This is a genomic window from Tabrizicola oligotrophica (genome assembly GCF_011008935.1).
Lineage (GTDB): Bacteria > Pseudomonadota > Alphaproteobacteria > Rhodobacterales > Rhodobacteraceae > Tabrizicola_A > Tabrizicola_A oligotrophica.
The window spans coordinates 166,286-221,716 of the sequence record NZ_JAAIVJ010000003.1; the positions used below are offsets into that span (position 1 = coordinate 166,286).

Genomic DNA, 55,431 nt, shown 5'->3' on the forward strand with positions numbered 1-55,431 from the left:
GTTGCACCGGCCAGTCGCCTTCGGGCAGGGCGCGCAACTCGCCGCTGTCGATCAGCGCGCGCGTCAGGCCGTTGTCGGCGAGCAGCGCCGCTACACGGTCGGCGATGTAGCCCTGGGCAATCCCGTTCAGCGTCAGCGCCATGCCGGGGCGCAGTGCGATGGCGTCTGACGAAAGGCCGACGCCCTGCCAGCCGATCAGGGCACGGGCTGCAGAACGCTGCGCATCCGAAAGGCGCTGACCTGCCCCCCGCGCCCCGGCCTCGGCCTGCCACAGCGGCTGGATGGTCGGGTCGAACCGCCCGCCACTGGCCGCATGGACCCGCCCGGCAAGGGCCAGGCATTCCAGAAGCTCGAACGGGGGGGCAAGAAGCTGCCCGTTGCGGTTCAGGCGCAACAGCGCTGAGTCCGGCAGGTAGATCGAGAAGACGCCTTCCAGCCGCCGAATTTCGGCCATGGCCATTCGGGCAAGCCGCGGGGCCTCGGGGTGCTGCAACCGCAGAGTCACCCGCGCGCCCAACGCCAGTCCGGTTTCGACATGCAGATCGGGCGCGCGTGCCAACGCGTGCGACGGCATCAATGCGGCGGAAATCGCGATGAAGCGGCGGCGGGTCAGCATGGTCAACCTCCCGTCGCGCCGGACAAGGATTTCAGGCGGCGCGCATAATCCGCATCGCCCTCGGCCTCGGGCGACTCGGCGGCAAGGAGGGTGGCGTCGGCGATGGCCTCCAGCCCGACGACGCTGCCGCCATGCTGCGCTGCAAAGGCCGCGGCGGCGGCCGGATCGGCGAAGGGCACCACTTCGGGCGCGCCCATGCCGCCCTCGGCATCCGACTGGACGACGAAATGCGCCGTAGTGGCGTCGATCCAGTTGTCCGCCCCCGGCTCTGCCCAGCTGGCCCCCGCCGCCCCCATGTCGCTGACATAGATCGCCAGGACCCGGTGGCTTTGTTCCGGCAGGCGCAGATAGGCGACTGTATCGCTGGCCTGGCTGAAGAACAGCGGTGCCCCCGGCAGGCCTTCCAGGTGGATCTGGCCTTTCGGGCCTTCATGCTCCAGCAGGTTCATCTGGCAGAAATATCCCAGCGTCTCCGGCTTCAGCGGCAGGGGGGCGGTGTTCTGCGCGACCTCTTCCTGACAGGCGGCGAGAGCGAGGACGAACAGCAAGGCGCGTTTCATGGCGTGACCTTTCGGAAGGCGGCGGCGGCAAGGGCCAGAGCGGCCAGCGGCCAGAGAAGGACCGAGGCAAGGGATTGCCACAGCGGGATGGTGTCGGCAGCGCCGCCGACGCCGGCCGCGGCGGCGGTGGCGCCCGAGGCGGTCAGGTTGAACAGCCGGAAAGCATCGGCCGGATTGACCAGAAGCGCGACCGGGAAGGCCTCGGTGGTGAACCAGCCGCCGTTGTCGGCGACGATGGCGGACAGCAGGCCAAGATCATAGAGCACGACCAGCCCAAGCCAAAGCCCGATGGCCAGCCCGGCCGCCCCCGAAGGGCGACGGGACAAGGCGGAAAGCGCATAGCCGGCACCCAGGAACGTCGCGCCCAGAAGCACCGAGGACCACGAAAGCCGCCAGAGGGCAGGCAGGCCGGTCAGCGCCTCGGGGTCGTTCCAGATCGCAACACCCGCGGCAAGCCCGTGGCCCAGCAGCAGCGCCAGCGCCAGAATTGCCAGATGCGCCGCCAGCTTGCCGATCAGCACCGCCTCGCGCGCGATGGGATAGGCCAGCAACAGCGGCAGCGTGCCGCGCTCGGCCTCGCCGGCGATGGCGTCAAAGCTCATCAGCAGCGCCAGAAGCGGGATCAGATAGACCGACAGCGAGGTCAGCGAGGCCACGGTGACAGACAACCGGTCCACCCCCAACCCTCCCGTCGGGGCAGAACCGGCCAGCGCCAGCACGAGCGAGAACACCGCCATCACCGCAAGCGCGATGGAGACCCAGCGGTTGCGCAGGGCGATGCGAAACTCGGTTCGGGCGGTCGAGAGGATGCGCTTCATTGGACGGTCCCCCGGCTGAAATGGCTGTAAAGGTCTTCAAGACTTGGCGGCAGCACGTCCAGATCGGCCACCTTGTCACCCAGCCCGGCAATGCGGCCAAGCTGGGCAAGCTTTTCGGACTGCGTGCAGGTCAGGTGCAAGGCCCCGTCCACAAGGATCGCCCCCGGCAGGCTGCGGGCAATCTCGGGCGCGGAACCGTTCCTTGCCGTCACATGCAGCGTGACCGGCAGGTCGGCGCGGCGTCTCAACTCGGCCAAGCTGCCCTCGGCCACCATCCGGCCCTTGGACAGGATCACGATCCGGTCGGTCCGCGCCTCGACCTCGGTCAGCGCATGCGAGGAGAGCAGGATCGAGGCCCCCTGCTTTGCAAGGTCGTCCAGGAGTGCATAGAACTCGCGCCGCGACACCGGGTCCAGACCCGAGGTCGGCTCGTCCAGCACCAGAAGCCGGGGTTGGCCGATCAGCGCCTGCGCCAGACCGACACGCTGACGCATACCCTTGGAATAGGTGCCGATCCGCCGGCGGGCGGCCTGCGCCAGCCCCACCTTTTCCAGCAACCCCATCGCCTGCGACGGGCTTTCGCCACGCAGCACGAGGTAATGGCGCAGCTGTTCCTCGCCGGTCAGGGCGGGGTGAAAGGCCACATTCTCGGGCAGATAGGCCACCGAACGCCGGGCAGCGATAGAGCCCGGAGCCGCGTCGCAGACGCTGATCTGCCCGCTGGTCGCCGGGATCAGGCCAAGGATGATCTTCATCATCGTCGACTTGCCCGCGCCGTTGTGGCCCAGAAGCGCGACCCGTTCACCGGGCGCGACCGACAGGCTGACCCCGGTCAGGGCCGCCACCTCGCCGAACCGTTTAGTGAGTTGCGAGATCGTCAGGGTCGAGGTCATCATATGTGCCTTTGCTCCATCTTCCGGCGACGTCGGTCTCAAGGGCGGCGATGTCGTCGGGGACGGGAATGGTGATGGGCTGCATCAGCGGGTGGCTGTCCGTAACCCCGCCCGGCAGGATCGCCGGGAACGAGGCTTGCGACCAGCGCACCAGTTGCACCGCAGGCGAGCCGGTCAGAAGCTGCGCCGCAGGTTGCGACCACAGGATATGGTCCATCAGATCGTTCGGACGGAAGACCCCATCCGCGATGCCATCGCCGTTCAGGTCGAAGGCGGGATGGTCGGACCAGAAGTTGCCGCGGCCCTCGAAGCTCCACTCCATGAACCGGGTGCCGACATATTTCACCTGCTCCTGATTTCCAAGAAAGGCGTTGTCGGTCAGCATGTTGCGCTCTGACCCGGCGGTAAAGTGGATGCCGATGCCGCAGCCTTCGAAACGGTTGCCGAACAAGAGATTCTTGTGGGCGTTGTAGATGAACAGGCATTTCTTCGTGCCGCCACGCACCAGATTGCCGGCCACGTCGGCGCCGTTGGCGAAGTTCAGCATGAGGCCATGTTCGCGGTCACCAAGCGACAGGTTGTCCTTCACCACCACCCGGTCGGAAAACATCACCGCAAAGCCAAGGTGATTGCCGATCGAGATATTGCCGGTGATCTCGCTGTCGTGGGTGTACATGTAATGGACCGCAAAGCGCAGGTCGCGGAACAGGTTGTTGCGGTAGGTGCCTTTCTTCGAGGCGTTGGAGAAGATGCCGTCGCGGCCCCAGCGCACGGAATTGCCCTCGATCACGGTGCCGGGGCTGTTCCAGACATAAAAGCCGTTGCCGCGTTCGTTCATCCGCTGGTTCTGGCGGCCTTCGATGGTATTGCCGCGGACCAGCGTGTCCAGCCCGCCGTGAACGTCGATGCCGTGCATGTTGTCGGTCAGGCGGTTGCCCTCGATCCGCGCCCGATCGGCACCCTTCACGATCTTGATCCCGGCGTCGAGCGTCTGGTTGACCTTGCCCGAGCCGGTGATGTGCAACCCGGTCAGCACTACGTCATCGGCCGTTATGGTGACGACGCTGCCCTGACCCTGGCCGTCGAGGGTGGCCGTGCCGTCACCCTGCAGCGTCAGCGTCCGGTCGATGGTGACGGGGCCCGCATAGGCCCCGCCAGAGAGGATCAGCACATCGCCGGGGGCAGCCCCGGCGATGGCGGCGGCCAGCGTGCCTTCGCCCGGCGCGACATGCAGCTCCGCCGCCGCAAGCGGCGCGGACAGCAAGGTCAGCAGGGCGACAAGGCAGCGGCGCATCGGTCAGGCCCCAGCGGGTTCGACGAACATCCGGCCGCGCATCTCCATGTGGAGCGCATGGCAGAACCACTGGCAGTAATACCAGTAAACCCCGGCATTGGCTGCCGTGAAGGTGATGGAACTGGTCGCCTGCGGGCCGATTTCCATGGCGACGCCATGGTTGCCCATGGTGAAACCGTGGGTCAGGTCGTCGATGTCATCGAGGTTGGTGACGATCACGGTGACTTCGTCGCCTTCCTTGACCGTGAAGCTTTCCAGCGCAAAGTTCGGCGCCTGGCTGGACATGTAGACCCGCACCTTCTTCGGATCGTCCTTGTCGCGGATCACCATGTCCTGCCATTCGTCGAGGTTCACCCCGTCCGCCTCGGCCTGCGCCCGGGTTTCGGCCCACATCGGATCTTGCCGGTTCCAGGCCGACAGCGGGTTCACCTTGCTCGCGGCCACCGCAATGGCGTCATGCGGCTCGGCGAAGTTCGGGCCGTCGTGGACCACGACCATCTTGTCGCCCGAAATGTCGATCAGCTGATCGTTTTCCGGCTTCAGCGGGCCGACGTTCAGGAAGCGGTCTTTCGAGAACTTGCACAGGCAGACCAGCCAGTTGTTCTCGGCGTCCAGCGTCTCGCCCATCACGGTTTTCAGGTGGCCGGGCTGATACTGCACGTCAACCTTGTCCTTGATCGGGTCGATCTTCTCGCCGGCATAGGCCTTGATCGCATCCTCGATGTTCCACTTCACCACCTGGCTGTCGAGGAACAGCGAGGTATAGGCATTGCCGCGCCCGTCAAAGGCGGTGTGCAGCGGGCCAAGGCCCAGCTCCGGCTCGGCCACCACCACGCTGCGCGGATCGGCATCGCCTTCGAACAGCGTGTCGAACTTGGTCACGTCCAGCACGGTGACGGTGGGCGACAGCTTGCCGCCGATGCACAGGTGCTTCTTGTCCGGCGCCATGTTGCAGCCGTGCGGGTTGTTGGCGATCGGCACATAGCGGGTGAACTGGCTCTTGGCGTCCTTGCGGCCATCCAGAACGCGGACGCCGTTCAGCTCCTGCCCTTCGCCCGCCGCGATGGCGGCTTCGATGGCAGCGATGTTGAAGATGACGACATGGTCCATCTCGGAGGCGGTCATGTCGGCCAGCGTCATGCCCATTTCCGAGTTGTACGAGGTCGAGAAGGCCCATTTACCCTCATAGTCGGCATCGCAGTTGTCGAGGTTGCCCGACACCATCACCTGCCAGGCCGGGGTCCAGCTTGCGCTGTCGACGGCGGTGAAGATGTTCACATAGGTCGAAACGTCCTGCATCGTGGTGCCGTCGTTGACCAGCGGCGCCTCGTCCTCGCCGTTGCAGAACACATAGGTCGATTTCGGGAACTTCTGCGGCCGCATCCCGTGAATCGCCTTGGCGTTCGGGATTTCAAGAATGGCGTCGCATTTCATAACGTCGGCGCGAACCCGGGCGACGCGGGTGTTCGCCTTGTCGTTCATGAACAGGTATTGCCCGTCATACTTGCCGTCGGTGAAGGACATGTGGACGTGGTGAAGATCGCCGTTGTCATGGATCTTCTTGCCATTGGCGGCGAGGTGCTTCTTCGTCTTCTCGCTCATGGTGCGCTGGTGGATGCGGAGCGATTCATTGGTCTGGCCCCAGCCGGTGGCCGAGCAGCGGTTGAACACCGGTACGCGCATCAGCTCGCGCATCGAAGGGATGCCGAGGATGCGCATCTCGCCGGTCTGACCCGAGGACCAGAAGCCGTAATGGGTATCAAGCTGGCCGGGCGCGACGTTGAAGCCATCACCTGCGGCAAGCGCCGCGCCGGCGGTGGCCAGCGTGCCAAGGCCCGCCGCGCCGCCGGTCAGCGCCAGTCGGCCGCCAAGCGTGCCGGCAAGGGCCGCGCCGCCCGCGGTCGCGCCCAGAAGCGCGCGGCGGGAAAGCCCTGTCTTGTGTTCCTGTGTCATGATCGGAACTCCTTTTCAGTTGGTTGTCTGGGATTCGGGTGAGATTCGGGGTTTGGAGACGTTCGGGTGGTTGCGCAGGTCGCGCGCCGGGCTGGCGGCGACAGCATCGCGCCGCTTCAGCGTCTTGATGACGACCGGGCAGAGCGTTTTCGACTGGTAGAGCACCTGACAATGCAGGCAGTTCAGGCACTCGTTCGGGTTGATCTCGCCGGTCGGGTGGATGGCCTGCACCATGCATTGGTTGGCGCAGGTCTGGCACGGGCTGCCGCACTCCTTGTAGCGTTTCAGCCAGTCGAACATCCGGATGCGGGCCGGAATCGCCAGCGCCGCGCCCAAGGGGCAGAGATAGCGGCAATAGAAGCGCTCGACGAAGAGCCCGGCGATCAACAGCGCGGCGGCATAGGCCACGAAGGGCCAGGCGCGGACGAATTTCAGCACGATGGCGGTCTTGAACGGCTCTACCTCGGCCAGGTGTTCGGCCTGCTCGATGCTCATCAGCGAAACGCCGAACAGCCCGAGGAAGATCATGTACTTGATCGGCCAGAGCCGCTCGTGCAGGCCCCAGGGCAGCGTCCATTGCGGGATGTGCAGCGCCTTGGCGAGGCGGTTGGTCAGCTCCTGCAGCGCACCGAAGGGGCAGAGCCAGCCGCAATAGGCCCCGCGGCCCCAGAACAAAAGCGCCGCCGCGATCGAGAACCACAGGATGAAGGTCAGCGGATCAAGCAGGAAGGCCTGCCAGCTGAACCCTTCCACCAGCGCGCCGAACAGCGCCATCAGGTTTACCACCGAAAGCTGCGCATTGGCATACCAGCCGAGAAAGACCAGCGTGACACTGAGAAACCCGATGCGAAACCAGAAGAAGGCCCTGGCATTGCGCGTCGCCAGACTCTGGAAGAAGAACACCGCCGTCAGCACCAGAAGCAGGACGCTGAGACCGGCGATCTGGGGCTTCTTGTCCTGCCAGATCTTCTTCCACAGCGCCTGCTGCGCCGCCATCTCGTCCTGACCGGCCACCGCGTCGACCGCCTCCGGCTCTGCCGCGGGGGCCGGGGCCAGCGGGCGCAGATAGCTGGCAGGCAACTGGTAGCCGAGATCGAAGGTGGTGAAGAGCTTTTCGATCGGCCCCACCTCGCGCTGCACCAGAAGCTGCAGGCGGAAGGGTTTGGTCGGATCAAAGCCCACGTCGGCAGGGATCTTGAACAGATCGGCCTCGGTGAACTCGGGTGCGCCCGTCGCCTGCACCGCAACCAGCCGCTTGTGCATCTTGTCGCGGAAGCGGACCGACACATCGTCCTGAATCAGCACGATCCGGTCAAAGATGCCGCCGCGCACATAGCCCGAGCCCTTGAAGCTATAAAGACCGCGACCGACGACGACGATGGCATGCTCGCCCGGTTGCAGCCAACCCGTCAGGTTCGCGGCTTCACCTTCGCCGAGGATCGCCTTTGCGACCGCGGGATGCGAGACCAGCGCGGCTTGCATCTCGATGAAGGTGGTCTCGGGCGCTTCGGTCATGGCGCGGGCCGTGGCGCGGTCGTCACCCAGCGCGGCAAAGGCTGCGTTGACCTGCCCGACATCCAGCGACAGCCGGCGCAGCGTGCCGTCACCTTCCAGCGCCATCCAGTCCGGCGCCGCGGTGGCCTCGGGGTTCAGCTCGAACGCCGGGCCTGCTGTGGCCGCATCCGGCGCCAGCCCGCCAAGTCCCAGCCGCCGCGCAACCTTCAACCCGGCGCGCACGATGGAATCGTCGATCACCATCACCGTCACCGTCGCGCCCGAGATGATTTCCAGATCATGCGACGTGCCGCCGGATTTGGCCTCGGCCACCAGATCAAGCCCGACGTAGCTTTGCGCCAGCGCGGTGATCTTGGCCTCCGGAATGCCGATCAGCACGATGGGCTCGGAATGCTTGACCAGCTTGACCCCGGTGATCCGCGCGTCGGCGTCCACGGCTACCATCGTGTGGATCGGCTTGCCGGAATAGCCGGTGGTCGAGACAAAATCGCTGGTGATGAACGCCCAGCCCACGGTCTCGCCGCCTTTCAGCACCGGGGCGACGGCCGCATCGTCACGAATCGGCCCGAAGCTCTCGGCCCCGGCGACCAGATCGGCCGCGGCGACCTTGGGCAGAAGGTCGGCAAGCACCGGCTCGGCCGCCAGCGGATAAGGCGCGAGCGACAGAAGTGCGAGAAAGAGGAGGGCAAGGAATCTCATCAGCGGTCCTTCGTGGCAGGCCTCCTGTTGCCACAGCCGGGTTGACCGGGCCTTGACCTAACTCAAGCGCGGGGAAAGTTCGGCCGGGTTCGATGGCCAGGGCCTGCCAATGGCGCCGTGACGCTCCGCCCGGAAAATTGCCGGCGCGGGCCATTCGCGGTTGACACGACGCGCGCCTGGCCAGATTGTGCGCCTACGTCAGGGGAGTCCCGCCAAGGGGACTGAGAGGCTGACAGGGGGAAACCCCGGTGAAGCGACCCTTTGAACCTGACCCAGTTGACACTGGCGTAGGAAGACCGAAGGGCATTTCCGCATTCCTCGCGACCAGAGGGCGGTCCTTTCGGGCCGCATGGCCCTTTTGCCGGGGCCTTGGGGCCGCTTTCTGCCAAAAGTTTCACTTGGGTCTCATCGCAAGAGGAGACCGAAATGAAAGACATCCTGCCGACCATCACCACCGGGCCGCTGCCCGCTTCGCGCAAGATCCACCTGCCGGGGGAAATCCATGACCTCAGCGTGCCGATGCGCGAGATCGCCATTTCCGGCGAGACGCCGCTGGTCGTCTATGACAGCTCGGGGCCCTATACCTGCTCCAACGCTCCGATCGACATTGCGACGGGGCTGGGCGACGTGCGGGGCGGCTGGCTTCAGGCCCGCGGCGAGATCGAGGCCTACGACGGGCGTCCGGTCGCGGCGGCGGACAACGGCTTTGCCTCCGGCGCGCATCTGACCCCCGCCTTTCCGCAACGCCGCCGCCCGCTGCGCGCCGTGGGCGACCGGGCGGTGACGCAACTGGCCTATGCCCGCGCCGGCATCATCACGCCGGAAATGGAATTCGTCGCCATCCGGGAAAATGAAGCCCGCCGCGCGGCCCCGCCCCGGGATGGCGAGGCCTTCGGCGCAGAGCTGCCCGATCTTGTCACCCCTGAATTCGTGCGCGCCGAAATTGCCGCCGGACGGGCGATCATTCCCGCCAACATCAATCACCGCGAGCTGGAGCCGATGATCATCGGGCGGAACTTCAAGGTGAAGATCAACGCCAACATCGGCAATTCCGCCGTGACCTCCAGCATGGAGGAAGAGGTGGAAAAGATGGTCTGGGCGATCCGCTGGGGCGCCGACACGGTGATGGACCTGTCCACCGGGCGCAACATCCACAACATCCGCGACTGGATCATCCGCAATGCCCCGGTGCCGATCGGCACGGTGCCGCTCTATCAGGCCTTGGAAAAGGTCGGCGGCGTGGCCGAGGATCTGACCTGGGAGATCTTCCGCGACACGCTGATCGAGCAGGCGGAACAGGGGGTCGACTATTTCACCATCCACGCCGGGGTGCGGCTGCACATGATCCCGATGACCGCAAAGCGTGTCACCGGTATCGTATCGCGCGGCGGGTCGATCATGGCGAAATGGTGCCTGCACCACCACCGCGAGAGCTTCCTCTATGAGCATTTCGAGGAAATCTGCGAGATCTGCCGCCGCTATGACGTGTCGTTCAGCCTTGGCGACGGGCTGCGACCGGGTTCGATTGCCGACGCCAACGATGAGGCGCAATTCGCCGAGCTGCGCACCTTGGGCGAATTGACCAGGATTGCCTGGGCCAGGGATTGTCAGGTGATGATCGAAGGGCCGGGCCATGTGCCGCTGCACAAGATCAAGGCCAACATGGACGAACAGCTGAAGCACTGTCACGAGGCGCCGTTCTATACGCTCGGGCCGCTGACCACCGACATCGCGCCGGGCTATGACCATATCACCAGCGCCATCGGGGCCGCGATGATCGGTTGGTTTGGCACCGCCATGCTGTGCTATGTCACGCCCAAGGAGCACCTTGGCCTGCCCGACCGCGACGATGTGAAAACCGGGGTGATTACCTACAAACTGGCCGCCCATGCCGCCGATCTGGCCAAGGGCCATCCGGGGGCGCAGCGCCGCGACGATGCGCTGTCGCGCGCGCGGTTCGACTTCCGCTGGGAGGACCAGTTCAATCTGGGTCTCGACCCGGATACCGCCCGTGCGATGCATGACGAAACCATGCCGAAAGAGGCGCACAAGCTGGCGCATTTCTGTTCGATGTGCGGGCCGAAGTTCTGCTCGATGCGGATATCCCACGACATCCGCGCCGAGGCGGAAAAGCAGCAGGGCATGGAGACCATGGCCGCGAAATTCCGTGAGGGCGGGGCGCTTTATGTTCCGGCCGAGGGGGCAGGGCAATGATTTCGGTTCTGGGCTGCGGCGTGGCGGGGCTTTGCGCCGCCACCGCCCTATCCGAAGCTGGCCATATGGTCGAGGTGATCGACCCGCAAGGGCCGCCGCCGCCCGCCTCGCACCTGGCCGGGGGAATGCTCGCGCCGTTCTGCGAAGGCGAAAGCGCCGATGCGCGGGTCGTCGTGCAGGGGCAGATGGCGGTGGGCTGGTGGGACGCGCATGTGCCGGAGGTTGCCCGCAGGGGCACGCTGGTACTGGCGCCCCCCCGCGATGCAGTCGAGCTGGAGCGTTTTGCCCGCGCCACCCAAGGCCACCGATGGGTGGCGCCCGACGATCTGGAACCCGACCTTGCGCAGCGCTTTGGTCGCGGGTTGTTCTTTGCCGCCGAGGCACATCTTGACCCGGAGGCGGCCCTTGCCGCCCTGCGCGCAGCGCTCTTGTCGCGAGGGGTTGTGTTCCGTGACGGGGGGCCGCGCGGGCGCATCGTGGATTGCCGGGGGCTTGGCGCCGCTCAGGCGCTGCCTGACCTGCGCGCCGTGCGGGGCGAGATGCTCTTGCTTGACGCGCCCGACGTAACCCTTTCGCGCCCTGTCCGCCTGCTTCATCCACGGTTTCCCTGCTATGTCGTGCCGCGCGGGCAGGGGCGCTACATGGTCGGGGCGACAATGGTGGAATGCAACCGTGCCGGCCCCGTGACCGCGCGCGCGGCCATGGAACTGCTTTCGGCGGCCTATGCGCTGCACCCCGCCTTTGCAGAAGCCGCAGTGATCGGCACTGGCGCTGGCCTGCGCCCGGCATTTCCCGACAACATGCCCGCGCTGCGCCGGGTCGGCGATACGGTGCATCTGAACGGGCTTTATCGCCACGGGTTCCTGATGGCGCCGGTACTGGCGCTGCATCTGGTGCAGATGCTGGCAGAGGAGCTTGCCCATGCGCATTGACCTGAATGGCGTGCCGCTTGACACCGCCGCCGAAACACTCGCCGGCCTGATCGCCGACCGGGGCCTTGATGGCGCTTCGGTGGCGACGGCGCTTGACGGGCAATTCGTTGCCAGACAGGCGCGGGAAACCGCCGTGCTTCGCCCCGGCGCCAGAGTCGAGATCCTGTCGCCGATGCAGGGGGGATGAACGATGTTCTACGGTCTGGATCTGCAAAACCGGCTGATGCTCGGCACGGCGCAATATCCCTCGCCGCAGGTGCTGCGCGCCGCGATTGCCGCCTCTGGCGCCGAGGTGATCACCGTCTCGCTCCGGCGCGAGGGCAGCGGTGGCGCGGGCTTTCATGACATCCTGCGGGACTGCGGCTGTCTCATCCTGCCCAACACGGCGGGCTGCCATACTGTGCGCGAAGCGGTGACCACGGCGCAGATGGCCCGCGACCTTTTCGGCACGAACTGGATCAAGCTTGAGGTGATCGGCCACGCCGACACGCTGCAACCCGATCCCTTCGCCCTTGTCGAGGCCGCCCGCATTCTTTGCGCCGACGGGTTCAAGGTCTTCCCCTACACGACCGAGGATCTGATCGTCGGCGAAAGGTTGCTCGCGGCCGGCTGCAAGGTGCTGATGCCATGGGGGGCGCCCATCGGTTCCGGTCAGGGGTTGCGCAATCTTGACGGGCTGCGCAGCATGCGGGCGCATTTCCCTGGTGTGCCGCTGGTGATTGACGCCGGCATCGGCACGCCCTCGCAGGCGATGCAGGCGATGGAACTGGGTTTCGACGCTGTGCTGCTGAATACTGCAGTGGCCAAGGCGCTGGATCCGGTCGCGATGGCGCGGGCCTTTGGTCAGGCGGTGGCGGCCGGCAGGCTTGCCCATGCCGCAGGGCTGATGCCTCGGCGCGACATGGCACAGCCGTCAACTCCGATCTTCGGCATGGCGGAACTGGCATGACACAGCTTGATCCCTTTTACCTGATCGTCGGGGATGTCGCGCAACTGGAACGGCTGGTGCCGCTTGGCGTCCGGCTGGTGCAGTTGCGGATCAAATCCCTGCCCGAGGCGGATGTCCGTCGGCAAATCGCCCGGGCCCGCGACATCTGCACCGCGCATCGTGCCCGGCTGGTCGTGAATGACTATTGGGAAATCGCGCTCGATCTGCACTGCGACTTCGTCCATCTTGGACAAGAGGATATGGACAGTGCCGATCTTGCCGCGCTTCGGCGCGCGGGGGTCCGCTACGGTCTGTCGACGCATGACGAGGCGGAACTGGAGCGGGCATTGGCGCTGGGGCCGGCCTATGTCGCGCTCGGCCCGGTTTACCCGACGCGGCTGAAGCAGATGAAATGGGCCGCGCAGGGGCTGGACCGGGTACGCGACTGGAAGGCGCGGGCCGGCGCGACGCCACTTGTCGGAATCGGCGGCCTGACGCCCGAGCGGTTGCCCAGCCTGTTTGCCGCCGGGGCCGCAAGCGCGGCGGTCGTGACCGACATCCAGCAGGCCCCTGATCCCGAGGCGCGCTGCCGCGAATGGCTTGCCGCAACGCGGGAGTATCTGCGATGACCCGCTACGACCGGCAAACCCGCCTGCCCGGCTTTGATGCGGCCGGCCAGGCGAAACTGGCCGCCGCCCGGGTGTTGGTGGTCGGAGCCGGCGGGCTGGGCGCGACCGTCTTGCCCGCCCTTGTCGGCGCCGGGATCGGTCATCTGCGGCTTGCCGATCCTGATGTGGTGGAAGAAAGCAACCTGCACCGCCAGACCCTGTTCCGCATGGCGGATATCGGCCGCCCCAAGGCAGAGGCGGCCGCCATGGCGCTGGCCGGCCTGAACCCCGATTGCAAGATCTCGGCCCTCGTCGCCCGCGTCGATCCGGTTGTGGCGCAGGCGGAACTCTCAGGGATCAATCTGGTGATAGATGCCGCCGACAGTTTTGCCACGACCTACGCGCTGTCGGATGCCTGCCACGCAAGGCGGCTGCCACTGGTCAGCGCCTCGGTGCTGGGCCGGCAAGGCTATGTCGGCGGCTTCTGTGGCGGGGCGCCCAGCCTGCGGGCCGTGTTTCCCGATCTGCCCGACCGGATGGGCAGTTGCGCAAGCGATGGCGTGATGGCGCCCGTGGTCGCGGCACTGGGCGCCTTGCAGGCCCAGATGGCGCTTGCGGTTCTACTGGAACAGGCGCCGTCGCCGCTGGGGCAGATGCTCTCGCTGGATCTTGCAAGCTGGCGGCTTGGCGGCTTTCGCTTCGACGGGGCGGAAGAGCCGGAAACCGCCAGTCCCGAAATCCTTGCGCCGGCGCAGATCACCCGCGACGATCTGGTGATCGACCTTCGCGCGGCGGCATTGCCCGAACCCCAAGTGCGGGCGGGTCAGCGGATCGTCTTCGTCTGCACGACGGGTCTGCGGGCCTGGCGCGCGGCGAAAGCCGCCATCGCATCCGGGCACAGGTCGGTCGCCATTATCGGAGACGGGGCATGACGGCGCCCGTCCTTTTCATCGGCGGCATGGATTCAAGCGGCGGGGCCGGACTTCTGCGCGACTGCGCCACGGCGGCGGAGTTTGGCGTCTTGGCCCGCGTCGCCGTCACCGCAATCACGGCCCAGACTGACCGGGCGGTAACCGCGGTTCAGCCAGTCGCGCCGGGAGTGGTCTCGGCACAGATTCTGGCGGCAGGACAGATTGCGGCGGTCAAGATCGGGATGCTTTGTACCGCCCCGGTGGTGCAGGCGGTCGCGGCCTGTCTGCCGAACGCGCCTTGCATCCTCGATCCGGTCCTGCGGTCCAGTTCGGGTCACGACCTGATCGACGCGGCGGGCGCCGATGCGCTGTTGCACCAGCTTTTGCCGAATGTCGACCTGCTGACCCCGAACCTGCCGGAACTTGCGTTGTTGGCGCGTCTGTCCGGCTGTGCCGCGCGCCACGAGGCGGCCCGTGTCGAGGGGCTTTTCCGCCTTGGTTGCCGCGCGGTGCTCGTCAAGGGTGGCCATGCCGCCTTTGGCAAGGTCTGCGAGGACAGGCTATACCTGCCCGGCGCCCCTCCCACGCCGTTTCGCGCGCCCCGGCTCAAGGCCGCCTTGCGCGGCACCGGCTGCCAGCTGGCCAGCGCCATAGCGGCGCAGATTGCCTTGGGCCGGTCGCTTGAAGCGGCGATCGGCGGGGCAAAACAGGCGGTTCAGCGCCGCTTCCGCGCCGCCGTCGATCAGGAGAGCCTTCCGTCGATCTAGCTATTTGATCCCATGGTTTGATGGTGCGATCCTTTCGAGCGATTGGAAGCAAGCAACATGGGACAAGTTCGTCATAGGAGCAGCAGGGCGCATGGGCGCAACGGTTTCGGGTGCGCCGCAAGCTGTTTTCCAGCCATTCACGGTTCTGCGCCAGCGCCAGAAGCCGAGTGCAGGGGGTCAGACGCGGGCGGCGGCCTTGCCCGCCCAGGCCCCCGTGGCCCAGCAGGCGGTTAGGAGATAGCCGCCGGTCGGGGCCTCCCAGTCCAGCATCTCGCCGGCGACAAAGACGCCGGGCAGGGCGCGCAGTTCCAGCCTCTCGGTGACGGCGTCCCACGCCACCCCCCCGGCCACCGAAATCGCCTCGTCCAGCGGGCGCGGGCCGGTCAGGCGGGCCGGAAGCGCCTTGACCGCCGCCGCCAGATCCATCCCCCGGCCCCATTCCTGCACCAGCGCCACGGCGGGCGGGGCTAGGCCCAGCTTGCGCAGCCGGTTGGCGGCAGTTTCGCCGGGCCGCATACGGGCAAGGCGGGCGGTGATTTCGGCGGCGGGGACATCCGGCATCAGGTCGATCACCAGCCCGGCTCCGGCGCGCAGGGCGCGGCTGACGGCATAGATCCCGCCGCCCTCCAGCCCGCGGGCAGAGATCACGAACTCACCCCGCTCGCGGCTCTCCCCCACGATCAGCGCCGCGCCCTTTACCGCCTGCCCGAACTGCCGCGCCATATGCGCCGACCAGTCCACGGCAAAACCCATGTTGGCGGGCTGCCACGGGGTGATCTGCACGCCCTTTTCTGCCAGCCACGGCACCCATGCCGCATCCGACCCCAGCCGCGCCCAGCTGGCCCCGCCCAGCGCCAACACCGTCACGCGCGGATGCAGGACCCGCGGCCCTTCGGGCGTATCAAAGGCGAAACCGTCGCCCTCAAACCCCACCCAACGCCAGCGGCTGTGCAATTCCACGCCCTGCCCCGCCAGCCGGGCCAGCCAGGCCCGCAGCAGCGGTGAGCCTTTCATCGCCACCGGAAACACCCGGCCGGACGAGCCGGTGAACACCTCTTGGCCCAGCCCCCGGCAGAAGTCCTGCACCTGCTCGGGGCCAAAGGCCTGCAGAATGGGCCGCAGACGATCCGGGCAGTCATAGGCTGCCAGAAAGGTCTCGAACGGCTGGTCCTTGGTGACATTCAGCCCCGACTTGCCCGCCATCAGGAACTTGCGCGCCGGCGAGGGCTTGGCCTCGACCACCAGCACCCGCCGCCCCGCGCGGGCCAGCTCCTCGGCGGCCATCAGCCCGGCCGGGCCGGCCCCGATGACCAGCGCGTCGGGGGCCGCGTCAGGCAACCGCGCCACCCTTCAGCTCGACCACCCGGTGCGGATAGGGCATCTCGATCCCCGCCGCCTTCAGCGCGTTCCAGATCGCGAAATTCACCTGGCTGGCGTATTTGTTCTTGCCGTCGTCAATTCCGGAAACCCAGTATTCCACCGCAAAATCGACGCTCGACTCGCCAAACCCCCGCAACTCGCAATCCGGCCCGTCGGGCTGTTTCAGCACGAAGGGCAAGGCGGCAACGGCCGTCTCGATGATCTCGGGCACGCGGTTGATGTCGGTGTCGTAGCTCACCGAAAACGGCACGTCATAACGGTTGGCGCTGCCCTGATCGGAATAGTTCACCACCCGCGTGGTGATGAAATGATCGTTCGGCACCACGATCCACTTGCCGTCGAAGGTTTCCAGCACGCAGGCCCGCGCGGTCATCTTGACGATGGTGCCCTTCTCGCCCCCGTCAAGCTCGACATAGTCGCCCACCGTGGTCTGGCCCTCGACCAGCAGGATGATCCCCGAGACGAAATTCGCCGCGATCTGTTGCAGGCCAAGGCCGATCCCGACGCCCAGCGCACCGCCCAGGACGGCGACCGCGGTCAGGTCGATCCCCATGATGGAGAGCAAGAGCAGGAAGGCGGCGCCGAAGATCATCACCTCCACTGCCTTGACCGCCAGCTCGCGCGTGGCCGGGCGCAGTTCTTCCTGCGCCTTGATGTAGCTGGCGCTTTGCCGGTTCGACCACGACCCCAGCCAGAACAGCACCGATCCCGCGATCACACCGCGGATCAGCGCCAGAACCGAAAAGCGGATATTGCCCAGCGCGATGATGGTTTCTTCCAGCCGCAGCGTGATGTCGTCCAGCAGCCCCAGCACATAGAGCCCGGCCACTGGCAGCAGCACATATCTGCCAAGCGGTCGCAGGAAACTGTCGGTCAGCACCTCGCGCACGAACGCCCGGGCGGCAAGGAAGATGAACACCCGCTTGCCAAAGGCAATGACGTCACCCGAACCGAAGGCGGCGCGGGTCACTTCCTCGCCCACCGCCGTCAGCCCATAGGCGAACAGCGGCAACAGAAGGGGCAGCAGGCGCAGGGCAAAGCGGCGGAGGCTGGCGATATGGCCGATCTTGCTGGCGGGATCGAGAAAGCGCGTGGCGGCAGGCAGCAGGCGCGCCGTCGCCAGCCGCGCCACGATCACCGCGACCGCCAGCAGCCCGAACTGCGACCAGGCGGCGGGCGACAGCAGCCAGCCCATCGCAATCTCGCCTGCCTGCTCGATCCAGCCCGTCACCTTGGCGGCAAAATCGCCCGTCCCACTCATTCGTTAATCCCTTGCCAAACACGGCTGTCAGCCCATCCTGTGACATTCCACAAGGCTCAAGGCAAGATGACCGACCCCGTTTGCCCCCTCTGCCTGCGCCCGATCCCGCCGGATGCGCCGCAAAGCCTGCACCATCTGGTGCCAAGGTTGAAAGGCGGCAAGGGCGGCGAGACGGTGCTGTTGCACCACATCTGCCACAAGGAAGTTCACGCCCGGTTTTCCGAGGCCGACCTCGCCCGGCAGTTTTCCACGATCGAGGCCCTGCGCGGATCGGATCGGCTTCGGTCCTTTCTGGACTGGGTGGCCAAGCGCCCGCCGGGCTTTCAAAGCCGCGTGCCGGGCGGGCGGCGCTAGAAGCTCAGGGACGCGGCGCCGGTCTTGAACTTCTCGTGGATCACGCTCGCGCCCGCGATCTTCACGCCGTCAAGGAGATCTTCCTGCGTGTATCCGCGGGTCTTTACGCATGGCGGACAGGCAACCACCTCACCACCGCGGCGCATGAAGTCTTCGATCAGCGCCTTCAAGGGATCAAGCGGCGGAACATGCGTGAGCTCCACGGCCCGCTTTCGCACCAGATCCACCGACGCGCTCGTCAGAAATACACAGACCTTCAGCCCCGAGGTGATGCCCCCGTTGGCAATGGTGAAACCGACCGAGGACAATTCGTGATCGACACCCTTCGTCATGAGCACCACGAGTTCTCTTTGCGAATCCGACATAGCCTTCTCCACGTTTGTGAGCCCCGGAAGGCGCGAACGCCGCCCTACTATCCACAGCTTGGCTGAAAACCTTGTCCGGCGCACCAAAAAACTATGCCCCGCCTCCGGCGATCGAGGAAAGGACAGCCTAACGAAACACCGTCAGCACCTGATCGCGCGGCTTCTTGCGTTTGGCGACTTCCGGCACGGTCGCATCTTCCGCCGGCCAACCCACGGGCAGGATCATCATCGGCTTTTCCTGTTCGGGCCTGCCGCACATTTCGCCAAGGAACTTCATCGGGTTGGGCGTGTGTTCCAGACAGCAAAGGCCGGCGTGATGCAGGGCGGTAATCAGCATGCCGGTGGCGATGCCCACGCTTTCCGGGACATAGTAGTTCTTGTAGCGCGTGCCGTCCTCGGTCAGGCCGAAGCGTTGGGCAAAGACCACGATCAGCCAGGGCGCATCGGTCAGATGCGGCTTGTCCACCCCGGTTCCGATCGGTTCCAGCGCCGCCAGCCATTCATCGCCGGCCCCCCCGGCATAGAAGGCGCGTTCTTCCTCTTCCGCCGCCTCGCGGATGCGTGCCTTCATGGCCGGATCGGCGATGGCGACGAAATGCCAAGGCTGGTGATTGGCCCCGGACGGCGCAGTGCAGGCGGCCTCGATACAGGCAGTGATGATCTCTTCGGGCACCTGTCGCGGCGCGTATTGCCGCACCGAATGGCGCTTCTTCATGTAGTCGCGAAAGGCCAGCGCATCGGCCAGCGCCTGATCGTCGGGCTTTTGCACCCGGTCGGGCAAGGCCAATGCCTGATAGTGAACCTCGCCCTTGCGATACATCAGCCGCCCCCGATCAAAGCCCCCGCCGCAAAGACCAAAGCACCGCCCAGAACCACTTGCAAGGCGGCCCGCAGGAAGGGTGTTTCCATGTATCTGTTCTGAATCCACGCAATTGCCCACAGCTCGACGAACACGACGATCATGGCAATCGTGGTAGCGGTCCAGAATTCGGGGATCAGATAAGGCAGCGCGTGACCAAGACCGCCCAGCGTGGTCATCAGGCCACTGGCGAGGCCGCGTTTCCAGGGAGAGCCGCGACCGGACAGCACGCCATCGTCATGCGCAGCCTCGGTGAAGCCCATCGAAATCCCCGCCCCGACCGAGGCCGCCGCGCCGACAAGGAAGGTCGTCCAGGTGTTCTGCGTGGCAAAGGCGGTGGCAAAGATCGGCGCGAGGGTGGAAACCGAACCGTCCATCAGCCCTGCCAGCCCCGGCTGCACCCAGGTCAGGACGAACTGCCGCCGCGCGCCGGCATCCTCGGAAGCCTTTTCGCCTGCGGTCAGATGGGTCGCCGTCAGCTCACCCGCATGTTCCGCATGACCAGATTCTGCGGCCGCCAGATCGCCCAGAAGCTTGCGCGTCGCCGCGTCAGAGGTCCGTCCCGCCGCCCGGGTGTAAAACGCGGCGGCCTGCGTCTCCATCGCGCGCGCTTCGGCACGCATGGCGTCAAGGCCCAGCGTTTCGTTCAGCCAGACCGGCTTGCGGGCATAGAACCCGGCCACATGTTCGCGCCGGATCAGGGGGATCACCTGCCCGAACCGCGCCTGATGCAGGTCGATCAGCCGGCGGCGGTGATCGTCCTCCTCCTCTGCCATGCCGTCAAAGATTGCCGCCGAGGCCGGATATTCGGCGCGCAGGCGTTCGGCGTAGATGCGGTAGATGCGGGCATCATCCTCTTCGGACGAAATCGCCAGCGCCAGCACCTCTTGCTCCGACAGATCGGCAAAACGGCGGCGCGAGGAAATGGCGGACAGCATGGGGAAAACTCCGAAACGACTTTGCCCCAGTAAAGGCCCGCCGCCCCGGAATGAAAAGACCCCGACCGCCGCGCCGCGTAAGCCAACGCTTGAATATCAGGATTCAGCCCGCGCCACGCAGATACTCCGCAAGAACATGCGCCGTGCCATCGCGCCAGAGCCGGGTCAGCGCCGCGTCAAAGGCCGCGACAAAGCGCGGGTCATCGGCCACCTCGCCATAGATCGTGCGCTGCGACAGCCAGACTTTCGGGTCAGCCTTCGCCGCCAGCGCCAGCCCTTGCAGCGCGTCCCAGTTCGGATCGTTCGGCGGGATATGCGTGCCGCTGTCGGTCTCGCCATAGCAATAGCGGCACCACAGCGCCGAGACCAAAGCCAGCCCCTTTACCGACCCTCCCGCCGCCAGCGCATCCCGGATCGATGGCACGATAAACTTCGGCTGCCGGTTGGAGCCGTCAAGGCAAAGCCGGCGCTCCGTATCGGCCACTTCGGGGTTGGAAAACCGTTCGACGATCAGATCGAAATAGGCGTCGATATTGGTGTCAGGTACCGGCGGGACATAGGGAATGATCTCCTCGCGCTCGACCTTTTCCAGAAAGCCCTTGATCAGCGGATGCGCCATCGCCTCGTGGACATATTCGATGTCCATCAATCCGCCGGGATAGGCGATGGTGGCATGGCCGCCGTTCAGGATGCGGATCTTCATCATCTCGAAGGCATGGACATGGGCAGTGAAGGTCACGCCCACCTTTTCCAAGGCCGGGCGGCCGGCGGGGAAGTTGTCCTCCAGCACCCATTGCCGGAAGGGTTCGCAGGTAACCGGCACCGGATCGTCGCCAAGACCGAAGCTGGCCGCCATGGCGCGCTCCCGCGGGCCGGTGGCGGGGGTGATCCGGTCCACCATGCCGTTCGGAAAGGCGACATTGGCGGCGATCCAGCCGGCCAGGTCAGGGTCCGACAGCCGGGCCAGACCGACGACGGCGGCCTTGGTCACATGGCCATTGCCCGGAAGGTTGTCGCAGGACATCACGGTGAAGGGTTGCATCCCCGCCGCCCGCCGCGCCCTCAGCGCCGCGACGATGGCGCCAAAGGCGGTAGCGGGGCGGCCAGGGTTCGCGCCATCGGCGACGATCTCTGGCAAGCTCGGGTCGAACTGCCCGGTCGAGGCATTGATGAAATAGCCGCCCTCGGTCACGGTCAGCGACACGATGCGGATTTCCGGCCGGGTCATGGCCGAAATCAGGCTCTGATTGCCCGCCTCGACTGGCAGGAAGTCGATCATCGCGCCGACACGGCGGGCGGTCTGGCCCTTCGGGTCCAGTTCGATCACGGTCGAAAGGCAGTCCTGCGCCTTCAGCGCATCGCGCATCGCCGCGTCCGGAGCACGCACCCCGGCTCCGATGATCGCCCAGTCATGGCTTTCGCCCAAGGCGAACAGGTCGTCGAGATAGACCGCCATATGCGCCCGGTGAAAGTTACCAAGCCCGATATGCACGATGCCGGGGGTCAGACGCTTGCGGTCATAAGAGGGGGTTGCATAGGTCATGTCAGGCCATCCAGTTGCCGCCGTCCACGCCAAAGCACTGGGCGACGATGTATTTCGCTTCCGGTGTGGCAAGGAAGATCGCCATCCCGGTCAGGTCCGCGGCGGTGCCCATGCGGCCAAAGGGCACGGCGGCACCGACCTCGCGCTTCTTCTGGCCCGGCGCCTTGCCCTCATACTTGGCAAAGAAGGCATCGACGCCGTCCCAATGCTCGCCATCCACCACGCCGGGCGCGATGGCGTTCACGTTGATGCCGTGCCGGATCAGATTCAGGCCGGCGGATTGGGTCAGGGAAATGACCGCCGCCTTGGTGGCGCAATAGACCGCGACAAGGCCTTCGCCGCGCCGCCCGGCCTGCGAGGCCATGTTGATGACAGTGCCCTCGCCGCGCGGAATCATATGGCGCGCGGCGGCTTGCAGGCAGAACAGGGTGCCCGCGACGTTCACCGCGAACAGCTTGTCATAATCGGCGCGGGTGATCTCGGCGATGGGCGCGGCAGAGAACAGCGCGGCGTTGTTGACAAGGATGTCGAGCTGCCCCATCTCGGCCACGGCGCGATCAAAGCCTGCGTCGATGCTGTCCTGCCGGGTCACGTCCATCTGCACCGCAATCGCCTGCGGACCAAGCGCAGCAGCAGCGCTGGCAACTGCCTCGGCATTGATATCGGCCAAAGCCACCTGCGCGCCCTCGGCGATATAGGCGCGGGCGAATTCCAGCCCGATCCCCCGCGCAGCCCCGGTGACAAGGGCGGTTTTGCCGGAAAGTCTCATTTCAGCGCCAGTCCTTCCGCATCAAAGCGGTGCAGCTTGTCCATGTCCGGTGCCAGCCTGATCCGGTCGCCGTGACGCACGTCGATCTCGCCCCCGGCCCGTACGTTGATGGTGCCGATGCCGTCGACCTCGACCTTGATGAAGCTGTCGGAACCCAGATGTTCCGAGAGGCCGACAACCCCTTGCCAGGGGCCATCGCCGACCCGGATATGCTCGGGCCGCACGCCCAGCGTGGTGCAGGTGTGCCTGGCCGCCTCGGGCCCGGTGATGAGGTTCATTTTCGGGCTGCCGATGAAGCCGGCCACGAACAGGTTGCGGGGGGAATGATACAGATCCAGCGGGCTGCCGACCTGTTCGACCCGCCCTGCATTCAGCACGACGATCTTGTCGGCCATGGTCATGGCCTCCACCTGATCGTGCGTCACATAGATCATCGTGGTCTTCAGGCTTTGGTGCAGCTCGGAGATTTCCTGCCGCATCGTCACCCGCAGGGCTGCATCAAGGTTCGACAGCGGCTCGTCGAACAGGAAGGCCGCCGGTTCGCGCACAATCGCACGGCCAATGGCGACGCGCTGGCGCTGGCCGCCGGACAATTGCCCCGGACGGCGGTCAAGATAGTTGGTCAGGTTCAGGATCTTCGCGGCATGCTGGACTTTCGCCTCTTGTTCTGCCGCACTCATCCCCGCCATCTTCAGCGGAAAGGCGATGTTTTTCCGCACCGTCATATGCGGATAAAGCGCATAGGACTGGAACACCATTGCCAGCCCGCGCTGCGCCGGAGGCAGCAGCGTGGCGTCGCGCCCGTCGATGTCGATCTTGCCCGACGTGGTATCTTCCAGCCCCGCGATCAGCCGCAGGAGCGTGGACTTGCCGCACCCGGACGGCCCGACAAAGACAACGAATTCCCCGTCCTCGATCGACAGGTCGATGCCCGGAATGACGTCCACTTCCCCAAAGGACTTGCGGACCTGGCTGAGTGTGATCTTACCCATGTTCCCTCACTTCACCGCGCCAAAGGTCAGGCCGCGGACGAGTTGCTTTTGGCTGAACCAGCCCATGATCAGGATCGGCGCGATGGCCATGGTCGAGGCCGCCGAGAGTTTGGCGTAGAAAAGACCCTGCGGCGACGAGAAGCCCGAGATGAACTTGGTCAGGGGCGCGGCATCGGTGACGGTCAGGTTGATCGTCCAGAACGCCTCGTTCCATGCAAGGATGATGTTCAACAGCACCGTCGAAGCGATGCCCGGCACGGCCATCGGCGTCAGCACATGCAGGATCTCGGCCTTCAGGCTTGCCCCGTCCATCCGCGCGGCTTCCAGAATCTCGCCGGGGATTTCCTTGAAATAGGTATAGAGCATCCAGACGATGATCGGCAGGTTCATCAGCGTCAGCACGATGACCAGACCAATGCGGGTGTCGAGAAGTCCAAGCGTCTTGAACAGAAGATAGATCGGCACCAGCACGCCCACGGCGGGCATCATCTTGGTCGACAGCATCCACATCAAGAGGTCCTTGGTCTTGCGACCGGGCACGAAGGCCATGGACCAGGCCGCGGGAACCGCCAAGGCCAAACCCAGCGCGGTAGACCCAAGCGCGATGATGATCGAGTTGACGAAGTAGCGGAAATATTCGCGCTGTTCGTTCACATCGACATAGTTCTGCAAGGTCCAGTCAAAGCCAAGAAAGATGGGCGGCGAGGCGACGGCCTGCGCTTCGGGTTTGAAACTGGTCAGCACGGTCCACAGGATCGGGAAGAACAGGATCAGCGCGACGGTCCAGGCGGCAGCCGTATTGATCGCGCGGCGTTGGGTGGTGACGTGACGGGCCATGATTATTCCTCACGCATCAAGGTTCTTGCCGATGGCGCGCATCAGGAAGAAGGCAACGATATTGGCAAGGATCACCGCGACGACCCCACCGGCGGCTGCAGTGCCGACGTCGAAATCGAGAAGTGCTTCCTTGTAGATCAGATAGGGCAAGGTGGTGGACGAGGTGCCGGGGCCGCCATTGGTCGTGACGAGGATCTCGCCGAAGATGCCCAGCAGGAAGATGGTCTGGATCAACACGACCACAGTGATCGCGCGCGCCAGATGCGGCAGCATGATGTACCAGAACCGCTTCAGCGCGTTGGCACCGTCCATTTCGGCCGCCTCCAGTTCTTCCGACGACAGCGACTGCAGCGCGGTCAACAGGATCAGCGTGGCGAAGGGCAGCCATTGCCAGGCGACGATCAGGATGATCGAGGTCAGCGGCGCCTGCCCGAGGAAATCATAGGGCGAGAGGCCGATGACCTTTGCTGCCTCGGCAAACAGGCCATTGGTCGGGTTCATGAACATGTTCTTCCAGATCAGCGCCGCCACGGGCGGCATGATGAAGAAGGGCGAAATCACCAGAATGCGGACGATGCCCTGCCCCCAGATCGGCTGGTCGATCAGCAGCGCGATCAGGATGCCCAGAACTACGGTGATAACCAGAACGCCGATCACAAGAATCAGGGTGTTGACCACCGCACCGCCGAACGCCGGTGACAGCACGAAGCGCGTGTAGTTGCCGAAATCGTTGAAGCCGGTCCGGTCGGGATACAGCAGGTTGTAGCGTTGCAGCGAAAACCAGATCGTCATTGCCAGAGGCACGATCATCCAGATCAGCAAGAGGATGACGGTCGGCGACAACATGGCGCGGGCGGCAGAGCGCGAGGATTGCGTGGCCATGGAAAACTCCGCTTGGGAACGGGCCGCAATGGCCCTGAAAGACCAGTTTGGCAGGAGGCGGCTTGTCGGAAAAGAACGGGCGACCGCGGTGGCTTGCCGTGGCGCGGTCGCCGTCAGGTGGGCCCCACCCCGAAGGGAGGGACCGTCATCCTTGGGAGGATTACTGGATGTAGCCCGCAGCGGTCATCTCGTCGGTGACAAGCGCCTGAGCCGCAGCCAGAGCCTCATCCACCGACTTCTGGCCCGCCAGCGCCGCCGAGAATTCCTGACCGACACTGGTGCCAAGGCCCTGGAATTCCGGGATGGCGACGAACTGCACGCCGACATAGGGCACCGGCTTCACGGTCGGGGCATTCGGGTCAGCCGCGTTGATCGAGTCGATCGTCATCTTGGCGAACGGGATGGCCGCATATTCCGGGTTGGAATACAGCGAGGTCCGGGTGCCCGGAGGCACGTTGGCCCAGCCTTCCTTGGAGGCGACAAGCGCCAGATAGTCCTTGTTGGTCGCCCAGTTGATGAAGGTCTTGGCGGCGTCCTGCTTCTGGCTGGAGGCCGGGATCGCCAGCGACCAGGCCCAGAGCCAGTTGCCGCGCTTGCCCAGACCGTTGTCGGGGGCCAGAGCGAAGCCGACCTTGTCGGCCACGGTGGAATCCTTGCCGGTCACGAACGAAGCCGCAACCGTGGCGTCGATCCACATGCCGCACTTGCCCTGCTGGAACAGCGTCAGGTTTTCGTTGAAGCCGTTGTTCGACGCGCCGGGCGGGCCGTATTCGGTCATCACCCGCAGGTAGGTGTCCAGCGTCGCCTTCCACTCGGGCTGGTCGAACTGCGGCTTCCAGGACTCGTCAAACCAGCGCGCGCCGAACGAGTTCGACATCGCGGTCAGGAAGGCCATGTTCTCGCCCCAGCCTGCTTTGCCGCGCAGGCAGATGCCATACTGTTCCTTCGACTTGTCGGTCATCGCCTTGGCGGCGGCTTCTATATCAGCCCAGGTCGGCGCGTCGGCCATGGTCAGGCCAGCGGCTTCCATCAGGTCCTTGCGATACATCACCATCGAGCTTTCGCCGTAGAAGGGCGAGGCCATCAGGTTGCCGTCCACCGTCAGACCGCCGCGGATCGCGGGCAGCAGATCGTCGACATCATAGTCGGCAGGCAGGTCGTTCAGGCTGGCAAGCCAGCCCTGCTTGCCCCAGATCGGAACCTCATAGGTGCCGATGGTCAGAACGTCATACTGCCCGCCATTGGTGGCGATGTCGGTGGTCACGTTCTGGCGCAGCACATTCTCTTCCAGCGTGACCCACTCGACCTTGATGTCGGGGTTCTTGGCATAGAAGTCGTCCATCAGACCCTGCATGCGGATCATGTCGCCGTTGTTCACGGTGGCGACGGTGATGGTGGTTTCGGCCAGGGCCGCGCCGGTCAGCGCAACGAAAGCCGTCGCGCCCAGAAGCGCGCGAAGCGTAACAGTCATGGTGTCCTCCCTCGGAAGCGATGTGAGCAAATGATCGCTATATGAGAAAATGCCCATTACACAAGCAAATCGTCAAGCTTATTCTTCAGGCAGAATGAGAAATTCGTTGCCGCACCGCGGCATTGCGCAATGAAGCCATTGATACTGCTATTAGATTTAAACAGGCCGGATCAGGCCAGCAGCGCCCGCGCCGTCGGTTCGTCCGTCACCAGACCGTTGACGATTCGCGCCAGAAGCGCACCGCGAATGGCGGAAACCTTGGTTTCCCCGGCTGCAATGCCGATCGAAGGGCGGTCCAGGCCCGGTTCCACCCGTACCCCGCCAGTGCGGCGGTTGGTGCCAAGATCCAGATACTGGCCCTGCGCATCGAACACCCAGCCGGCCACCTCGCCCACCGCGCCCGCCGCCTGCATCTCATCAAGCTCCGCCCGGCTGACGAATCCGTCTTTCAACAAGGGCGCGTCATTCGACATTTGCCCGACGCCGACGAAAACCACGTCCGCCTTGCGCGCCAGATCCACCACCTTGCGCACTGGCGGCAGGGCGTGGAACGCCGCGTTTTCCTCGGGCGTAGGCGAGATCACCGGCACCGGCATCGGGTAATGCGGCGCATGCACCTTGTCGGCAAGCCGCATGACGACATCGAAGAACGAAGCCGATCCATCTGGCGCGATGTTGCCGATCAGCGAAACCAGCCGGTGCTGGCCCGCCTCGATCCCGTCCTCCATCGCGTCCACCATGCCGCGCAGCGCCCGGCCCGTGCCAACCGCCACGACCGAAGGTTCCTCCATCCGCAGGAACCGCTCCAACTCGCCTGCGGCGGCCGAGGCAATCGCCCGCACCGCGTCGCCCCCGGCCCCAAGCCCCGGCGCCACCCGGCAGCGCGTCAGGCCGAAGCGGTCGGTCAGGGCCTGTTCAAGGTCGAGGCAGACGCCAATCCGATGGTTCAGCCGGACATGGATCAACCCTTCGGCCACCGCCCGGCTGACCAGCCGCTGCGCCCTTTGTCGGCTGACGCCCAGCTCGCGCGCGATCTGGTCCTGCGTCAGCCCGCCGACGTAATAGAGCCAGCCCGCCCGGGCGGCCTCATCATGCAAGGAAGGTTCTGGATCGATGCGCGGGGTCATGGGTGGCCTGTGGTTGCCGGATCAATCTGGAAGAAATGCGCGAAAGAATCAAATTCCCGCTGCGGCCGGGCATCGTCGGGTGCCTCCATGGCCATTCCTTTCAGATGGCTGCCGCCGGTAAAACGCCAGACCTCCATCCCCGCCGCCAACCCGGCCCGGACACCGGTCAGGCTGTCCTCGATCACCAGACAGCGGGCCGGATCAGCCCCCATCCGCGCCGCCGCATGCAGGAACAGATCCGGCGCCGGCTTGCCCCGCACCACTTCCGAAGCGGTGAACAGCCGGTCGCCCACCAACCCGGCCAGCCCTACCAGCCTGAGCGATATCGCCGCGCGCCGCGGGCTGGAGGAGGTGGCCACGCAGAACGGCAAGGCAAGCCGCTCCAACACCTCGGCCACATGCGGCATCACCCGCAACTCGCGCTCGAACGCCGCCAGCAGCCGAGTGCGATAGGCCTCCTCGAAGCTTGGCGGCAGGTCCAGTCCGAAATCCTTGCGGATCGTCGCCATCACGGTGGGATAGCTGCGCCCCAGAAAATGCCGCGCGACATAGGCCATGTCGACACTCACGCCCAACCCGGCCAATTCGGCGATCAGCATCCGGGCCGAGATGACCTCGCTGTCAATCAGCACCCCGTCGCAATCGAAGATCACCAGATCAACCATCATCTCCCTCCAGCCGCCGCCGATAGTCGCTGGCCGACATTCCCATACCCCGCCGAAACGCCCGCGCGAAATAGGCCGGGTCATCGAAACCCAACGCAAAGCCCACCTCCTGCGCCCGCATGCGGGTGTAGGCGAGCAGGCGACAGGCCTCGCGCAGCCGCGTCGCCTCCAGAAAGCCATGCGCCGAAAGGCCAGTACCGGCAAGGCACAGACGGCGCAGGTGGCGTTCGGACACGGCCAGCGCCCCGGCATAGTCGGCAAGCTGCCAGCCATCCGCCAGATGGGCGCGGATCAGTTCCTCAAACCGGGCAATCCGCGCATCGCCCTCCGACCTGTCCGGCCGCTCCCCCCCCGCCTCGGCCACCGCACAACACAGGGCCAGCGCCGCCGCCCTCAGCTTCAGCCGCCGCAGCGGGTCGGGCGCGGCATGCAGGCGCGCGATATCCTGAAACAGCGGTTCCATGCCCCCTGCCGCCGCCACAAAGGGCCGTTCCAGCGCGGCGCGGGTTTCCGCCTCCGGCCGGAAAAGCTCCGGGAAATCGGCGGCGGGCAAGGTCAGCACATAGCCCTGCGTGCCGGCGGCAAAGCCAAAGCCATGCACATGTCCGCGCGGCATGTTCATCAGCAGCGGCGGTACGCCGCGTTGTGCCCTGCCATCAATCGTAAGCCGCACCTCGCCCGACAGCACGAGAAACACCTGATGCAGATGCACATGCCGATGCGGCGCAATCTGCCAGTCCAACCCCGCCGCCCGGTCGGTGATGGTTTCGATATGGATCAGGTCCGGAAACGGGCTTTGCTCGCCGTAAAGCTGCCAAGAGGGAATTTTTGCCGTGACCATGGCCGAAAAATACCAGTTATTTGACACATCGTCCATTCGGCTTTTCGCGGCAATCCGTCACTGTCAGTGAAAAGGGAGAGCACCATGCGCACACAGGTTGCCATCATCGGCGGCGGCCCCTCCGGGCTGCTGCTGTCGCAGCTGCTGAACAAGGCGGGCATTGCGACCGTGGTGCTGGAGCGCAAGAGCCGCGACTATGTGCTGTCACGCATCCGGGCCGGTGTGCTGGAAACCGGGGCGGCCGATCTGATCCGCGCCGCCGGGGCGGGCACGCGGATGGACCGCGAGGGGCATCTGCATGACGGCTGCTATCTGGCCTCGAATGGCCGGATGTTCCATGTCGATTTCAAGGGCAGTTGCGGCAAGCAGGTGATGGTCTATGGCCAGACCGAGGTGACGAAAGACCTTTACGACGCACAGGACGCCATAGGCGCGACGGTGATCCATGGGGCCGAGGAGGTCGCGCTGCACGATCTGACCAGCGATGCGCCTTACGTCAGCTATACCGTGAACGGCGCTGCGCATCGGCTGGGCTGCGACTTTGTCGCCGGCTGCGACGGGTTCCACGGCGTCAGCCGTCCGTCGATGCCGGCCGAGGTCCGGCGCGAATACGAAAAGGTTTATCCCTTTGGTTGGCTTGGGATCTTGTCGCGCACTCCACCGGTCGAACATGAGCTGATCTATGCCGCCCATGATCGGGGCTTTGCCCTTGCCTCGATGCGCCACGCCATGCTGTCGCGCTATTACATCCAGGTGCCGCTGACCGATACGGTCGAGGATTGGTCTGACGAGGCCTTCTGGGCCGAGTTCCGGCGGCGGATGCCCGAAGCCGTCGCCGCCCGGCTTGTCACCGGGCCGTCGATCGAGAAATCCATCGCGCCCCTGCGGTCCTTCGTGACCGAGCCGATGCGCTGGGGTCGGCTGTTCCTGTGCGGCGACGCCGCCCATATTGTGCCGCCGACCGGCGCCAAGGGGTTGAACCTTGCCGCCTCCGACGTGCATTACCTGTATGAAGGGCTGGTGCAGCACTACCGGCAGAACCAGAGCGCCGGGATCGACGCCTATTCCCAGCGCGCCCTTGCCCGGATCTGGCAGGCGATGCGGTTCTCCTGGTCGCTGACCACCATGATGCACCGCTTTCCGGGGGCTTCCGACTATGACCGCCGGATGCAGGACAGCGAGCTTGCGCAGCTTGAGACCAATCCCGTCGCGCGTCGGTTGATGGCCGAAAATTACACGGGACTGCCCTACTGAGCGCCCAGAATCCGCATCGCGTTGTCCTTCAGGATCAGCGGCCGCACCTCGTCCTTGAACGGGGCCTTCGCGAAAGCGTCCAGCCATTTTTCCGGCGCGATCATCGGCCAGTCGCTGCCGAACAGCATCTTGTGCTTCAAAAGGCTGTTGGCATAGCGGATCAGCGTCTCGGGGAAATACTTCGGCGACCAGCCCGACAGGTCGATGAAGACATTCGGCTTGTGCTGGGCCACCGCCAGCGCCTCGTCCTGCCAGGGAAAGGACGGATGCGCCAGAATGATCGTCATGTCGGGGAAGTCCACCGCCACATCATCGAGATACATCGGGTTCGAGTATTTCAGCCGCATGCCATTGCCGCCGCGCATCCCCGAGCCCACCCCGGTCTGCCCGGTGTGGAAGAGCGCGATGCCGCCCTCGTCGGCAATCGCCTCGTAAAGCCCATAGGCCGAACGGTCGTTCGGATAGAACCCCATCTGCGTCGGATGGAACTTGAAGCCCCGGACGCCGAAGTCGCGCATCAGCCGCCGCGCCTCGCGGGCGCCAAGCTTGCCCTTGGCCGGGTCGATGCTGGCAAAGGGGATCAGCACATCGGCATTCTCGGCGGCGATCCGCGCCACCTCCTCATTGGCATAACGCCGGTAGCCGGTCTCGCGCTCGGCATCGACGGGGAAGATCACCGCGGCGATGTTCTGGCTGCGGTAATGCGCGGCGGTCTCGGCCATGGTCGGCGGATGGGTCCAGGGCGCGCCGAAATAGGTCGCCATCGCCGCCTGCAGATCGTCATAGCCGTCATCGGCATGGCAGCCGCAGGGCTCTTCGGCATGGGTGTGAAAGTCGATGGCGCGGACCGCGGCGAAATCCACCATCTCAGGCCCCCCGCAGCGCGGCAGGATCATCCTGCACCGGCGCATAGCTGGCGGTGGTTTCGGATTTCTCCGGCAGGTCGGTATGCACGAAGGGCGCAGCCGAGCGGGTGAAGATCTCGCGGCTGATCGGGAACCAGAAGCTGGGCGGGTCGAAACTGCCTGCCGCGATGCCGATCAGCTCGGGCGACAGGCCAAGGCGCCACAGCACGTTGGAACCGCAATTCGGGCAGAACTGCGTGGTGAAGGGGCGACCGCTTTCGGTGGTAAAGGAGTAATCCTTCACCGGGCCGGACACCGTCACCTTGTCCTGCGGGAAATAGGCCGAAACACCAAAGGCCGAGCCGGTGCGCGTCTGGCAATAGCGGCAGTGGCAGACCGCCGCCTTGACCGGGGCGCCTTCGACCCGATAGCGCAACTGCCCGCACTGGCAGCCGCCTTCGTGAATGTTGTCCATGAGCCCCTCCCGCTTGCCCCGACGGGGCCCCTTGTCTTGTCAGTCTGGGCTTCGGGGGCTTGCCTTGCCAAGGCCGATCCTGCACCGTTTCACCAAGTGAAACCGGAGCCGGCGATGCAGGTGAAATCCATCAATGCCCTGGCGCGGGGGCTGGAGGTCTTGCAGATCCTGCAATCCTCGGGCGCGCTGACACTGGCCGATCTGCACCGGCTGACCGGCATCCCCAAGGCCTCGCTGCTTCGGATTCTGAAAACCCTGATGGAGCGCGGGTTCATCTGGCAGCGCATGGTCGATGACGCCTGGGCACCGTCGTTTTCGCTGGCCGAACTGGCCGGCCGGATGGACCGCGAAAGCCAGCTTGTCGAGGTCGCCTCGCCGGTGCTGGCGGCGCTGACGGCCGAGATCGAATGGCCCAGCGTGCTGGCCGTGCCGCGCCTGACCCATATGGAGGTGCTGGAGACCAACGCCGCCCGCGCCTATTTCGACCAGATTGCGCTCGGTCCGCTGGGGTTTCAGGTCAACATGCTGCGCTCGGCCTCGGGGCGGGCCTTCATCGCCACCTGCGAAGCGCCGCTGCGCGAGGCGATTCTGGAAACCCTGCGCAGGTCGGACCGGCCCGGCAACCGCATGGCGCGCAGCGCGGATTATGTGGCGCAGGTGCTGGCCGAAACCCGCGCGCAGGGCTTTGGCCTGCGCGATCCGGATTTCGGCGGCGATTTCGACAGGGGCCGGGCCGAGGCGGATGACGGCCGCGAGTCGCTGGGCGTCGCGATCCGCCTCGGCCACCATGTGCCCGGCACGCTGAACATCACCTGGACGCGGCGGGTGCTGAGCCGGGGCCGCGCCATCGAGCTTCTGGTCCCGCCCGCCCGGCGCGCCGCCGAGGAGATTGCCCGCCACCTGATGCGCCCCGGCGTTTCACAGGGTGAAATCACGCCCGAAGCCGGTTGAGCCGCAAGGGCGCCGCGCCCTAGCCTCAGGGCCTCTAACAGGAGGGCCACCATGCTGACGCGCGCCGAGATTGACGACATCCTGAGGCTGATCGACGGCTCGGACTTTACCGAGCTGAAACTCGAGATGGGCGATCTGAAGCTGGAGCTGCGCAAGGGGGGCCTCGCCCAGCCCTTTCATACTGGCCAAAATATCCCCGCCGGAGGCATCCAACCGCAGCCGCCGGCCCCGCCCGCAGCCGTTCCGGCCCCGGTTGTCGCCTCGGGCGGCGGGTCGGAGATTCCGGCCCCGCTGCTCGGCACCTTCTGGCATGCCCCGCGTCCCGGTGCCGAGCCTTTTGTCAGGCCGGGCGATAGTGTCGGCGCCGATACGGTCATCGGCATCATCGAGGTGATGAAGCTGATGAACTCGGTCGCCGCCGGCATCGCCGGGACGGTTCTGGAAATCACCGCCCCGAATGGCGAACTGGTCGAGCATGGCCAGTGCCTTATCCGCATCCGGCCGCACTGAAATGACGCCGATCCGCCGCATCTTCATCGCCAACCGGGGCGAGATTGCCGTGCGCATCATCCGCACCGCGCGGGCGCTGGGGATTGAAACCGTGCTGGGAGTGTCGCAGACCGACCGCGACAGCCTTGGGGCGCGGCTTGCCACGCGGGCGGTTTGCCTTGGCCCCGGCCCGTCGCGCGACAGTTACCTGAAGGTGGACACCGTGATGCAGGCCGCGCTGGGCACCGGCTGCGACGCCCTGCATCCGGGCTATGGCTTCCTGTCGGAAAACCGCGATCTGGCGCTGGCCTGCGACAAGGCCGGGATCACCTTCATCGGCCCCAGCCCGGCCAATCTGGAGGCCGTGGGCGACAAGCTGACCGCCCGCAGTCACGCCGTTGCCGCCGGGGTGCCTTTGGTGCCCGGCGGCAATGCGGCAAGCCTGACCGAGGCGCAAGAGGTGGCCCGCGACATCGGCTATCCGCTGCTCATCAAGGCGGTGGCGGGTGGTGGTGGCAAGGGGATGAAGCGGGTGAACCGCCCGCAAGACCTTGCCCCGCAGCTTGATCTGGCGATGGCCGAGGCCGCCGCGGCCTTTGGCGACGGGCGGGTCTATCTGGAACGCTTCGTCACTTCCGGCAGGCATGTCGAGGTGCAGATCCTGTCGGATGGCGAGACGGTGATCCACGCCGGCGAGCGCGACTGTTCGGTGCAGCGCCGCTATCAGAAAGTGGTAGAGGAGGCCCCGGCGCCGGGTCTGTCCCCGGCCCTGCGCACCTGTCTTTGCGAGGCTGCCACGGCCTTTGCCCGCCATATCTGCTATCGCTCGCTCGGGACCGTGGAGTTCATGGTCGATGTGGACCGGGCGGCCTTCTATTTTCTGGAAATGAACGCGCGGATTCAGGTGGAGCATCCGGTGACCGAGACCATCACCGGGCTGGATCTGGTCGCCCGCCAGATTGCCATCGCCGAGGGCCGGCCCTTGGGGCTGCAGCAGGACGATATCACCCTGTCCGGCCATGCCATCGAATGCCGGCTGAACGCCGAGGATGTTGCGCATGACTTCCGCCCTTCACCGGGGCGGGTCTCGCTGGCGTGGTTTCCGGCGCTGCCGGGGCTGCGGGTGGACAGCCATATGACCAGCGGCGCGACAGTCCCGCCGCATTACGACAGCATGGTGGCCAAGCTGATCGCCCATGGTCCGAGCCGCGCCGCCGCGATTGCCACCATGGCCGAGGCGCTGCGGGTGCTGCGACTGGAAGGCATCGCCACCAACGCGCCCTTGCATGCCGCGATCATGGCCGACCCGGAGTTCGCGGCGGGCGGCGTCGATACCAATTACCTCGCGGGACTGCTGCCCCGCCTTGCCGGAGGCTGCCCATGACCATGTCGCTGATCGACACCACGCTGCGCGACGGCAACCAGTCGAACTGGGGCGCGACGGGGCTGGACACCGCGATGATGCTGGGCATCGCCCCGGCGATGGACCGGGTGGGGTTCGAGGCAATTGACTTCACCACATCGACCCATATGGCGGTGGCGGTGCGGTTTTCGAAACAAGACCCCTGGGAGCGGCTGCGCCTGTTCCGCGCCGCCGCGCCGAAAACCAAGTTGTCTTTCCTGACCACCGGGATGCGCTTTATCTCATGGGAAACCGCCAGCCATGAGTTGATGGAATTCGCCTTCCGGCTTCTGGTCAACAGCGGCATCGACCGTTTTGCGGTGATGGACCCGATGAACAATGTCGCCGCGATGCGGACCATGGCGGACCTCACGCGCAAGGCTGGGGGGCGCGACATCGTGGCGGCGCTGACCTTCACGCTTTCGCCGCTGCATGACGATGCGCATTTCGCCGAGGCGGCGCGCAAGCTGACCGAGGCCGGCCAGTTCGACCGACTTTACCTGAAAGACCCCGGCGGGCTGGTGACGCCGGACCGCGCCCGCACGCTGATCCCGGCGATCGGCGCGGCCATCGCCGTGCCGCTGGAGTTTCATTCGCATTCAACCATCGGCCTTGCGCCCTTCAGCTATCTGGAGGCCGCGGAGCTGGGTGCGCACTGCCTGCATACCTCGTCCTCCGCCGCCGCCAATGGCACCGGCCAGCCCGCCATGACGCCGACCATCCGCAACCTGCGCGATCTGGGGCTGACGGTGGACGTCGATGACGAGGCGGTGGCCGAAATGGACGACTGGTTCACCGCGCTGGCGCAGGCCGAAGGCTTGGCGCATGGCGTGCCCGGCGAGTTCGACCGCAGCTATTTCCGCCACCAGATGCCCGGCGGCATGATGGGCACGATGAAGCGCCAGCTTGCCGAAATGAAGCGCCTGCACCTTCTGCCGCAAGTGCTGGAGGAGGTGGAGCATGTCCGCGCTGATCTCGGCTATCCGATCATGGTGACGCCGTTTTCGCAGCTTGTGGGGTCTCAGGCGCTGATGAACGTGCTGTCGGGCAAGCGCTATGAAACCGTGCCGGATGAGGTGACGCGCTATGTTCTGGGCCGGTTCGGCGCGCCCGCGATGCCGCTTGACCCACAAGTCGAGGACCGGATCAGGTCGTCGAAACGCGCGCGGGAACTGGAGGACGAGCCGCATATGGCCTCGCTCGATGAGCTGCGCGCCAAGGTCGGCCGGGGCTATTCGGACGAGGAGTTCCTTTTGCGCGCCGTGATGCCCGCCGATCAGGTCGACGCGATGAACGCCGCCGGACCTGCGCCGCGCGGCTATGATCCCCGGACGCGGGCCTTGAAATATCTGGTCGGCGAGTTGACAAGGCGGCCGACCCTGTCGGGCGTGAAGATCACCAAGCCCGGCTTTTCCCTGCAATTGAACGGAGGCCGCTGATGCATTCCCACCCGATCCGCGCCGCGGTGTTCGACATCGACGGCACGCTGGCCATGATGGACAAGGACAGCGGCACCTATGCTGCCCTGCCCGGCGCGGTCGAGGCGCTAGCCGCGCTCAGGGCGCGTGGGCTGCCGGTGGTGGCCTATACCAACGGCACCTTCTTTCCGCCGGCGCATTACTATCCGCTCCTCGCCGATGCCGGGCTGGTGCTGGCGCCGGGGCATATCCTGACCCCGGCCACGGTGGCGGCGCGGCAACTGGCGAAGATGGGGGTGAAGCGGCTTTTGACCATCGCCGCCGATGGCACCCGCGTGCCGCTGCGCGACGCCGGGATCGAGGTGGCGCTGACAGGTGAGGGCGGCGAGGTGGATGGCGTCATCCTCGGCTGGACCAAGGATTTCGGCGCGCAGGATCTGGAGGAGGCAGCGCAGCTTCTCTGGGCCGGCAAGCCGCTTTACGCCACTTCGATCGCGCCACATTTCGCCGGGGCCAAGGGGCGGCTTCTGGGGATTTCGGGCGCGGTGGCGGCGGCCTTGCACAACGCGACCGGGGTGAAGGCCCGGGTGTTCGGCAAGCCGGAAACCGTCGGGCTTGAGGACATCTCGGACATGCTGGGCATTCCGGCGGCCGAGATGGTGGTGATCGGCGACGACCCCAAGCTGGAGATCGCCATGGCCCGCAAGGCCGGGGCCTTTGCCGTGGGGGTGACGACGGGCACGGTCGACGGGGCCGGGTTCGAGGCCGCCGAGGCCGCGCTGCGTGCCCATGTCGTGCTGCCGGGGCTCGCCGGGTTGATGGCGCAGGGGTGGTGGTGATGGTCGCGGAGGGCGCGCTGCTCTGGACCGCCTCCGACGCCCGCAAGGCGGACCTGAACCTGACGCAGTTCCTCGGCTGGCTGAAGGCGCGGGGTCATGGCTTTTCCGGCTACGCCGATCTGTATCAGTGGTCGATCACCGACCTTGCCGGCTTCTGGGGCGCGGTGCGCGATTACTTCGGCCTGATCCTTGAGGGCCAGCCCGAGCCGGTGCTGACCGATGCCGCCATGCCCCGCACCCGCTGGCTGCCGGCGGCGCGGCTGAACTATGCCGAACATGTCCTGCGGCACGAGACCGCGGGCGATGCCGCCCGCCCGATGCTGCACCATGTCTCGGAACTGCGCCCGATGGCCGAGATGAGCTGGGCGGAGGTCGGCGGCGCGGTGCGCAAGCTGGCCACCCGGCTGCGCGCCATGGGCATCGGCCCCGGCGACCGGGTGGTGGCCTATATGCCGAACCTGCCGGAAACCGTGATCGCCATGCTGGCGACCACCGCGATTGGCGCCGTCTGGTCCTCGGCCGCGCCGGAGTTTGGCGCCCAGACCGTGATCGACCGCTTTTCGCAGATCGCACCGAAGCTGGTCTTCGCCGTCAACGGCTATCGCTATGGCGGCAAGGACTTCGACCGCTCCGCCGATCTGGACCGCATCCTTGCGGCGCTGCCGACGGTCGAAACCGTGGTGATGCTCGACTATCTGTCCGGCGCCGGCATGCGGGAAACCGCCCTGCCATGGGACAGCCTCTTCACCGGCCCCGAAGTGCCGCCCGAGGCCTTCACCTTTACCCGTGTCGATACCAACCATCCGCTGTGGGTCCTGTTCACCTCCGGCACCACCGGCCTGCCGAAACCCATCACCCACGGCCACCACGGCATCGTGCTGGAACACCTGAAAACCGCCGCCTTCCATTATGAACTGAAGCCGGGACAGGCGCTTTTGTGCTATTCCACCACCGGCTGGATGGTGTGGAACACGCTGATGATGGCGCCGCTGATGAACGGCCGCGCCGTGCTTTATGACGGCCATCCCAGCTTTCCCGATGCCCGCCGGATGTGGCAGATTGCCGAAGAAACCCGCGCCTCGGTCTTTGCCACCTCGCCGACCTTTCTGCAGATGGTGCGCAGTCAGGGCATCGACCCGGCGCGGGAGTTTGCCCTGCCGGCGCTGGAAACCCTGCTGCTGGTCGGCTCGCCCGCGACGCCCGAAACCTTCGCCTGGGCGCAGACGGCTGTGAAACCCGACCTCTGGGTCACCTCGCAGTCCGGTGGCACCGAATTCTGCTCCGGCACGCTGGCCGGCTCGCCACTGCTGCCCACGCGGGCCGGTGAAATTCAGGCCCCGGCGCTGGGGGTCGACGTGCGCGCGCTCTCGGAGGAGGGCGAAACGCTGATCGGTGCCGAGGGCGAGCTTGCCATCCTGAAACCGATGCCCTCGATGCCGCTCTGTCTCTGGGGCGATGCGGAGTTCGCCCGCTACGAGGCCAGCTATTTCGACACCTGGCCCGGCATCTGGCGCCATGGCGACCGGCTGCGGATGCTGGCGCATGGCAGCAGCTTCGTGCTGGGCCGCTCCGACGCCACGCTGAACCGCTTCGGCGTGCGGATCGGCTCGGCCGAGGTCTACCGCACGATGGAGGGTATCGCGGGGGTGGCCGACAGCCTCATCCTTTGTGTCGAGGATGGCAAGGGCGGCTACTGGATGCCGCTCTTCGTGCAGATGGCCGCGGGCGCCGATCTGGACGAGGCCAAGCGCCACGAAATCATCCACCGGCTGCGCAGCGAACGCTCGCCCCGCCATGTGCCGGACGAGATCATCGCGGCGCCGGAAATTCCCGTCACCCTGACCGGCAAGAAGATGGAGGTTCCGGTGCGCAAGCTGATGCTGGGTCTGCCGCTGGACAAGGCCGCCAGCCGGGATGCAGCCCGCAACCCCGCCGCGCTAGACTGGTTCGCCGACCTCGCGCGGAAGCGGCAGGCATGACGGCCGCCGAGATCTTCTCGGTCAAGGGCAAGACCGCCTTTCTCACCGGCGCGGCGCAAGGGTTGGGCCGCGCCATGGCCGAGGCTCTGGCCGAGAACGGCGCCGCCCTGGCGCTCTTTGACCGCGACGCGGACCGGCTGGAAGACACCGCCGCCGACTTGCGCCGGCAGGGTGGGAAAGTCCTGACCCTGCCGGGAGATGTCACCGACGCCCGCGCCGTCACCGCCGCCATCACCGAAACCGCCGCCCGCCTTGGCCCACTCGACATCTGCATCGCCAATGCCGGTATCTCCGACGCCCGGCCGGGCCTCCTGCATGAGATCACCGACGCCGACTGGCAGAAGGTACTCGATGTCAACCTGACCGGGCTCTTTCACACCTGCCGCGCGGCGCTTGCCGCGATGCTGCCGCAGGGCCGGGGCAAGCTCATCACCGTCGCCTCGATGTGGGGCCTCGCCGCTCCAGCCGGGGCCTTCCCGCGCCCGGCCTATGCCGCCTCCAAGGGTGCGGTTGTCAACCTTACGCGCGAAATGGCGCTGCACTATGCCGACAAGGGCATTCAGGTGAACGCGCTCTGCCCCGGCATCTTCCAGACCGAAACACGGCCCAGAGACCCCGCCGCCGCCATCGCCTATACCCCGATGGGCCGCCTCGGCCGCCCCGACGAGATCAAGGGCGCCACCCTGTTCCTCGCCTCCACCGCCTCGGATTTCGTCACCGGCACGACGCTGGTGATCGACGGCGGCGTGCTGGCGCGCTGAGGGGTATCCGGCCGGCCCCGCCTTTCAGACTGGCCCAAATATCCTCGGGGGGAAGCGGGCTTGGCACAAGCCCGCGCGGGGGGCGAAGCGCCCCCGGTGCTGTGGCTGCCAAAGAAGAAATGCTGCAGTTTCGCTGCGCAGCGAAGAGTGTCCGGAACGGGCTCGATGAGCGCCCTCTAGCGCCCCGTCGCCACCTGAAACACCGCGCCCTCCAGCGCCGGCGTCACGACAATCTGGCAGGTCAGCCGGCTGTTTTCCCGAGGTTCATGGGCGTTGAACTCCACTGTGTCGGCTTCGTCCTGCTTCGGGGCCGCCAGCGCGCCCTCGGGGGCCGCGATCACATAGCAATGGCAGGTGGCGCACATCGCGCTGCCGCCGCATTCGGCGATGATGCCCCGCACCCCGGCGTTGCGCGCCGGATACATCAGCGGCTCGCCCACCACCGCCGCAATCGCGCGCCGCGTGCCATCCGCCTCGATGAACGTCACCTGAACCATTGCATTCCCCTCAGATAAACTGCCGCCCGCCGTCGATCACCAGCGTCTGCCCGGTCATGTAGCCCGCGAGCGGCGAGGCCAGCATCAGCGCGCCGCCGACGATGTCTTCCACCTCGGCCGGCCGCTTCAGCGCCGCGCGGTCGATGCCATAGCTGCGGGCGTTCTCGATCAGGCCAAGGCTGGCCTCGGTCATGGTGAAGCCCGGCGCCAGCACGTTCACCCGCACCCCGTCGGCGCCCATCTCCTTGGCCATGGTGCGGCTGAGGCCGATCACCGCGCCCTTGGAGGCGACATAATGCATCCATTGCGGCGAGCCGGAGAACACCGTGGCCGAGGCGATGTTGACGATCGCCCCTTTCGCGGCGCGCAGGGCGGGCGAGAAGGCCCGGCACATCTGCCAGACGCCTTTGACGTTGACCGCCATGACCCGGTCCCAGACCTCTTCGTCGAGATCCTCGAAATCGCGCCGCTCCAGCCCGCCATAGATCGCGGCGTTGTTCACCAGCACATCCACCCCGCCCATCCGCGCCTGCGCCAGATCGGCCAGCGCGCGGCAACTCGCGGTGTCGGTCACATCGACCTGCGCGGCAAGCCCGCCGGTTGCGGCGGCGGTTTCCTCGCAGCCTGCAAGGTTCAGATCGCAGGCCAGCACCCGCGCCCCGGCCCCGGCGAAGGCCAGCGCGAAGGCGCGGCCAAGGCCCCCCGCTGCGCCGGAGACGACCACCCGTTTGCCCGACAGTCCCAGATCGGTCATGCGCCCGTCTCCATATATCGTGTCAGTTGCCGTTCCGCCCGCAGGCTGGCGGTGAACCCCTCGGCCATCGCCTTGCCCGGCGCCGTCAGGAGCCGCGGGTTCGACACCACCGTCACCATGTCGATGTAGTCGGCCAGCGACCAGTCATACCAGCCGCGGATGATCCGCATGCCATGCGGCGTGGTGCGCCAGCCCTTGTCGGCATCCTTCATCACCGCATCGTTCAAGGACCGCGCCTCGGTCGTGGTGTCGTGCCCGTCGATGATGGCAAGGATTTCGTCGACCCGGCCCAGACCGTGCCGCGTCAGGATCTCCCGCGCGATGACGACCGAATGGCGTTCGTGTTCAAACACCAGATCGCGCCGCGTCGGGTTGCGGCCGATGGCGGCCAGCAGAAGATCGGGCGGGATACGCTTCCAGCCGACGTCATGCAGCAGGATCGCCGGCAGCACCACATCGGCCTCGGCCTCGGGCAGGGCGGCGAGCAGCGCCCTGGCGACGCCGTAGGCGACCAGCGTGTGTTCGTCATTGTTGCGCACGTCAAGGAAGGGCCGGGCCTCGTGCCACAGCACCTCGTCCTGCGGGCGCAGAAGCGCGGTCATCGCGGCACCTCGTAACTCAGATACATGGTCTTGTATTCCAGATAGCTTTCCACCCCGTAGCGCCCCTTCTCGCGCCCCAGCCCGCTTTCCTTGACGCCGCCGAAGGGTTCGTAATGCGAGGAGCGCTGGATGTCGTTCAGCCAGACCGACCCGGCCTCCATCCCTTCGCAGAGCGTCAGGCCGCGGGCGAGATCGCGGGTAAAGACGAAGCCGGCGAGGCCATAGCGGTTGTCATTGGCGAATTTCAAGCCCTGCCAGGGGTCATCGACCGGGCAGATCCCCAGCACCGGGCCGAAGGTTTCCTCGGTCAGCACCAGCATCTCATGGCTCGCATCGGCCACCAGTGTCGGCTGATAGTAGAAGCCGCCGTCAAAGCCGGGCCCGGTCTGGCGCTGGCCGCCGCAGAGGATGCGGGCGCCCTTGGCGCGGGCGTCGTCGACCTGAACGGCGCTGTTTGCATAGATCTTCTCGTTGACCAGCGGGCCAAGGTCGCCCTCGCCGCCGGCGGGCGCGAGGGTGAACTGCCGCACCCGCGCCAGCAGCTTTTCAAGGAAGGCCTCATAGACCGGGCGCTCGACATAGATCCGGTTCACCCGGTAGCAGAACTGGCCGGAATTGGCGAAGCCGTGGCGGGCAATCGCCTCGGCCGCCTTGTCGATGTCGGCATCGGCACAGACGATGGCCGCCGACTGGCCGCCCAGCTCCAGCGTCACGCGTTTCATGGTCTGCACCGCGGCGGCGGCAATCGCCTTGCCCGCCGTGGTGCCGCCGGTGAAGGCGATTTTCCGCGGGACCGGATGGTTGACCAGCGCCTCGCCAATCGCCCGGCCCGCGCCGGTGACGACGTTGAACACGCCCTTCGGCAGCCCCGCCTTGTGGAACAGCTCGGCCAGAAGAAGCGTCGAGGTCGGCGTGTCGGCCGAGGGCTTGGCGACGACGGTGCAGCCCGCCACCAGCGCGGCGCCGAGTTTGAACATCAGCAGGTTCAGCGGATAGTTGAACGGCGTGATCGCCACCACCACCCCGACCGGATCGCGGGTGACGACGGTTTTCTCGCCGGGGCCGCCCGAGGTCATGGCGGCGTGCAGCCGCAGGCCTTCCTCGGCGTAGATGTCAAGAAGGTCGGCAGCGCGGTTCACCTCTTGCAGACATGCGGGCAGCGGGCGGCCAAGCTCGCGGTGCAGCGCGGTGCCGATGGTTTGGCCGGCGTCGCGCATCGCCTGCGCCAGTTTCTTTTGCAGGCGCACCCGGTCCGCCATGGGGGTCTTGCGCCACAGCTCGAACGCGGCGGCGGCAGAGCGGATGGCGAGGTCGGCATCCTGCGCATTGCCCTGCGGCACGGTGTCGAACTGGGCGCCCGAGCGCGGATCGGTCACGGGTTGCGTGGCGCCGGTGACCGAAGCCGTCCAGGCCCCGTTGATGAACATCTCCATGGCCCGCTCCTACAGCACATGCACTTTCAGCGCCTTGCGGGTTTCCGCCAGCGCCGCCGTGGCCATGGCCCGGCCCGGCTCGGTTTCGAATTTCGGCAGGATCTTCTCGTTGCGCCGGCAGTTCTCGGCCGGTGTCTCGCCGAACCAGTCGCAGCCCACCGCCGTGCCCGTCACCTCGTAGCGCCAGAGCTTGTCACTGTCGCGGACGATGCGGTCGTTGAGATGGCGCGGTTCTGGCCGCGTGTCATGGCCGTCGATGATCTCGCAGACCTGCGCGATGATGTCTTCGCTCCAGCCGGTCGCGCGCAGCACCTCGGTGCCCAGCCGCACGCCCTCGGCCTCGTGCCGGTAGCGCACATCGGATTGCAGGATGTTTTCCGACCGGAAGCCTTCGGAAATGATGGTCTCCATGTCGATCGCCCACCAGCCGATGTCGTGCAAGAGGATCGCCAGCAGGCAGACGTCGCGGTCGGCCTGCGGGAAATGCTCCAGAAGCCGGACGCACCAGTCGAAGGACAGGGGGATATGCACATCGTTCTTGCGAGCGCGCATGTAGGGTTCGGCGGCACGCCAGACCGGGTCATAGCGCGAGAGGTCGAGGCTCATGGCAAGGGTCCAACAGGTTGCGGGAAAGGCGGCCCCCCTCCCCACGAGGGGGGAGGGAGGCGCCCGGTTTACTCCAGAATCGTCACGGTGCCGGTGTTGCCATCGACCCGCAGCCGCATGCCGGTCTTGATCTTCGCCGTCGCGGTGCCGGTGCCGGTCACCGCCGGCAGGCCGTATTCGCGGCAGACGATCGCGGCGTGGCTCATCATGCCGCCGATGTCGGTGACAGCGGCTGCAATCTTGCCAAAGACCGGAGCCCAAGAGGGGGCGGTGACCGGCGTGACCAGAATCTCGCCCTTCTGCAACTCGCCCAATTGGTCAGGGCTGCGCAGCACGCGGGCGATGCCCTCCACCGCGCCCGGCGCGGCCGCCATGCCCTTCAGCCCGGCCCCGTCGTCGCCCTTCCCGGTCCAGCGGTCGATGGCGTCTGAGGTGATGCCCCAAAGCATGATGGTGAAGGGTTCGGTGATGACCTCGGGCGGCTCGTTCAGCGCGGGCAGCGGCGGCTGGCTGGCCAGCGCCTTGACCAGCGCGCGGCGGCGGGACACTTCTTCAGGCCAGACGGCAGAGCCGACATTCGGCGTGCCGATCGCCCAAGAGGCGGCATAGTCCCACAGCACGTCGCGCACCTCGTTGCGGTGCAGGAAAAACATGCCGTCCTCCTCGGCCCAGAAGTCGGCGCCTTGCAGGAGCTTCGACAGCTCGCGCATCTTGCGCCAGAATACGCCCAGCGCCCAATGCTCGATGTAGAAGTTGTGATCCTCAACGTAGGGAAACACGGTGCGGGCAAGGCCCAGCTTGCCGTCGAACACCGCCTGCGCCTCTTCGTCCATCATGTCGCGGTATTCGCTAGTGATCCGGTCGCGCTCTGTCAGCAGCCGCTCGGTCGGGCGTTCGATCTGCTCGCCGGCCTTGGCGCGGGGGATGTAGTCGCGCAGATAGCCGAGCGGAATGTCGAGGTGGTCGATCCAGTATTTGTCGGTCGAGTAAAAGCCGTTTCCGCTGGTGAAGTTGAACCACGGGTCCTGCGCCTGTTTCCAGGCGGTCAGCCATTTCTGGCCGTTCGGGGCCTTGCCCACCGCCGCCAAAGCCTCGTCCACCGTGCCGCTCATCAGCGCGCCATCGACGCCCAACTCCACCGCCAGCCGCGCCAGCTTCTTGATCTCGTCATCGGGGCGGAACAGTTCGCTGTCCACTCCCTGCACCATCTTGGCAATCGCTTGATCGGGGATGGTGGGGAACTGCGATTTCACGAAGCCGAAGAAATCGAGATAGGCGGCATAGCCGAGGTTCAGAAATTCGAAGTGGTATTGCCAGATCTTGTAGGAAAGCTCGATCGCCTTGTCATAGGCCTCGAACAGGGCGTTGGTATTGTCGAGCCCGACGCCACCCTTGACCCATTCCACCGGCACGACATCCGGCAAGTCGGTGAAGGAAATCGCGTCCAGCTCGGCGATCATCGCCAGAACCTTCTTCTTCCAATTGGCGTAAAGGTCGTTCCAGTTGCCGAAGTAATGCCCGGCCCGGTCAAGGAATTGCGGGATGCGGGCCTCGATGTTCTCGGGCGCCACAGCGACGGGCGAGAAATACACGAAGCCGTTCAGGATGCGGTAGTCGATGCCGTTGGCGGGCGGCACCAGAAGATGGCGGCTGTTGTATTGCCCGAGGCATTTGATGGCAAAATCCAGAAAGATCACGTCAAAGGGTCTGAGCGGGTTCGGCCAGTGCTGGCTGTTGCAGAACCAGAACTTCGCGTCGTCTTCGGCGCGGCGGCTGGGCTGGAAGCGGGTGTAATAGGGGTAAAGGCTTTCCCAGCCTTCCGCCCCCTTCGGCGCCTTCACGTCAAAGGCACTGGGGAACATCGGGGTCTTGGCGTCCATTTGCGTTTCCTCCCTGAAACGGACTTTTGGTTGGACCGCGCAGCTAGCGCTTGACGGTCAAGGCAGAGTTCAGCGTGCCGACGATCCCCATAATGCCGGTTGCATAGGTCTTTTTCGGGGTTTCGGCCTTCTTCTGACTCCAGATGGTTTCGGGGCGCGATTGCAGCGCCAGAAGGTTTTCGCCTTCGGGCAGATCGGCATCTATCGCCCATTCCACGTCTTGCGGGCATTTGTTCTGCCGCTCCAGCCGCTTGGCCAGCGCGGCCACGGCGACCACCTCGGCGTCAGACAGGCACTGGATGCGGCGGCGGTCTTCGGGCACCTCGCGCTCCACCGCCTCGCCGCGGACGGCATCGCCCACCAGCTCGACATGCTTGTCGGAAATCTTGCGGTTGGTGATTTCCATCAGCACCTTTTCAACGGTGAAGTTGTCCGGCGTCACCACGCCCGAGACCACCATCTCGCCAAGGCCCCAGGAAGCGTCGATCACGATCTTCGTCTGGTCGCCGTTCACCGGGTCGATCGACATCACCACCCCGGCGGCGCGGGCGTTGACCATCTTCTGCACGCCGACGCTCATCAGCACGTCAATATGCGGGATGCGGTTCTTTTCACGGTAGGCCACGGCGCGGGTGGTATAAAGCGAGGCCCAGCAATCGCGGACTTTTTCCACCACCTGATCGGCGCCGCGCACCCAGAGGTAGGTGTCCTGCTGGCCGGCAAAGGAGGCGTCCGGCAGATCCTCGGCCGTGGCCGAGGAGCGCACGGCGACCGGCATGTCGGCGCCCATCTGGGCATAGGCGGTGCGGATCGCCGTCTCGACCGCCGGCGGCAGCTTGTGGCTGCGGATGCGGATGCGGATCGCCTGCGCAGCGCGGTCGACCTGATCAATGTCGAAGGGGTCGACCCCCGCGAGATGTCGTTCGATCTCGGCGCGCATGTCGTGATGGGCCAGCATCGCCTGATAGGCATCGGTCGTCACCGCAAAGCCTGGTGGCACGGCCACGCCGGCCTGCGTCATCTCGCCAAGGCTGGCGCATTTGCCGCCGACGCGGGCAAAATCGGCTTGGCTGATGCGGGAAAAATCCAGCGTGAAAAGATCGGTCATTTCCCCACCTCTGCTTTCCCCGTCTCCACCATGACCGATTGCGGCACGCGGAAGCCGAGGTTGCGATGATATTGCGCCTCGAACCCGTCGACGAGCTTCATGTCGGGGAAGCGTTCGGGAAGCTGCCGGAACAGTTCGGTGGCCTCCATCTTGGCCAACTGGAAGCCAAGGCAATAGTGGATGCCATAGCCGAACGACAGATGCGTGCGGGCGTTGGGGCGCGTCAGGTCCAGCTTTTCGCCGTCGGGGAACTGCGCCTCATCGCGGTTGGCAGAGCCGGTAATCATCAGGATTTCCGCGCCTTCCGGCAGGTCCACCCCGCCCACCGTGGCGGCATGGCGGGCCTTCCGGCGCCAGCCGACAACCGAAGGCGTGAAGCGCAGCATTTCTTCCACCGCATTGGGGATCAGCGCAGGGTCGGCCTTGAGCTGATCCCAGGCGTCGCGGTGCTGCATGATGGTCAGCACATAGTTGCCCATGAAGGTCGAGGTCGTCTCGTGGCCCGCAAAGAGCGTGGAGTAGAGGACGCCGGCGATTTCCTCGTCGGTGATCTCGGCCCCTTCGGCCTGCAGGCGCAGCAGGTCGGATGGAAAGTCGTCGCCCGGATTGGCGCGGCGCATGTCCAGAAGGTCGTGGATGTATTTCCAATAGGCCACCATGTCATGGGCAACCTCGACCTGTTCCTCGTCGGTCAATTCGCCCCAGGTCATCTTGCCGCGCGAGGCGCCATATTGCTTGATCTTCGGCACATCCGCGTCGGGAATGCCCATCAGGGTGAACAGCACATAGGCCGGCACCGGATAGGCCACCACCTCCCAGAAGTTGACCGGACCGTTCGCGCCCTTAGCCTCCAGCTCGTCGAGATGCCGGCGCACGATGCCTTCGATCTGCGGCTGGATCGACTTGAACCGGCGCGGGCCGAAACAGGACTGCGCCACCTTGCGGATGCGGGTGTGATCGGGGGGGACGCGGGCGGTCAGGCCGGAATAGGCGGTAAAGCCGCCGTCGGTCAGAACCTTGCGGCCCGCCTCGCACATCGCCCGCACCGGCTTTTGCGCGTTTTCGGAACTGAAGGTCTTGTAGTCGTCAAAGATCGCCTTGATGTCCTCATAGCGCGTCACGACCCAGTAGTTGGTCGGCTCGTGAAAGAAGATCGGTTCCTCCTTGCGAAGCTCGGCCCATCGGGCATGGGGTTTGTTCAGATCGAACGGGTCAAAGCCGTCAGACGGCGCGGCGCCTGCGTGGTCCTTCATCGCGGTATCCTCCCTGATATGCCGGGCCGCTCTCTCCCAAAAGCTGAGCCTGACATGTTGAGAATCAGCCTAAGTCCGGTGGCTTTGGTTTTTCTTTGGTGATTTTTCGGGATCGGCGGAAACCCTCAACCCGCTTTGGAAAGCTCGCGGTAAAGCGATTTGATTTCAAGCCCTTCGCTGGCGCCGATCGCCTCCAGCGCCGCGCGGTATTGCCGGTATTGCCGGTGCATGGCATCCAGCCGGCCCTGCGCGACGAAGATCTTCATCGCCTCGGCGTTGGCGCCTTCGCTGGCCGGGTCGATGCTGAGCGCCTTCTGACAATGCGCCAGCGCCTCGCGGGTGCGGCCCGAGGACATGCAGACCTTGGAGAAGTCGTATTGCAGCTTCACCGCCATTTCACGCAGCCAGATCCGGCGCGGCATGCACCAGTCGTCGGTTTCGGACCGCACATATTCCAGCGGCAAATCTTCAAACAAATCGCCCCCATAAAGCTGGTCGGCCGCGGCATAGACCCGCAACGCCGCATTCAACTCGCCCCGCTTGTAGAGCGACAGGCCGCGGCGGCAGAGCTGCTCGAAGGTGTCGATGTCGATCCAGCTTCCGGGCGGGGCGCTCAGCCGGTAGGTCTCGCCCACCCGCTCCACCGCGCCCGGTTCGCCCAGCGTCTTGCGCAGCATGGCGACGGTGTGGTGCAGCCGGGTGCGCTTCACCTCCTCCGATTCGCCCTCGGGCCAGAGGAGTTCGCCAAGCTGGTCGGCATGGGCGCCCTTGTCACCGCTTTGCAGCAGATAGGCGAACAGCGTCCGGGTCTTTTTCGGCGCGCCGCCGGGAAGCTGCCAGTTCACTTCCTGCCCTCCGATGAAGACCTTCAGCCGGCCAAGGCAATGCACATGCCAGCGCGCCGCCTTGGCCGGGTTGCCAAGCCCGGCGCGCGGCGGGGCAAGCCAGGACGGCGTCGCGCCGCGGGCAAACATCTGGCCCTGCTGGCGGCGGGCCAGAAGCCCGGTATAATCGGGCACCACCCGGCCCAGCATGAAGGAAAGCTGTTCATCCAGCGCGCCGCCTTCCAGCAGGCTGGCGGGAATCCAGTAGGGGTTTTCGTAAAGTCCCGAGGGCGCGAGGAATTGCCGGTGCGCGCGCAGCGCGGCCTGAATCTGCTCCTCGATCGTCAGGTCCTGATTGTAGAGCGAGATCACCGGCAGGTCGAAATGCGCCGCCAGCCGGTCGGCCACGCCGCCCCAGTTCTCCAGCCCGGTGACGCCTTGCAGGTTGCCGACGACCCAGCCCATGTCGACCACCAGCGCGGCGATGCCGCGGGCCTTTTCCAGCTCTTGCCGCAGCCGCACAAAGGCCTCTTCCGGGTCCATCGGCGAATGGTCCAGCCCGGCTTGATCGAAGCTGATCCGCCGCGCGGCGGGCATGTCCGGCAAGAGCCGCAAATCGTCGCTGACCAGCCAGGTCTTGCCGGGGCTGGCCATCAGCGCCAGCGCCTTGGCGACAAAGCCGGCCACCGCGAAATCGGCGATCAGCGCGGCATTGATGCGTTCGTCAGGTTTGGGTTTGCGGGCCATGGGTTCTCTTTCTTTGGGAAAACTATAGTCGGTGACCGGCAAATGTCCAAAGAAAATCCAAAGATAACCCGTTAAGCTGATTCGCAGGAGACCCCGGAAAACCGGGGCTGGGAGGTTCTGACGGAAAGCATGGGTCCGGCGTTTGCCGGGGCGCTGGCCTTGTGCGGCCAGTGCAGGGATGCCCCATGGCCGCAGCCTCTGGAACAGGAGTTGGCGCGGCGCATGTCGGTTGAGGGTTCGTTCGATTACGTCATCGTCGGCGCCGGGTCATCCGGGGCGGTGCTGGCCAATCGGCTGTCGGCCGATCCGCGCGTCTCGGTCTGCCTGATCGAGGCCGGACCGGCCGACCGCAGCCCGTTCATCACCGTGCCGCTGGGCGTGATGAAGCTGTCGAAGGATGCCCGGCTGAACTGGCTTTACACCTCGGCGCCGCAGGTGGCGCTGGACGGGCGCGAGGTGTCGATCCCGCGCGGCAAGGTGCTGGGCGGCTCCTCGGCGATCAATGGCATGATCTACATCCGCGGTCACCGGGCCGATTATGACGGCTGGGCGGCGGCGGGCTGCACTGGCTGGGGCTATGACGAGGTGCTGCCGTTCTTCCGCCGTTCCGAGGACAACCGCCGCGACGGCATCGACCCGCAGCATCACGGCCGGGGTGGCGAGCTGGCGGTGTCGGACCTGCGCGACGCGAACCCGGTGGACCGCGATTTCATCGCGGCGGCGGAGCAGTTGCAGTTCCGCCCCTGCCCGGATTTCAACGTGGCCGAGCCCGAGGGCATGGGCATCTATCAGGTGACGCAGGCAGCGGGCAAACGCCATTCCACCGCCCGCGCCTTCCTTGCCCCGATCAAGGCGAGGGCGAACCTGCACATCCTGACCGGGGCCGAGGTTCTGGGTCTGGTGCTGGCGGGCAAACGCGCCACGGGCGTGACGCTGCGCCGGGCCGGGCAGACTGAAACCGTCACCGCCCGAGGCGAGGTGATCCTGTCCGCGGGGGCCATCGGCTCGCCCGACATTCTTTTGCGCTCGGGGATCGGGGGCGGGCTGGCGCATGACCTGCCGGGCGTCGGCCAGAACCTGCAGGATCATGTCGACTGCATGGTGATCTGCCAGAGCCGCTCGCGCACGCCCTATGGCATCTCGGTCGCCGCCCTGCCGCGGCTGGCGCTGGAGGGCGCGCGCTGGGTGTTCGGCAACCGCGGGATGCTGGCCTCGAACATGGTCGAGGCCGGGGGCTTTGTCCGCACCTCGCCGGCCGAGCCGCGCCCCGACATCCAGTTTCACATCATTCCGGGGCGCAAGAGCCACCGGGGCCGGATGGTGGAATATGGCCACGGGGTTTCGGTGCATACCTGCGTGCTGCGCCCCGACAGCCGGGGCTCGGTGACACGCGGCGGCGCGGACGGGCCGCCCCGCATCGACCTTGGCCTTTTGACCGATGACCGGGACATGCAACGGCTGCTGAAGGGTGTGCGCCTTGCCCGCCAGATCCTGCGCCAAGGGCCGATGGCCCGCCATGGCCTGACCGAGATCATCCCCGGCGACAATGTGGAAAGCGAGGCGGAACTGCGCGCCTATATCCGCGCCAATGCCCGCACCGTCTATCACCCGGTCGGCACCTGCGCGATGGGCACCGGCCCGATGGCCGTCACCGATCCGCGCCTGCGCGTCCACGGCCTGCAGGGGCTGCGCGTGGTCGATGCCTCGATCATGCCGACCATCGTGTCGGGCAACACCAACGCCCCCGCCATCATGATCGCCGAGAAAGCCGCCGAGATGATCCTTGAGGATCGCAGGACCGCCTGAACCACCACCGGCCACGGGAGAGCCGGGTCAACCGAAACCAAACGGGAGGAACGCAGATGAAACTGAGAAACGGACTGGCCGGGGCCTTTGCCCTTGGCCTCGGCATGATCGCGGGGGCCGCCTTTGCCGCGCCCTCCTGCGGCGCCAACACCGGGCAGGCCGCGACCGGCGCGCCGATCATCGTCGGGGGCATCTTCTCGAACGGGGCGCCGGGGGACTGGTCGTCATCGACCGATGCGGCGGCGGCCTATTTCGCCTGCGTCAACGCCAATGGCGGCATTGGCGGGCGGCCGATCGAATATCATGTCGAAGATGACCAATGGAACCCCGAAGCCGCGGCGGCCGCGGCCGCCAAGCTGGTGAATGACCAGAAGGCCGTGGCGATGGTCGGCAACGGCTCGTTCACCGAAATGGCAGTGAATGCGCAGACTTATGTCGATCAGGGCATCATGGCGATGGCCTCGGCCTGCGCGATTTCGGAATGTTTCGAGACGCCGAACCTTGTCTCCACCAACCAGGGCCCGCTCGCCTCGAACCTGGGCGCGGCGCAATATGCGCAGGAGGAACTTGGGTCGAAGAATGTCGCCTGCATCGGGCTGAACATCCCGAACAACGGCATCTGGTCGTGCCAGGCGGTCATCGACTACATGACGTCGAAAGGCGGCACCGGCAGCATGGCCATGCTGAACCCCGGCGCGCCGGATGTGAACTCGGCGCTTCTGGAGGCGGTGGCCTCGGGGGCCGACACCATCCTGATGAACCTGCCCGCCGGGCTGGCGCTGGCCGTGCTGAAGGCGGCGCAGGAACAGGACCTGCGCGATGCCTACACTTGGATCGCGCCGACGCCGCTTTACGACCTGTCGGTGCCGGATGCCGTGGGCGAATACTGGCACGGCAAGATCTGGGTCAACGCCGAGCTGGCGCCGATCAATCAGGGCGGGCCGGATGGGCAGAACTGGCTGGCGGTGCTGGACGCCTTCGGCAAGGCCGACGATCCGCGCGACACCTTCAGCCAGGCCGGCTATCTGTCGGCGCAGTTCTTCGTGAAGGCGCTGCTGGAGATGGACCCGGCGGGCCTTGATGACCGCGCCGCGGTGACCGCCGCAATCAAGGGCATCAAGGGTTATACCTCGGATCTGATGTGCGGTCCCTACTATGTCGGCGACGCGGCTTTCCACCAGCCGAACCACGCGGGCCAGATGGTCAAGGTCGTGGCAGGTGGGTTCGAAGTGGTGCGCCCCTGCTATGAATATGACAGCGCCTATTTCGACCGCCACAAGGAGGTTGAAAAGGCTCTTGGCCTGAACTGAGCCAACTGCCCCCGGCCCGCAATCCGGGCCGGGGGTCTTTGCAAGAGGGGCAAGGATGACGCGCGGCGCAATGGTGAACTGGCTGGTCTATGCCGCCCTGATGGCGGGCATCTGGCTTTGGCTGGCGGGCGGCATGCCCTTCAAGGTGACGGGGATGTTTCTGGCCTCGGGGCTGGCCATCGGCTCGCTTTATGCGCTGGGCGGCATCGGCATGGTGGTGCTGTATCGCGCCTCGGGCGTGCTGAACTTTTCCGCCGGCGCGGCGGGTGCGGCCGGGGCGATGACCGCATGGCAACTGGGGCAATGGGGGGTCTGGCCGCCGCTGGCCTGGGCCGGTTGCATCGGTGTCGCGCTGGCGCTGACGCTGACCTATGGCCGCTATCTCGCGCCGCTTCTGGCATGGCGCGAGACCGTGGTGAAGGCGGTGGCGACGCTGGGCTTTGCGCTGATCATCCTCGGGCTTGTCAGCTTTATCTGGATCGACGATCCCCGCAGTCTGGAACTGCCCACCGACCAGATCGGCATCGTGCTGTTTGGCCTGCGCGTCACTGCGACCCGGCTCCTGGCCTTTGCTGCCGCCATTGGCATTGTCGTCGGCATCTGGGCCTTTCTGGGTCGCACCGAGATTGGCCTGCAGATGCGCGCCGTTGCCAATGCGCGCGACCTGTCCGCGCTTCTCGGCATTCCCATTCGCCGGGTGGAGACCATCGCCTGGGGCATCTCGGGCCTCCTGGCCGGCTTCACCGGGCTGATGTTCGCCAACCTGATCCGGCTGGAGCCGGTGGTCATCACCTTCATGGTCATTCCCTCGATCGCCGCTGCGCTGGCGGGCCGGCTGAACAGCCTTGCCCTCGTGCTGGTCGGGGGGCTTTCCATGGGAGTCATCGAAAGCCTGCTGACGCTGTCGCCCACCCTGAAGGGCGTCCGCCCCATCGCCCCCTTCGTCATCGCCGCCCTTGTGCTTCTGTGGTCGCAGCGCGGCACGAAACTCACCTTCGGAGGGCGCGACTGATGGACCGTTCGCTGTTCCGCCTTACCGCTTCGGGTGCCTCGGGCCTGAGCTTTGCGGCGCTGTGCTTTGTCTTTCTGCCGATGCTGGCCGGCTCTTACTGGCTGTCGATCTTCACCTCGGCGGCGATCTTCGCCATGGCGATTTCGGGCGTTGCGTTCATGTATGCCCGTCTTGGCATGGTCAGCCTGACGCAAGTCGGGCTGATGGGGCTTGGCGGCTGGGTCACGCTGCGGCTGAACCACCTCTGGGACCTGCCCTTCGAGGTGAACATGGTGCTGGCCGCCCTTGCCACCATGATCTGCGGCTGGGTGCTGGCGCTGCCGGCGCTGAGGATGCGCGGGCTTTATCTAGCGCTGGTCACGCTGATGGCCGCCGGGGGGCTGGAGATCCTGTTCGCCACCTACCAGTTCCCGAACGGCGGGACAGGGTTCTGGGGCGTCAAGATCGGCTCCACCGCGCCCTTCCGTCGCCCGGCGCTGGCGCAGTCGCCCGAGGCCTATCTGCGCTACTGCATCGCCATTGCCACGCTGGGCTTTCTGTTCATCGAAGCCCATCGCCGGCTGTTTCCCGGCCGCGCCTGGGCGCTGATCCGCCGGTCCGAGGCCGCCGCCATGGCCGCCGGTGTCAACGTGACGCTCTACAAGACCTGGGCCTTCGGCATCGCCGGCGCGATTGCCGGAGCGGCGGGCGCGCTGCTGGCGGGGAGCCTTGGGCTTCTTGATGACGGCACCTTCCGGTCGTCGGAATCGATCATGCTCTTTGCGCTGGCGGTGGTCGGCGGGGCGCGGTTCTGGCTGGGCGCGGTGATCGCCGCCGTGCTGTTCCGGGTGCTGCCAGGGCTTCTGAACACCTGGGGCGTCGATACCGATCTGGCCTTCGTGATCTTCGGCGCGGGGCTGTTGCACGCGCTCATCACCGCGCCGAACGGCATTGCCGGGCAGGTCCATGACCTTGTGGCCAAAGTGCGGGGCAAGCGCCATGATTGAGATCGACGCCGTCACCGTCCGCTTTGGCGGGCTTGTCGCCCTGAACGAGGTCTCCGCCCGCCTGACCGCGCCGGTCGCCGGGATCATCGGGCCGAACGGGGCGGGCAAGACCACGCTGATGAATGTGGTCTCGGGCTTCATCACCGCGAAATCGGGGCGGGTGCTGGTCGAGGGGCAGGACTTTCTTCGCCTCGCGCCGCACCGGCGGGCGCAAGGTGGGCTGCGCCGGTCGTTCCAAAAGGAACAGATCGCCGATGATCTGACGGTTCTGGAAAATGTGCTGGTTCAGACCGACTGGTCGCTGACCAACGCGCGCGCCAAACGGGCCGAAGCGATGGAGATGCTGGCGGTGGTGGGCCTTGCGGACCGCGCCCACAAGATCGGAGCGGCGCTTTCGGGCTTTGAACGCCGCCTCACCGACGTCGCGCGCTGCATGGCGGGCAGGCCCCGGCTCATCATGTTCGACGAACCGGCAGGCGGGCTTTCGGTGGAGGAAACCCGGCAACTCGGCGATCTTGTTCTGCAAATTCACGGGCTGACCGGGGCGCAGACCGTCATCATCGACCATGATGTCGAGCTGATCAGCCGCATCTGCGCCGAAACACTCGTGCTGGATTTCGGCCGCCGCATCGCCTTTGGCCCGACCGCCGAAGTGCTGGCCGATCCGAAGGTGAAAGCCGCCTATCTGGGCACCGAGGAGGGGATGCAATGACACTGGTGGTCACAGGGCTGGTGGTGCAGGACGGAAACCGAACGGCGGTTCACAATGTCGACCTGACGGTGGAGCCGGGCAAGGTCACCGCTGTCATCGGCGCCAACGGGGCGGGCAAGTCGGAACTGGTGCTGGCGCTGGCGGGCGTGCTGCCCGTCACCGGCGGCGAGGTGCGGCTGGACGGGGCGGCGCTGACCGGCAAGGGGCCGGAGGCCATCCGCCGCGCCGGCATCGCCGCCGTGCCCGAAGGCCACCGGGTGCTGACCGACCTGTCCATCGACGACAACCTGCGCGCCGCCGGAAGCCTGATCCGGGGCGGGCTGGCCGAGCGGCTGGCGGAAACCTATGCGGTCTTTCCCGAACTGGCCGAGCGCAAGGCCCAGCTTGCCGGCACGCTCTCGGGTGGGCAGCAGCAGATGGTGGCGCTGGCCCATGCCCTGATGAGCCGGCCGCGCTTCCTTCTGATCGACGAAATGTCGCTGGGCCTTGCGCCGCT

The 55,431-nt window shown here is 66.0% G+C and carries 54 protein-coding genes and 1 riboswitch (2 of these 55 only partly in view); of the genes, 22 read left to right on the plus strand and 32 right to left on the minus strand.

The window, feature by feature from the left end:
- The 7 genes in view from G4Z14_RS07280 to G4Z14_RS07310 are tightly spaced (at most 15 nt apart) and all read right to left on the minus strand, a layout consistent with a single transcriptional unit that may run on beyond the window.
- On the minus strand, window positions 1–616 hold the 5' portion of the coding sequence (locus tag G4Z14_RS07280; protein ID WP_227751584.1) for an FAD:protein FMN transferase. 281 nt of this gene lie to the left of the window's left edge; the window shows 616 of its 897 coding nt (coding positions 1–616); it begins with the start codon at window positions 614–616; its stop codon lies beyond the left edge, outside the window.
- A gap of 2 nt (window positions 617–618) precedes the next feature.
- Window positions 619–1,176: a nitrous oxide reductase accessory protein NosL gene (locus G4Z14_RS07285; RefSeq protein WP_164624197.1), complete on the minus strand. Its 558-nt coding sequence runs from the start codon at window positions 1,174–1,176 to the stop codon at window positions 619–621.
- Window positions 1,173–1,994 (minus strand): ABC transporter permease, encoded by an 822-nt coding sequence (locus G4Z14_RS07290; protein WP_164624199.1) that lies wholly within the window; start codon window positions 1,992–1,994, stop codon window positions 1,173–1,175. The genes G4Z14_RS07285 and G4Z14_RS07290 overlap by 4 nt, the downstream gene beginning before the upstream one ends.
- Window positions 1,991–2,887 carry an ABC transporter ATP-binding protein gene (locus G4Z14_RS07295; protein ID WP_164624703.1) on the minus strand — a complete coding sequence of 299 codons (897 nt, stop codon included), beginning with the start codon at window positions 2,885–2,887 and terminating at the stop codon, window positions 1,991–1,993. The genes G4Z14_RS07290 and G4Z14_RS07295 overlap by 4 nt, the downstream gene beginning before the upstream one ends.
- Entirely contained in the window at window positions 2,853–4,181 is a 1,329-nt protein-coding gene (locus tag G4Z14_RS07300; protein ID WP_164624201.1) for a nitrous oxide reductase family maturation protein NosD, read from the minus strand. The genes G4Z14_RS07295 and G4Z14_RS07300 overlap by 35 nt, the downstream gene beginning before the upstream one ends.
- A gap of 3 nt (window positions 4,182–4,184) precedes the next feature.
- Window positions 4,185–6,134 (minus strand): TAT-dependent nitrous-oxide reductase, encoded by a 1,950-nt coding sequence (nosZ, locus tag G4Z14_RS07305; RefSeq protein ID WP_164624203.1) that lies wholly within the window; start codon window positions 6,132–6,134, stop codon window positions 4,185–4,187.
- 15 nt (window positions 6,135–6,149) lie between these two features.
- A complete protein-coding gene (locus G4Z14_RS07310) occupies window positions 6,150–8,348 on the minus strand; it encodes a NosR/NirI family protein (protein ID WP_164624204.1) in 2,199 nt (732 codons plus the stop codon).
- A gap of 190 nt (window positions 8,349–8,538) precedes the next feature.
- Window positions 8,539–8,659: riboswitch (TPP riboswitch) on the plus strand.
- A 115-nt stretch (window positions 8,660–8,774) separates the two neighbouring features.
- Here G4Z14_RS07310 and thiC point away from each other — a divergent pair.
- From thiC to thiD, 7 genes are read left to right on the plus strand one after another with little or no spacing between them, the layout of a single operon-like run.
- Entirely contained in the window at window positions 8,775–10,562 is a 1,788-nt protein-coding gene (thiC, locus tag G4Z14_RS07315) for a phosphomethylpyrimidine synthase ThiC (protein ID WP_164624206.1), read from the plus strand.
- Window positions 10,559–11,494, plus strand: coding sequence for an FAD-dependent oxidoreductase (locus G4Z14_RS07320; protein ID WP_164624208.1), 936 nt, complete (start codon window positions 10,559–10,561; stop codon window positions 11,492–11,494). The genes thiC and G4Z14_RS07320 overlap by 4 nt, the downstream gene beginning before the upstream one ends.
- Window positions 11,484–11,681 carry a sulfur carrier protein ThiS gene (gene thiS, locus G4Z14_RS07325; RefSeq protein WP_164624210.1) on the plus strand — a complete coding sequence of 66 codons (198 nt, stop codon included), beginning with the start codon at window positions 11,484–11,486 and terminating at the stop codon, window positions 11,679–11,681. Before G4Z14_RS07320 ends, thiS begins: the two co-directional genes overlap by 11 nt.
- A gap of 3 nt (window positions 11,682–11,684) precedes the next feature.
- On the plus strand, window positions 11,685–12,443 hold the full coding sequence (locus G4Z14_RS07330) for a thiazole synthase (protein WP_164624212.1): 759 nt from the start codon (window positions 11,685–11,687) through the stop codon (window positions 12,441–12,443).
- Window positions 12,440–13,051 carry a thiamine phosphate synthase gene (locus tag G4Z14_RS07335; RefSeq protein WP_164624214.1) on the plus strand — a complete coding sequence of 204 codons (612 nt, stop codon included), beginning with the start codon at window positions 12,440–12,442 and terminating at the stop codon, window positions 13,049–13,051. The genes G4Z14_RS07330 and G4Z14_RS07335 overlap by 4 nt, the downstream gene beginning before the upstream one ends.
- Window positions 13,048–13,962: a HesA/MoeB/ThiF family protein gene (locus G4Z14_RS07340; protein ID WP_164624216.1), complete on the plus strand. Its 915-nt coding sequence runs from the start codon at window positions 13,048–13,050 to the stop codon at window positions 13,960–13,962. Before G4Z14_RS07335 ends, G4Z14_RS07340 begins: the two co-directional genes overlap by 4 nt.
- Window positions 13,959–14,708, plus strand: coding sequence for a bifunctional hydroxymethylpyrimidine kinase/phosphomethylpyrimidine kinase (gene thiD / locus G4Z14_RS07345; protein WP_164624218.1), 750 nt, complete (start codon window positions 13,959–13,961; stop codon window positions 14,706–14,708). The genes G4Z14_RS07340 and thiD overlap by 4 nt, the downstream gene beginning before the upstream one ends.
- Window positions 14,709–14,885: 177 nt before the next feature.
- On the opposite strand, the gene G4Z14_RS07350 is transcribed toward thiD, so the two are convergent.
- Both G4Z14_RS07350 and G4Z14_RS07355 read right to left on the minus strand, forming a co-directional pair.
- Window positions 14,886–16,046: a BaiN/RdsA family NAD(P)/FAD-dependent oxidoreductase gene (locus G4Z14_RS07350; RefSeq protein WP_227751585.1), complete on the minus strand. Its 1,161-nt coding sequence runs from the start codon at window positions 16,044–16,046 to the stop codon at window positions 14,886–14,888.
- Window positions 16,039–17,349: a mechanosensitive ion channel family protein gene (locus G4Z14_RS07355; RefSeq protein ID WP_164624220.1), complete on the minus strand. Its 1,311-nt coding sequence runs from the start codon at window positions 17,347–17,349 to the stop codon at window positions 16,039–16,041. Before G4Z14_RS07355 ends, G4Z14_RS07350 begins: the two co-directional genes overlap by 8 nt.
- Window positions 17,350–17,415: 66 nt before the next feature.
- Between G4Z14_RS07355 and G4Z14_RS07360 the strand changes: the two genes are divergently transcribed.
- The gene (locus G4Z14_RS07360; protein WP_164624222.1) at window positions 17,416–17,703 is read left to right on the plus strand and encodes an HNH endonuclease; all 288 of its coding nucleotides are present in this window, start codon (window positions 17,416–17,418) and stop codon (window positions 17,701–17,703) included.
- Here G4Z14_RS07360 and G4Z14_RS07365 read toward each other — a convergent pair.
- From G4Z14_RS07365 to G4Z14_RS07420, 12 genes are all read right to left on the minus strand, one after another.
- Window positions 17,700–18,068 carry a DsrE family protein gene (locus G4Z14_RS07365; RefSeq protein ID WP_164624224.1) on the minus strand — a complete coding sequence of 123 codons (369 nt, stop codon included), beginning with the start codon at window positions 18,066–18,068 and terminating at the stop codon, window positions 17,700–17,702. The genes G4Z14_RS07360 and G4Z14_RS07365 overlap by 4 nt on opposite strands.
- Before the next feature lie 127 nt (window positions 18,069–18,195).
- Entirely contained in the window at window positions 18,196–18,888 is a 693-nt protein-coding gene (locus G4Z14_RS07370) for a nitroreductase family protein (RefSeq protein ID WP_164624226.1), read from the minus strand.
- Window positions 18,888–19,865 (minus strand): iron exporter MbfA, encoded by a 978-nt coding sequence (mbfA, locus tag G4Z14_RS07375; RefSeq protein ID WP_164624228.1) that lies wholly within the window; start codon window positions 19,863–19,865, stop codon window positions 18,888–18,890. Before mbfA ends, G4Z14_RS07370 begins: the two co-directional genes overlap by 1 nt.
- Window positions 19,866–19,968: 103 nt before the next feature.
- On the minus strand, window positions 19,969–21,408 hold the full coding sequence (locus G4Z14_RS07380) for a mannitol dehydrogenase family protein (protein ID WP_164624231.1): 1,440 nt from the start codon (window positions 21,406–21,408) through the stop codon (window positions 19,969–19,971).
- Between the two features lies 1 nt (window position 21,409).
- The gene (locus tag G4Z14_RS07385; protein ID WP_164624233.1) at window positions 21,410–22,177 is read right to left on the minus strand and encodes an L-iditol 2-dehydrogenase; all 768 of its coding nucleotides are present in this window, start codon (window positions 22,175–22,177) and stop codon (window positions 21,410–21,412) included.
- Window positions 22,174–23,169, minus strand: coding sequence for an ABC transporter ATP-binding protein (locus tag G4Z14_RS07390; protein WP_164624235.1), 996 nt, complete (start codon window positions 23,167–23,169; stop codon window positions 22,174–22,176). The genes G4Z14_RS07385 and G4Z14_RS07390 overlap by 4 nt, the downstream gene beginning before the upstream one ends.
- 6 nt (window positions 23,170–23,175) lie before the next feature.
- Window positions 23,176–24,006: a carbohydrate ABC transporter permease gene (locus G4Z14_RS07395; protein ID WP_164624237.1), complete on the minus strand. Its 831-nt coding sequence runs from the start codon at window positions 24,004–24,006 to the stop codon at window positions 23,176–23,178.
- 9 nt (window positions 24,007–24,015) lie between these two features.
- Window positions 24,016–24,888, minus strand: coding sequence for a carbohydrate ABC transporter permease (locus G4Z14_RS07400; protein WP_164624238.1), 873 nt, complete (start codon window positions 24,886–24,888; stop codon window positions 24,016–24,018).
- Between the two features lie 160 nt (window positions 24,889–25,048).
- Window positions 25,049–26,359: an ABC transporter substrate-binding protein gene (locus G4Z14_RS07405; protein WP_164624240.1), complete on the minus strand. Its 1,311-nt coding sequence runs from the start codon at window positions 26,357–26,359 to the stop codon at window positions 25,049–25,051.
- 170 nt (window positions 26,360–26,529) lie between these two features.
- Window positions 26,530–27,486 (minus strand): sugar-binding transcriptional regulator, encoded by a 957-nt coding sequence (locus G4Z14_RS07410; RefSeq protein WP_164624242.1) that lies wholly within the window; start codon window positions 27,484–27,486, stop codon window positions 26,530–26,532.
- Window positions 27,483–28,154, minus strand: a complete 672-nt coding sequence (locus tag G4Z14_RS07415; RefSeq protein ID WP_164624244.1) for an HAD family hydrolase — start codon at window positions 28,152–28,154, stop codon at window positions 27,483–27,485. Before G4Z14_RS07415 ends, G4Z14_RS07410 begins: the two co-directional genes overlap by 4 nt.
- A complete protein-coding gene (locus G4Z14_RS07420; RefSeq protein WP_164624246.1) occupies window positions 28,144–29,028 on the minus strand; it encodes a helix-turn-helix domain-containing protein in 885 nt (294 codons plus the stop codon). The genes G4Z14_RS07415 and G4Z14_RS07420 overlap by 11 nt, the downstream gene beginning before the upstream one ends.
- A 48-nt stretch (window positions 29,029–29,076) precedes the next feature.
- Here G4Z14_RS07420 and pobA point away from each other — a divergent pair, with 48 nt between their 5' ends.
- A complete protein-coding gene (pobA, locus tag G4Z14_RS07425) occupies window positions 29,077–30,246 on the plus strand; it encodes a 4-hydroxybenzoate 3-monooxygenase (protein WP_164624247.1) in 1,170 nt (389 codons plus the stop codon).
- Here the strand turns inward: pobA and G4Z14_RS07430 are convergent.
- Together G4Z14_RS07430 and G4Z14_RS07435 are read right to left on the minus strand one after the other, a co-directional pair.
- A complete protein-coding gene (locus G4Z14_RS07430) occupies window positions 30,240–31,112 on the minus strand; it encodes an amidohydrolase family protein (RefSeq protein WP_164624249.1) in 873 nt (290 codons plus the stop codon). The genes pobA and G4Z14_RS07430 overlap by 7 nt on opposite strands.
- A 1-nt stretch (window position 31,113) precedes the next feature.
- On the minus strand, window positions 31,114–31,566 hold the full coding sequence (locus G4Z14_RS07435) for a GFA family protein (protein WP_164624251.1): 453 nt from the start codon (window positions 31,564–31,566) through the stop codon (window positions 31,114–31,116).
- Window positions 31,567–31,662: 96 nt separating this feature from the next.
- Between G4Z14_RS07435 and G4Z14_RS07440 the strand changes: the two genes are divergently transcribed.
- From G4Z14_RS07440 to G4Z14_RS07470, 7 genes are read left to right on the plus strand one after another with little or no spacing between them, the layout of a single operon-like run.
- The gene (locus G4Z14_RS07440) at window positions 31,663–32,517 is read left to right on the plus strand and encodes a helix-turn-helix domain-containing protein (protein WP_164624253.1); all 855 of its coding nucleotides are present in this window, start codon (window positions 31,663–31,665) and stop codon (window positions 32,515–32,517) included.
- A 51-nt stretch (window positions 32,518–32,568) separates the two neighbouring features.
- The gene (locus G4Z14_RS07445) at window positions 32,569–33,027 is read left to right on the plus strand and encodes an acetyl-CoA carboxylase biotin carboxyl carrier protein (protein ID WP_164624254.1); all 459 of its coding nucleotides are present in this window, start codon (window positions 32,569–32,571) and stop codon (window positions 33,025–33,027) included.
- A 1-nt stretch (window position 33,028) separates the two neighbouring features.
- Window positions 33,029–34,390, plus strand: coding sequence for an acetyl-CoA carboxylase biotin carboxylase subunit (locus G4Z14_RS07450; protein ID WP_164624256.1), 1,362 nt, complete (start codon window positions 33,029–33,031; stop codon window positions 34,388–34,390).
- On the plus strand, window positions 34,387–35,847 hold the full coding sequence (locus G4Z14_RS07455; RefSeq protein WP_164624258.1) for a biotin carboxyl carrier protein: 1,461 nt from the start codon (window positions 34,387–34,389) through the stop codon (window positions 35,845–35,847). The genes G4Z14_RS07450 and G4Z14_RS07455 overlap by 4 nt, the downstream gene beginning before the upstream one ends.
- Complete coding sequence (locus G4Z14_RS07460; protein WP_164624261.1) at window positions 35,847–36,665, plus strand: HAD-IIA family hydrolase; 819 nt, start codon at window positions 35,847–35,849, stop codon at window positions 36,663–36,665. Before G4Z14_RS07455 ends, G4Z14_RS07460 begins: the two co-directional genes overlap by 1 nt.
- Window positions 36,665–38,644, plus strand: a complete 1,980-nt coding sequence (locus G4Z14_RS07465) for an acetoacetate--CoA ligase (RefSeq protein WP_164624262.1) — start codon at window positions 36,665–36,667, stop codon at window positions 38,642–38,644. Before G4Z14_RS07460 ends, G4Z14_RS07465 begins: the two co-directional genes overlap by 1 nt.
- Complete coding sequence (locus G4Z14_RS07470; protein ID WP_164624264.1) at window positions 38,641–39,405, plus strand: SDR family NAD(P)-dependent oxidoreductase; 765 nt, start codon at window positions 38,641–38,643, stop codon at window positions 39,403–39,405. Before G4Z14_RS07465 ends, G4Z14_RS07470 begins: the two co-directional genes overlap by 4 nt.
- A 176-nt stretch (window positions 39,406–39,581) precedes the next feature.
- On the opposite strand, the gene G4Z14_RS07475 is transcribed toward G4Z14_RS07470, so the two are convergent.
- The 9 genes from G4Z14_RS07475 to G4Z14_RS07515 form a co-directional block, all read right to left on the minus strand.
- On the minus strand, window positions 39,582–39,902 hold the full coding sequence (locus G4Z14_RS07475; RefSeq protein ID WP_164624266.1) for a 2Fe-2S iron-sulfur cluster-binding protein: 321 nt from the start codon (window positions 39,900–39,902) through the stop codon (window positions 39,582–39,584).
- A gap of 10 nt (window positions 39,903–39,912) precedes the next feature.
- Window positions 39,913–40,656 (minus strand): SDR family NAD(P)-dependent oxidoreductase, encoded by a 744-nt coding sequence (locus tag G4Z14_RS07480; RefSeq protein WP_164624268.1) that lies wholly within the window; start codon window positions 40,654–40,656, stop codon window positions 39,913–39,915.
- Window positions 40,653–41,258 carry an HD domain-containing protein gene (locus tag G4Z14_RS07485; RefSeq protein ID WP_164624270.1) on the minus strand — a complete coding sequence of 202 codons (606 nt, stop codon included), beginning with the start codon at window positions 41,256–41,258 and terminating at the stop codon, window positions 40,653–40,655. The genes G4Z14_RS07480 and G4Z14_RS07485 overlap by 4 nt, the downstream gene beginning before the upstream one ends.
- Window positions 41,255–42,691, minus strand: coding sequence for an aldehyde dehydrogenase family protein (locus G4Z14_RS07490; RefSeq protein WP_164624272.1), 1,437 nt, complete (start codon window positions 42,689–42,691; stop codon window positions 41,255–41,257). Before G4Z14_RS07490 ends, G4Z14_RS07485 begins: the two co-directional genes overlap by 4 nt.
- A 9-nt stretch (window positions 42,692–42,700) precedes the next feature.
- Window positions 42,701–43,297, minus strand: a complete 597-nt coding sequence (locus tag G4Z14_RS07495; RefSeq protein ID WP_164624274.1) for an HD domain-containing protein — start codon at window positions 43,295–43,297, stop codon at window positions 42,701–42,703.
- 68 nt (window positions 43,298–43,365) lie between these two features.
- Window positions 43,366–45,177 carry a PEP-utilizing enzyme gene (locus G4Z14_RS07500; protein ID WP_164624276.1) on the minus strand — a complete coding sequence of 604 codons (1,812 nt, stop codon included), beginning with the start codon at window positions 45,175–45,177 and terminating at the stop codon, window positions 43,366–43,368.
- Window positions 45,178–45,220: 43 nt separating this feature from the next.
- Window positions 45,221–46,285, minus strand: coding sequence for a PEP/pyruvate-binding domain-containing protein (locus G4Z14_RS07505; RefSeq protein ID WP_164624278.1), 1,065 nt, complete (start codon window positions 46,283–46,285; stop codon window positions 45,221–45,223).
- Complete coding sequence (locus G4Z14_RS07510) at window positions 46,282–47,538, minus strand: cytochrome P450 (RefSeq protein ID WP_164624280.1); 1,257 nt, start codon at window positions 47,536–47,538, stop codon at window positions 46,282–46,284. The genes G4Z14_RS07505 and G4Z14_RS07510 overlap by 4 nt, the downstream gene beginning before the upstream one ends.
- Before the next feature lie 125 nt (window positions 47,539–47,663).
- Window positions 47,664–49,109 (minus strand): BTAD domain-containing putative transcriptional regulator, encoded by a 1,446-nt coding sequence (locus G4Z14_RS07515; protein ID WP_164624282.1) that lies wholly within the window; start codon window positions 49,107–49,109, stop codon window positions 47,664–47,666.
- A gap of 222 nt (window positions 49,110–49,331) precedes the next feature.
- Between G4Z14_RS07515 and G4Z14_RS07520 the strand changes: the two genes are divergently transcribed.
- The 6 genes in view from G4Z14_RS07520 to G4Z14_RS07545 are tightly spaced (at most 56 nt apart) and all read left to right on the plus strand, a layout consistent with a single transcriptional unit that may run on beyond the window.
- Window positions 49,332–50,915, plus strand: coding sequence for a GMC family oxidoreductase (locus G4Z14_RS07520; RefSeq protein WP_164624284.1), 1,584 nt, complete (start codon window positions 49,332–49,334; stop codon window positions 50,913–50,915).
- A gap of 56 nt (window positions 50,916–50,971) precedes the next feature.
- On the plus strand, window positions 50,972–52,225 hold the full coding sequence (locus G4Z14_RS07525) for an ABC transporter substrate-binding protein (protein ID WP_164624286.1): 1,254 nt from the start codon (window positions 50,972–50,974) through the stop codon (window positions 52,223–52,225).
- 55 nt (window positions 52,226–52,280) lie between these two features.
- A complete protein-coding gene (locus G4Z14_RS07530) occupies window positions 52,281–53,237 on the plus strand; it encodes a branched-chain amino acid ABC transporter permease (RefSeq protein ID WP_227751586.1) in 957 nt (318 codons plus the stop codon).
- Window positions 53,237–54,223, plus strand: a complete 987-nt coding sequence (locus tag G4Z14_RS07535; protein WP_164624288.1) for a branched-chain amino acid ABC transporter permease — start codon at window positions 53,237–53,239, stop codon at window positions 54,221–54,223. Before G4Z14_RS07530 ends, G4Z14_RS07535 begins: the two co-directional genes overlap by 1 nt.
- On the plus strand, window positions 54,216–54,935 hold the full coding sequence (locus tag G4Z14_RS07540) for an ABC transporter ATP-binding protein (RefSeq protein ID WP_164624290.1): 720 nt from the start codon (window positions 54,216–54,218) through the stop codon (window positions 54,933–54,935). The genes G4Z14_RS07535 and G4Z14_RS07540 overlap by 8 nt, the downstream gene beginning before the upstream one ends.
- Window positions 54,932–55,431: the 5' portion of an ABC transporter ATP-binding protein gene (locus tag G4Z14_RS07545; RefSeq protein ID WP_164624293.1), read on the plus strand. The gene runs 205 nt beyond the window's last position; only the first 500 of its 705 coding nucleotides appear in the window; its start codon is at window positions 54,932–54,934; its stop codon lies beyond the right edge, outside the window. Before G4Z14_RS07540 ends, G4Z14_RS07545 begins: the two co-directional genes overlap by 4 nt.

Bases quoted from the DNA above. Each gene is read 5' to 3' on its own strand.
- thiS (WP_164624210.1), top strand. From the start codon at position 11,484: ATGCGCATTGACCTGAATGGCGTGCCGCTTGACACCGCCGCCGAAACA.
- G4Z14_RS07460 (WP_164624261.1), top strand. From the start codon at position 35,847: ATGCATTCCCACCCGATCCGCGCCGCGGTGTTCGACATCGACGGCACG.
- G4Z14_RS07465 (WP_164624262.1), top strand. From the start codon at position 36,665: ATGGTCGCGGAGGGCGCGCTGCTCTGGACCGCCTCCGACGCCCGCAAG.
- G4Z14_RS07330 (WP_164624212.1), top strand. From the start codon at position 11,685: ATGTTCTACGGTCTGGATCTGCAAAACCGGCTGATGCTCGGCACGGCG.
- G4Z14_RS07535 (WP_164624288.1), top strand. From the start codon at position 53,237: ATGGACCGTTCGCTGTTCCGCCTTACCGCTTCGGGTGCCTCGGGCCTG.
- G4Z14_RS07530 (WP_227751586.1), top strand. From the start codon at position 52,281: ATGACGCGCGGCGCAATGGTGAACTGGCTGGTCTATGCCGCCCTGATG.
- G4Z14_RS07515 (WP_164624282.1), bottom strand. From the start codon at position 49,109: ATGGCCCGCAAACCCAAACCTGACGAACGCATCAATGCCGCGCTGATC.
- G4Z14_RS07430 (WP_164624249.1), bottom strand. From the start codon at position 31,112: ATGGTGGATTTCGCCGCGGTCCGCGCCATCGACTTTCACACCCATGCC.
- G4Z14_RS07445 (WP_164624254.1), top strand. From the start codon at position 32,569: ATGCTGACGCGCGCCGAGATTGACGACATCCTGAGGCTGATCGACGGC.
- G4Z14_RS07475 (WP_164624266.1), bottom strand. From the start codon at position 39,902: ATGGTTCAGGTGACGTTCATCGAGGCGGATGGCACGCGGCGCGCGATT.
- G4Z14_RS07415 (WP_164624244.1), bottom strand. From the start codon at position 28,154: ATGATGGTTGATCTGGTGATCTTCGATTGCGACGGGGTGCTGATTGAC.
- G4Z14_RS07405 (WP_164624240.1), bottom strand. From the start codon at position 26,359: ATGACTGTTACGCTTCGCGCGCTTCTGGGCGCGACGGCTTTCGTTGCG.
- G4Z14_RS07340 (WP_164624216.1), top strand. From the start codon at position 13,048: ATGACCCGCTACGACCGGCAAACCCGCCTGCCCGGCTTTGATGCGGCC.
- G4Z14_RS07450 (WP_164624256.1), top strand. From the start codon at position 33,029: ATGACGCCGATCCGCCGCATCTTCATCGCCAACCGGGGCGAGATTGCC.
- G4Z14_RS07470 (WP_164624264.1), top strand. From the start codon at position 38,641: ATGACGGCCGCCGAGATCTTCTCGGTCAAGGGCAAGACCGCCTTTCTC.
- thiD (WP_164624218.1), top strand. From the start codon at position 13,959: ATGACGGCGCCCGTCCTTTTCATCGGCGGCATGGATTCAAGCGGCGGG.
- G4Z14_RS07320 (WP_164624208.1), top strand. From the start codon at position 10,559: ATGATTTCGGTTCTGGGCTGCGGCGTGGCGGGGCTTTGCGCCGCCACC.
- G4Z14_RS07505 (WP_164624278.1), bottom strand. From the start codon at position 46,285: ATGACCGATCTTTTCACGCTGGATTTTTCCCGCATCAGCCAAGCCGAT.
- G4Z14_RS07390 (WP_164624235.1), bottom strand. From the start codon at position 23,169: ATGGGTAAGATCACACTCAGCCAGGTCCGCAAGTCCTTTGGGGAAGTG.
- G4Z14_RS07290 (WP_164624199.1), bottom strand. From the start codon at position 1,994: ATGAAGCGCATCCTCTCGACCGCCCGAACCGAGTTTCGCATCGCCCTG.
- G4Z14_RS07295 (WP_164624703.1), bottom strand. From the start codon at position 2,887: ATGACCTCGACCCTGACGATCTCGCAACTCACTAAACGGTTCGGCGAG.
- G4Z14_RS07335 (WP_164624214.1), top strand. From the start codon at position 12,440: ATGACACAGCTTGATCCCTTTTACCTGATCGTCGGGGATGTCGCGCAA.
- mbfA (WP_164624228.1), bottom strand. From the start codon at position 19,865: ATGCTGTCCGCCATTTCCTCGCGCCGCCGTTTTGCCGATCTGTCGGAG.
- G4Z14_RS07500 (WP_164624276.1), bottom strand. From the start codon at position 45,177: ATGGACGCCAAGACCCCGATGTTCCCCAGTGCCTTTGACGTGAAGGCG.
- G4Z14_RS07525 (WP_164624286.1), top strand. From the start codon at position 50,972: ATGAAACTGAGAAACGGACTGGCCGGGGCCTTTGCCCTTGGCCTCGGC.
- G4Z14_RS07300 (WP_164624201.1), bottom strand. From the start codon at position 4,181: ATGCGCCGCTGCCTTGTCGCCCTGCTGACCTTGCTGTCCGCGCCGCTT.
- G4Z14_RS07490 (WP_164624272.1), bottom strand. From the start codon at position 42,691: ATGGAGATGTTCATCAACGGGGCCTGGACGGCTTCGGTCACCGGCGCC.
- G4Z14_RS07520 (WP_164624284.1), top strand. From the start codon at position 49,332: ATGTCGGTTGAGGGTTCGTTCGATTACGTCATCGTCGGCGCCGGGTCA.
- G4Z14_RS07310 (WP_164624204.1), bottom strand. From the start codon at position 8,348: ATGAGATTCCTTGCCCTCCTCTTTCTCGCACTTCTGTCGCTCGCGCCT.
- G4Z14_RS07365 (WP_164624224.1), bottom strand. From the start codon at position 18,068: ATGTCGGATTCGCAAAGAGAACTCGTGGTGCTCATGACGAAGGGTGTC.
- G4Z14_RS07370 (WP_164624226.1), bottom strand. From the start codon at position 18,888: ATGTATCGCAAGGGCGAGGTTCACTATCAGGCATTGGCCTTGCCCGAC.
- nosZ (WP_164624203.1), bottom strand. From the start codon at position 6,134: ATGACACAGGAACACAAGACAGGGCTTTCCCGCCGCGCGCTTCTGGGC.
- G4Z14_RS07540 (WP_164624290.1), top strand. From the start codon at position 54,216: ATGATTGAGATCGACGCCGTCACCGTCCGCTTTGGCGGGCTTGTCGCC.
- G4Z14_RS07400 (WP_164624238.1), bottom strand. From the start codon at position 24,888: ATGGCCACGCAATCCTCGCGCTCTGCCGCCCGCGCCATGTTGTCGCCG.
- G4Z14_RS07495 (WP_164624274.1), bottom strand. From the start codon at position 43,297: ATGAGCCTCGACCTCTCGCGCTATGACCCGGTCTGGCGTGCCGCCGAA.
- G4Z14_RS07480 (WP_164624268.1), bottom strand. From the start codon at position 40,656: ATGACCGATCTGGGACTGTCGGGCAAACGGGTGGTCGTCTCCGGCGCA.
- G4Z14_RS07360 (WP_164624222.1), top strand. From the start codon at position 17,416: ATGACCGACCCCGTTTGCCCCCTCTGCCTGCGCCCGATCCCGCCGGAT.
- G4Z14_RS07455 (WP_164624258.1), top strand. From the start codon at position 34,387: ATGACCATGTCGCTGATCGACACCACGCTGCGCGACGGCAACCAGTCG.
- G4Z14_RS07510 (WP_164624280.1), bottom strand. From the start codon at position 47,538: ATGAAGGACCACGCAGGCGCCGCGCCGTCTGACGGCTTTGACCCGTTC.
- G4Z14_RS07380 (WP_164624231.1), bottom strand. From the start codon at position 21,408: ATGACCTATGCAACCCCCTCTTATGACCGCAAGCGTCTGACCCCCGGC.
- G4Z14_RS07395 (WP_164624237.1), bottom strand. From the start codon at position 24,006: ATGGCCCGTCACGTCACCACCCAACGCCGCGCGATCAATACGGCTGCC.
- G4Z14_RS07385 (WP_164624233.1), bottom strand. From the start codon at position 22,177: ATGAGACTTTCCGGCAAAACCGCCCTTGTCACCGGGGCTGCGCGGGGG.
- G4Z14_RS07285 (WP_164624197.1), bottom strand. From the start codon at position 1,176: ATGAAACGCGCCTTGCTGTTCGTCCTCGCTCTCGCCGCCTGTCAGGAA.
- pobA (WP_164624247.1), top strand. From the start codon at position 29,077: ATGCGCACACAGGTTGCCATCATCGGCGGCGGCCCCTCCGGGCTGCTG.
- G4Z14_RS07410 (WP_164624242.1), bottom strand. From the start codon at position 27,486: ATGACCCCGCGCATCGATCCAGAACCTTCCTTGCATGATGAGGCCGCC.
- G4Z14_RS07420 (WP_164624246.1), bottom strand. From the start codon at position 29,028: ATGGACGATGTGTCAAATAACTGGTATTTTTCGGCCATGGTCACGGCA.
- thiC (WP_164624206.1), top strand. From the start codon at position 8,775: ATGAAAGACATCCTGCCGACCATCACCACCGGGCCGCTGCCCGCTTCG.
- G4Z14_RS07435 (WP_164624251.1), bottom strand. From the start codon at position 31,566: ATGGACAACATTCACGAAGGCGGCTGCCAGTGCGGGCAGTTGCGCTAT.
- G4Z14_RS07485 (WP_164624270.1), bottom strand. From the start codon at position 41,258: ATGACCGCGCTTCTGCGCCCGCAGGACGAGGTGCTGTGGCACGAGGCC.
- G4Z14_RS07355 (WP_164624220.1), bottom strand. From the start codon at position 17,349: ATGAGTGGGACGGGCGATTTTGCCGCCAAGGTGACGGGCTGGATCGAG.